This is a genomic window from Candidatus Nitrospira nitrificans, assembly GCF_001458775.1.
GTDB lineage: Bacteria > Nitrospirota > Nitrospiria > Nitrospirales > Nitrospiraceae > Nitrospira_D > Nitrospira_D nitrificans.
On the sequence record NZ_CZPZ01000010.1, the window covers coordinates 1 to 56,972 of the forward strand.

The following is a 56,972-nucleotide window of genomic DNA, read 5'->3' on the forward strand; positions in this document are numbered from 1 at the left end:
CCAGGCCCGCGCGGTGCTGGAGCAGGAAGTCCGGGCGCAGCGCGAGCACATCGCTCAACTGAACGAAGGCCTCGCGGACCGCGAGCAACTCCGCGCCCGTTTGGAGAAGCTCGAGACGGTGCACGACCGCATCCGTCAGCTGGAGGTCGAACTGAGTGATCGGGAAGCCACCCACCGCAGCGTGATCCAGCAGCTGGAACAGGCCCTCACAGAACGCGATCAACGAATCGAAGAACTTGTGCCGGCCACCCACCGCCTTCATGAAAAACAATCGGAGATCAAAGAATGGGAGAGAGCTCATGCGCGCACCGTAGAAGAACTTGAAGATGAAAGGTCCAAGCTCCTAGAGCACCGCGCCGCACAGGAACAACTCCGCGCGCAACACCTGCTCATCGAGCAACGTCTGCATGAACGAGATGAGCAGCTGGCGAGTCTCCACCGTGAGCTGCATGCGCTCCAAGCAGAGCGTCACGCTCTCGTCAACGAGGTGCGGAGTATTCCGGAGAAAGATGAGCACATCGATCGCTTGCAGCAACGCCTCAGAGACCTGCGCGTGGCCCTTCGCACGAAATCAGTTCCGGCAACCGTGGGGTCTCCTCAAGCTCGTCCGCAGAAAGCCAAGCTGAGTTTCCAAGAAGGATCATCCAGGGTGGGTAAGGACGCTCAGAAGGACGACCTGAAAAAGATCAATGGGATCGGGCCGGTATTTGCGCAGACCCTCAATAAGATGGGCACCTACACATTCATCCAAATTGCTCGTTGGAAACCGGAAGATATCGAGAAGATCGCCAAGAAACTCGAGACCGATCCTGAGCGCATTAAACGGGACAAATGGATCGCCGACGCCAAGGAGCAACACTACCGAAAGTACGGGGAACGGCTCTAGTAATTCGTTCACTCCGTCAAGCGCCTCCCTCGCCATCCCTTACGCCGTTTGACTTCCCTTCCCCATCTCCATAGAATCCTCCGCCATGGCTTCATCGTTCGTGCACCTTCATCTCCACACTCAGTTCAGTCTCCTCGACGGCGCAAATCAGATCGAGCCGCTGGTTCGGCGGATCAAATCCTTCGATCAGCCGGCGGTAGCCATGACCGACCATGGCAATATGTTCGGCGCGGTCGAGTTTTATCGCAAAGCCAAAGAGGTGGGCGTCAAGCCAATCATTGGTTGTGAAGCCTATATGGCCTTAGGAAGCCGACATGCCAAGAAGGACAGTGGGCTCGCGCATAACGATTACTACCACTTGATCCTCCTCGCGAGAAACCTTGCCGGCTATCAGAATCTCATCAAGCTCGTGAGTAAAGGATACCTCGAAGGGTTTTACTATAAACCACGGATTGATAAGGAATTACTAAAGTTACATCACGAGGGTATCATCGCCCTTTCCGGCTGTTTGAGCGGCGAAATTCCCTACTTGATCGGCCAAAACGACATGGCCGGCGCCATGACGGTGGCCGGTGAATTTCAGGAAATTTTCGGGAAGGATCAGTTCTATCTCGAGGTGCAGGCGAACGGACTCGATCATCAGCGCATCGCCAACGCCGGCCTCATGGAGATCCATAAGAAACTCGGGATCCCGTTGGCCGGCACCAACGATTGCCACTATCTGAAAAAGGAGGACTCGCGGCCGCATGAATTGATGTTGTGCCTGCAGACCGGCAAGACGGTGAGCGACCCGAACAGGATGAAATTCGACACGGATGAGCTGTATGTCAAATCGACGGAAGAAATCGCTCCGGCGTTCGCGGAATTTCCAGGCGCTGTGACGAACACCTGCCGCATTGCGGACCATTGCGAGCTCGATCTCCCGTTGAACAAGACCTATCTTCCACAATACCGAATTCCGGAAGGGTTCAAGGACCGGGAGTCCTATCTGGAACATCTCGCGCTCGCCGGGCTGAAGGAACGATTAAAAGAACGGCCCAGCCGGGTCGCGTCCGCCGTCTACGATCAGCGTCTCCGAGAAGAATTGATGGTGATCTGTTCGATGGGATTTGCCGGCTACTTTCTCATTGTCTGGGACATTATCCGTTTCGCTCGATCGAAGGGAATTCCGGTAGGGCCGGGGCGTGGTTCCGCCGCCGGCAGTCTCGTGGCCTATGCCCTGCGCATTACCGACCTTGACCCGCTCGTCTACACCCTGTTGTTCGAGCGGTTCTTGAATCCTGAACGCGTCTCGCTTCCCGATATCGATATGGATTTCTGCATGGACCGGCGCGGGGAAGTGATCAACTATGTGGTGGAGAAGTACGGCACCGATCATGTCGCGCAGATCATCACATTCGGGACACTCGGCGCCAAGGCGGCGATCCGCGATGTGGGCCGCGTGCTGGAGATGTCGTACGCGGATGCCGACAAGGTGGCCAAGCTCATTCCCAATCAATTGAATATCACGTTGCAACAGGCCGTGGAAACCGAGCCTCGCTTGCGTGAGCTGATGGACACGGACCCCAAGGTCAAGGAGCTGATGGCGAACGCGCAATCGCTCGAAGGCCTGGCCCGACATGCTTCGACCCATGCGGCCGGCGTCGTGATCTCCGAAGGACCGCTCACCGACCACGTGCCGCTCTATAAAGGCGCCAACGATGAAATCGTGACCCAGTACTCGATGGGAGACGTCGAGAAAATCGGGCTGGTCAAGTTCGATTTCCTCGGCCTGAAGACGCTCACGATGATTCGACGCGCCGAGACCTTGATCAATGAAACGCATCCCGATGCGCCGCCGCTCGTGATCGATCAGGTGCCGTTCGACGACCCAGCCACCTTTGCCCTTCTGAGCTCCGGAAAAACCACCGGGCTGTTCCAGCTGGAAAGCTCCGGCATGCGCGATCTGCTCACCGGGCTGAAACCGGACCGGTTCGAAGACATCATCGCCATTATCGCGCTGTATCGCCCCGGACCGATGGACCTCATTCCTGACTTCATCAAGCGAAAGCAGGGCAAAGTGCCCATCACCTATGAGTTGCCGGAACTGGAGCCCATCCTCAAGGATACCTATGGTGTGATCGTCTACCAAGAACAAGTCATGGCGATCGCCAACAAGATGGCCGGTTTCTCGCTGGGCCAAGCCGATATCCTTCGTCGCGCGATGGGCAAAAAGAAACCGGAAGAGATGGAAAAGCTGCGCGTCAAGTTTCTGGACGGCGCGAAACACAAGAATATTCCGGAGAAAAAAGCGGACAAGCTGTATGAACTGATTCAAAAATTCGCCGGATATGGCTTCAATAAGTCGCATGCGGCCGCCTATGCCGTTGTGTGTTATCAGACAGGCTACTTAAAAGCCCACTACCCGACCGAATTCATGGCGGCCCTGATGACGACCGACATGGGCAATCAAGATAAGCTGGTCGGGTATTTCACCGAATGTCGGGATCTTGGCATTAAAGTGCTGGGGCCTGATGTGAATGCGAGTCAAACACACTTCGCCGTCGCCGGCGGCGCCATCCGGTTTGGCTTGGCGGCCATCAAGAACGTCGGAGAGGGCGCGGTGGAATCGGTACTGGACGTGCGAACACGGACCGGTCCCTTCGGGTCGTTCTTTGATTTCTGTCGGCGGGTGGATCTTCACAAGGCGAACAAGCGGATGTTGGAAGGCCTTATTAAGGCCGGCGCCTTCGATTCCACCGGCGCCAAGCGCTCGCAACTCATGGCGGTGCTCGATCAAGCCGTGGAGGAGGGCGCCGCGGCGCAGCGTGAACGCGATCTCGGACAGATCAGCATTTTCGGCGAGGAGTTGAACGGCCACGCCACCGCAACGGCCTTGCCGAATTCCCCGCTGCCTTCGATCGCGGAATGGGATCAAGCGCAACGGTTGAAGTACGAACGAGAGCTGACGGGGTTCTACATTTCCGCCCATCCCCTCACCCGCTACGAAGCGACGCTGAGCGCCTTGTCGACCACGACGACCGTGGGATTGAAAGACTGCGGGGACGGCGGCGAGGTGAAGATCTGCGGCATCATCGCCGCGGTCAAGTCGATGCTGACAAAAAAGGGCGATCGGATGGCCTACCTCACAGTGGAAGACTTGCATGGGACCACGGAGGTGATTGTGTTCCCCGATTTGTTCAGGACGGCCGGCGAACTGATCGCGCCGGAACGGATCGTTCGTATCACGGGCACGATCGATCGCGGCGACAAAGGCACCAAAATCCGTGGCAGCAAGATCGAACCGCTGGCCGAGGTGCAGGCGCAGGCGATCAAGCGCATCCGCATCAGCCTCATGGATCGCCCGGAGGTCTCCCAGCAATTGCCTCGATTGCGTGACGTCTTCCTGCGACATCCCGGCAACACCACGATCTCCATGTTGTTTCGGACCGACGCAAACTGGGAAGCTGAAACCAATCCCCTCCCCAACCTGACCGTTTCTCCCAGTGATCACTTTATGTCGGAGGTTGAGGAAGTGCTAGGCAAAGGGGCTCTCTCTTTGCTATCCTAGGGATCTTCATCGGGGCCGCCTGGCTGACTGTTCTAGGGAATTGGGACTATGCGCGACTATCTTGAATTTGAAAAGCCGATTCGTGAGATCGAAGAGAAGATCGAAAAGCTATCCGCTGCGGCCACCGGCGGCAAGTCGTCCTCACAGAACGACATTCGGAAGCTGCGCACCAAACTGGCGCAAGTGGAGCATGAGCTTTACAAAAACCTGACCCCCTGGCAGCGAACGCAGCTGGCCCGCCACCCTCAACGCCCCAGCACGCTGGACTATATCAATGAGTTGACACGAGATTTTCTCGAGCTGCACGGCGACCGCCTGTTTGGAGACGATCGGGCCATCGTGGGAGGATTTGCCCGATTCAACGATCGACCGGTGATGATTATCGGTCATCAAAAAGGCAAAACCCTCAAAGAGCGCATGCAACGGAACTTCGGCATGCCCAACCCCGAAGGGTATCGAAAGGCCCTTCGTCTCATGAAGATGGCGGAAAAGTTCAACCGCCCGATCCTGACCTTTATCGATACGCCCGGCGCCTATCCCGGTATCGGCGCCGAAGAGCGTGGACAAGCTGAAGCCATTGCCAGAAATTTGTTTGTCATGTCCCGCTTGTCCGTGCCCATCATTGCCGTGGTCATCGGCGAGGGGGGGAGCGGGGGGGCCTTGGCTCTCGGCGTCGCCGACCACGTCATGATGCTGGAACATTCGGTCTATTCGGTCATTTCGCCTGAGGGCTGTGCCGCAATTCTCTGGGACAATCCGGAAAAGATTCCCGATGCCGCCTCCGCATTGAAAATGACCGCGAACGACCTGTTCAAGCTCGGCGTGATCGACACGATCGTTCCCGAACCGCTGGGCGGCGCTCATCGCGAGCCGCGAGCCGTCTGCGACCTGGTCGGAAAGGCGCTGACCAACCAACTATTTGACCTGCTTGATTTGCCCGTCGAACAACTGCTTGCGCGGCGAGAGCAGAAATATCGAAAGATGGGAGCAGTCGCCGGCCTGCTTCCCGAGCATGCCTGACCAACGTTATCGCCGCCCATCTTCCCCCTGAAACAGTCCTGTTGCGCGAAATCGCCGTTCGAGCGCGGTCAGAATCCGCTCCGCCAGCGCCTGCCGGTGGGGATCGAGCGCCGCCGCCGCAAGGTAGCGGTCGACGGTTTTCGGCAATTTCCTCCACCACGCGCGCGCGGAGACCCGGGCTTGTTCGGCCGCGGCGGCCTCTCCCTTGAGAAGGCGGAGAATCTCGCGCTCGAAGAAATCCACATGAACCAGTTCGTCTTCGCGGATCGAGGCCAAGTCCGGCCGTAACATGACGAGTAACGTTGCGAATTCAAGTCCCAGTGACTCATACCCATACAGTTGAACGGCCAGCGCCGGCCATTGCCGCGGCACGGACGGCAGCCGTTCTCGTTCACGAGGCTGACGGCCGATCATGGTTTCAAATTGTGCCAGATGTTGCCGCTCATCCTCCTCGTGTTTTCGGAGAAACGCATAGACGTTGGGAGGCACCTCTTGTAAACGCGCTGACCGTACTGTCCACAGCGCCATGGCCTCGGCCTTGAGAAAACGTTCCAAGAGAGCGGTCTCACACTCCGGGGGGAGCCGAATGGACATGGCCGCATCAGACGACATCATGGCCCATAGTACGCATACTCCGACTGGTTATCCAAGCGCCCCCCTACAGAGAGGGTGAGCAGGGTTGACGGATCCCCATCAACTGTGTACATCTTACGCGTAGCTACTCACCGGACCGACTGCAAACCCGTTCGCACGGGTTTTGGTTTGGCTAACCTATGAGGCACCAACTATGACACCTCCTACCGGCACCATGTCCTTGGCCGTTCAACGGGTTGTGTTCTGTGTGCTCGCCATGGTTGTGTTCTTGGAGGTCGGCTGTGTCAGTCGGCGCACCTACGAACGAGTCAAGGCGGAGACGGTGGAACAGAGCCAAGCCTTGGAAGCGGTACGCGGAGACGTCAGGGAGCTGGACCAGGAGATCGCGGCACTACAGGCTTCGAACCGACGTGAAGATGCCGCCATGTCTGAACTGCGGGCCTTGATTCAGCGAGAAGAAGAACAGCTGCCGTTTATGAGACAGCGAGCGGAGGACACGCTCGCGTTGATGAAGACACAGGTGGCGACCTTGATGAATCAGAGTTGGCAACTGGCGCGTAAGATCGTGGATATTCGGCAAGAGAGCGTTTCCCTGCGAACCAAGGTCGCTCAGTACAAACAAGACCTGGAGATGACTCAAGCGCCGGTGATGGTGACGTCGGGTGCGGAGACGCCAAGCGCGTCCCGACCCCTCACCACCGAAGCAGCTGAACTTTCCGAACCCTTAGCTCCGTCTCTTCAGGAGACCACACCACCACACATGACCGAGTCAACGCCTGCGCCGCCAAGTGTTCCGTCTACAGCCCCATCGGTCCCTTCCCCCACTGTCACTGTCGACCCATCTGCAACACGTGACTCGTGGATCAGCATGATCATCGGCTGGTTGGCCACATTTTGGAACTGGCTCTTCAGCTAATGCCGTCTCTACGACTCTTCTTTGAGGATGCTATCTGTGGCTCGTTGTGCGCCATAGGCCCTGCTCCACCGCGCTGCTGCCTGTCCGGCGAAGCGCCCGGTCGCCAGACATGCCGTGAGTAAATAGCCTCCGGTCGGCGCCTCCCAATCCATCATTTCCCCTGCGCAAAACACTCCAGGCAATGATCGCAGCATCAAGTTGCCGTCGAGAGCGTTGAACGAGACACCGCCGGCCGTGCTGATGGCTTCCGCCAGTGGTCGAGGCGCCATGAGTGTGAGCGGGAGGGATTTGATGGCAGCGGCCAAGCGAATGGGATCCGCCAACGCTTCGTTGGATACGGCCTCGCGCAAGAGACCGGCCTTGACTCCCGCGACACCGGCACACCGTTTGAGATGGGTTGCCATCGTCCGTTTTCCACGCGGCTTCGAAAGATCATGCGCGAGTTGCCGCAGCGATCGATCCGGGACGAGATCGAGCCGCAGAGTGGCCGTTCCTTCCATGGCGATCGCATCCCGGACATGACGTGAGACCGTATAGATCACGCCTCCTTCCACACCGGTCTCCGTGACGACACAGTCTCCCCGTTGACGGATCACGATCCCGTCCACGGTCTCCGCGGTGACTTCGATCGTCTTCACCGGATATCCGGCGAACTTTGACCGAAAGTGGTCACTCCACCGTGCGTCAAATCCACAATTGGCCGGCTTCAGCGGAGCGATCGAGATCTTCCGTTCAGCCAAAATATGAATCCATGCGGCGTCGGAACCGAGGTGCGGCCAACTGCCCCCGCCCAACGCCAAGACCACAGCGTCGGCATGAGCGCGAACCAATCCTTGTGGAGTGGTGAACCGCACCCTGCCCTCTTCATCCCATCCGCGCCATCGATGTCTGATATGGAATCGTACACCGGCTTGTCGCAACCGACGCAACCATGCGCGCAAGAGCGGGGCCGCTTTCAGATCAGTGGGAAAGATTCGTCCGGACGTACCGACGAACGTCTCCACACCCAGCTCACGAGCCCAAGCCCGCAGAGCCGCCGGAGAGAATGATCTGATCGCCGGTTCGAGGAGTGCCCGGCGAGTGTCATAGCGCGAAAGAAACGGCTCCATCGGCTCTGAATGCGTGAGATTCAACCCGCCTTTTCCTGCCAGCAGAAGCTTTCGCCCCACGGACGGCATGGCATCGTATAGCTCGACTGTCTCGTCTGCGGATACAGCCGCTTCGGCCGCCATGAGCCCGGCAGGACCACCACCAATGATAACGACCATTGAGATCGAGCCTCTCAGCCGGAGACAACGAATACTCTACGTAAGTAACACGCTGTGTATTCGCGAGAGATTTGGGACGTAGGAGACTTCCTTCGCAGGATTATTCCTCCGTTCTCGTATTACTACAGGAAATACAATCAGAGCGATACCGCGCGTCTCGTTTTGGGGGCTTTGGGCCGATTTTCATGTCATATACGTCGGCCCGACTCTTGCTGACATGGGAACACTGCAACAGCGATGGCCGTCGTAGTGAGGAAGGTTGCTTCATGACCGTCATAGGATGGATGTTTTGTTGTTCATTCTCAATGTAGGAGGAGTACGATGCGTGTTCGAGCGATATATTGCGTTGCGCTCGGCTTAGCGGGCTTGCTGTCCGGTACCCTGGAACAAGCCGTCGCAGCCGACGACCTATCAAAAAGAAACAACCTGCATGTGACCAGGCCTCATGCCCCTCGTCATCCGGACGATTCGTTTAGTCGCATGTTTCCAGGATTGCCACCCTATGCGCCTCAGACCGATGAGGCGCGAGAACAGGCGAAAAGGCTGGGCGTCAAAGAAGGAATCATTGACGCCCAGGATCTGCTCACTGACCCAAAGGAGTCGATTCTCAATCCCGCGGTCCACAGTCCGAACAACGCCGATAATGCCGATATGACGGCAGGCGTGACGTTCTTCGGACAGTTCCTGGACCATGACCTCACGCTCGCGTTGAAAGCCCCGATCCTTGAACAAACCAATCCGAGACGAACGACCAACTTTCGCACCGCTGAATTTGATCTCGACAGCCTGTATGGCAACGGACCCGACCGATCGCCTGAACTGTATGACACCGGCGGCGGCAATATCAAATTCAAGGTCGAAGCCATCCCCGGGTCGGAAGCCGTCTCCCGAAAAGGCGCGGCGCGATTCGATCTGCCGCGTGACGCCAACGACAACGCGATCATTGCAGACAGCCGGAATGATGAAAATGTGCTGCTCAGCCAATTTCATCTGGCCATGCTGAAGTTTCATAATGCCGTGACCGATCGTATCCTCAAAGATCCGACGTTCGCCAACCGTTCCGACAAGGACGTCTTCAACGAAGCTCAACGTCAAGTGCGCTGGCATTATCAGTGGATCATCGTCAACGAATTCCTGCCGATGACCATCGGGCAAGAGCGAGTCAATGATATTCTTCGTAACGGGACCCGTTTCTACAACGTCACCGATCGCAATGAGGACGGGTTATTGAGGAACGCGATTCGTGAACCGTTGATTCCGGTCGAGTTCGCCGTGGCAGCCTATCGGTTCGGGCATTCCCAGGTGAGGCCCAGTTACCGGGTCAACTTCGGGGCGGCTCCGGGCAACGAGTTCTTCGCCTTCGTCTTCGATGACTCCGCCGATCCCAATGATCCGGACCCCAATGACATGCGAGGCGGAAAACGCGCAGCCCGTCGCTTCGTCGACTGGCAAACCTTCTTCGATTTTGGGGATGGGAACGTGCGTCCCAACAAAAAAATCGACACCAAGCTCTCCACTCCGTTGATGCATCTCCTCGGATCGCGTGGACCGGCGCCCGGCATGCCATCGGACGGCATCCAGTCGCTGGCTTCTCGTAATCTCATGCGGCATGTCAATTTCGGTATCCCCTCGGGGCAAGCTATCGCGCGCGTGATGAATGCCCGAGTCCTGAGTCCGGCACAACTCGCGGAATTGGCGCCCTTCGGCATGGAGAAGAGTACCCCGCTCTGGTATTACATCCTGAAGGAGGCGGAAGTCTTCGAGAACGGACGCCGATTGGGACCTGTGGGAAGTCGCATTGTCGGCGAAGTGTTCATCGGCTTATTAAGAGCCGACAGAGACTCCTACCTGTCGGCAAACCGGAACTGGAAACCGACCTTGCCGTCCGCAAAAGCAGGCGATTTCGAGATTACTGATTTACTGAACTTCGCCGGTGTCGTTCCTCCGCTGAACTAATCCCACGATGGGGACATTGAGGGGCGCCCTCGGAATGGGGGGCGCCCCTCGAAGGATGATGTATTGTCACGATACTGCCGGTGTGCCGGATCGCTTCGGATTCAGGCAGGAATCACCTTCCGTACGAGATTGATAGTCGATCACGCCTCCCCGGCGATCCAGTTCGATCAAACAGCAATCATCAAGCATCTGTTTGAGCCGCGCTCGCCCTCGTTGCACCCTGGATTTCATGCCGGACAGGGAAATGCCCATCTGTTTGGCCGCGGCCTGTTGAGTCAGCCCCTTGAGCTCCACGAGGATGATCGCTTCGCGATAGTCCCGCGGCAATCGTTCGATCATGGGGCGAAGACAACCGGCGAGTTCCGCGCGAAGCTCCGCAGCACCGCCGGTCGTTTCAAGGATTCTCGAACCGTCGTTCAATACTTCAAGTTTTGAGCTCAACCCAGCCGGGACCTCTCGCAGTCTTTCTGGTTTCCGATAATGATCGATGATCGCGTTTCGCGTGATTTGATAGATCCATGAGACCAACCGGCACGGATCGTTGACCGAGTCCATCTGCCGATGGGCCCGCGCAAACACCTCTTGCAGAATATCATCGACATGCCCGTGATCGTTCACCCGCTTGGCGATAAAAGCACGGAGACCATCATGCACGAGTTGCCAGAGTTCTTCCGTCGTCTTCGTCATGACAGTTTCTTTCTCCACCGGCATCCATACGGTACTGCTCCAGCTCAGATGCTGCAAGGGCCGGCTCAGAAGCACCTGCCTTCTTGGGCAGACAGCAGCCTGTTTGACCGAGTGGTCCGGTGACCTCTAATTGCTCATGAATGGTAAAGATCTCCCAAGCATTGCCGTCAGGATCAGTAAACCAGAGTTTATCCTGTCGGGCAAAGCAACAGGCTATGTTGTCCTCGACTCGCTCAAGTATGCCTTCATATTGCAACCGGGCCTTCCACTCAGCGATTTCTTCGACTGTCTCGACCTCAACTCCCAAGTGACCCACGGAGCTCACCTCCCCGGTGGACGACACCAGCGAAAAGTTCAGCGCCGGTTTCATTAAGTCAAACTTGGCATAGTCGGCCACCTGCTTTTGCGGCTTCACGCCAAATACCTTTTTATAGAACGTCACCGATTTGGACACATCATGGACATCGAGAGAAATATGGGGACGCATGGGAACCTCCTTCTTATAGAGTGGCGGGTCATTTCGCACTCATCTCTATAGACGGAGAAGCCCTGAAAAGGACGCACCGTTGAAAAGGGAAAGCGTAACTGGCTATCGTGAGACAAAGGCGAGTCGGTAGAAATGGCTTAGGGGAGCGGCCACGTTAATTAGAGTGCCTATTTGATTACTTGGCTTACGCCCGCGTCTTGGCGAAGCAGCCGTTGAGATGGTCGTCTACCATACCAACCGCCTGCATGAAGGCATACGTGATGGTGCTTCCTACGAAACGGAACCCGCGTGTCTTGAGATCTTTTGAGAGCGCATCACTCTCCGGGCTTGTGGCCGGCACATCGGCCATCGTTCGCCGGCGATTCAGCTTTGGCTTTCCACCGACAAATCGCCAGACATATCGATCGAAACATCCGAATTCTCCCTGCACCGCGAGAAAAGCCTGCGCATTCGTCACCGCCGCATCGATCTTCAACCGATTGCGGATAATGCCGGGATCGTTTAATAATTGTTTCTGTTTGTTGGCTGTGAACTTGGCAACTTTAGTAGGATCAAACCCAGCAAAAGCCTTTCGATAGCCCTCGCGGCGCTTTAAAATGGTGTCCCAAGTCAAACCGGCCTGCGCCCCTTCGAGTAGCAGCATTTCAAAAAGCCGACGATCGTCATGCACTGGTCTCCCCCACTCCCGATCGTGATACTGAATCATGTGCGGTTTATCACCGGCCCAGGAGCACCGAGTCAGTGATTTTTTCTGAATAGACATCGCCCAGCCTTCCGTAGACTCTATGGCAGCTGACATAGAGGTGAGAGTAACGGATCTTCGTTTTATTGCTCCTTTGCCACTGCTATATACCACTTCTCGGCTTCATTCTCCCGAAATCAGTCCTTACAGGATGCTTGAGCGATCGGTTTGAATCAAAGATCCGCTCTTTCGATCCGTCCCGCACGAATACCACCCAGTGCCAGCATGATTGACCTTGTTCACGATGCCACTTGATGGCAAGCAACGCCAGATCGGGTAGATTGTTCCATGAATGAAAGGGCCGCTCTGTCGAAGCTGGGCGTAACCGATATTTCCGAAGAAGGCGGCGTACATGAGCTGTCTTGGACCAGAGGCGACGATCCGTCGCAAAGATGCAGAGTCGATTGGCGGCCTGTTGGGCCTGCCGATAGGACACACCGGCTATGGCTGCCACAGCAGCAATGCCGCAACCAGTCCGTTCCAATTGAACAATAGGTTTCATGATTTATCTGTCTTTTTCTTTTCGATCGTGGGGATTGTTTTCTTCCTTCTTGAGGCGGGTTTGCGTGAAGCGATTTGTTTCACTAGATAGCTCTGAAGCGCGACGGCCTGGTTGTGTTGTTCGTCCTTGGCAGAATAAAGGAGCGTCACAGGGTCGGTCTTGGCCCGTGCTTTGATCGTTGAGATGAGTGCCGTCTTCTTTTTCAGTTCGGCGTGGTAACGGTGTTGAAATTCCGACCACCGGCCAGGATCGTGGTTGAACCATTTGCGGAGAGCTGTCGAAGGGCCGATATCGCGAAGCCAAAGATCGATATGCGCGTCCTCTTTCGACAAGCCCCGCGGCCAGAGCCTATCAACCAGGACGCGGAAGCCATCGGCCTTGGCCGCCGGTTCATAGACACGCTTGACGAGGACCTTACCCATAGTCACTACAGGCCGATGGTTTCGATCTGTCGGATTTCCTCCGAGAGCAAGGTGAAACGATCTGCTTGCAGGTCTTCTTTCATGTGCTGAGGATTCGTCGTGCCGGTCAAGGGCAGCATGCCGACCTGTTGGGCAAAGCGGAACACGATTTGGGCCAGGCCGGTCCGATATTTGGCCGCCAGAGCCTGCAAGGCAGGTTCGGCAAAGATCCCGGAATTGGCGGTGAGGAGTGAGAACCCCTGGTATATGATCTGGTTGGCTCGGCAGACCTCCCGCACCTCTGCATCCCACCCGAACGCCGCGTAGCAGCGGTTCTGCACCACCATCGGCTTGTGTTTGGCTTTCATGCAGAGCAAGGTCAGTTGTTCAGCCGAGACATTGCTCACCCCGATGATCTTCGTCTTGCCCGCGTCATAGAGAGACTCAATCGCGGCCCAGACCTCCCAATCATCAGCCCCTAAGCCTCGTCGTGAATAGGGGCCATGCAGTACATACGAGTCGAGATAGTCCGTATGGAGATGCGTGAGAGAGCCGGCGAAAGATTGCCGTACCTGCATGGTGATAGCCGCGCTCGCATCATACGGCAGACGATGGTCCTGGCCGTTGACAGATGTGAACTTCGTTTGCAGAAACAGCTTGTCGCGGGTGATGCCCTGTTTCGCGAGTTGCACAAGCGCTTCTCCCACCCGTGCCTCGTCGTAATGGACGAGTTGATTGGCCGTATCGATCGCGGTGAACCCAGCTTCAACCGCTTGCAGTACCAGTCCGGTCGTGGCCACTTTCTTCCAGGCCGTGCCGTACATGAAGGAGGGAATGGACACATGATTGTACGTGGTCAATGACATTGGAGCATCTCCCATGAATTCTCCTACCATATCTGGTTCACGCCGGCGGTCTCAACGTGAGAATTGATGGAATGTGATGACCCTATGGGCACCGCAGCATGATAGAGTCGGCCCAACTTCTTGATTCCAATGGGAAACGCTAAGACTGAGAATCTCGCTCTATTGTTTTTCGAACACGCAGGGGCATAGCAAGGGGGTGGAAGGCCTACGCCGAACCGACGCAAGGCTTCCCCTTCCCTTTCTTTCGCTCTCTATCCGTCAAAATCTCGATGCCGTCAGCGTCACGTCCGTGCCTGCCCACGCACGGTGGAAGCGCGCTTCCGCAGCGGCCGCCTCATTTTTCTTCCCCTGCGCCCGGAGTGTCTGCGCGAGCCCAAACAGAGACCAGCCGTTCTCAGGGAAGCGACGGAGGTCTTCGCGATACACCTTCTCAGCCTCGGCATTTTGTCCCGCTTTCAACAGCGCGGCGCCGAGTGAGTGCCGAATCGGGTAGTACCACTTGGGCGGTTCAAAATAGAGTCCCCCGTCCTCGATCTTGGCCGCCTCTCGGAAGTGGTTGATACCTGCGTCGAGGTCGCCGCGTCGAATCGCGATCTCCCCGGACAGCGCGTGTACGGCGATCGAGAGCGAGGTCTTGCCTTCAGCACCTTCGGGCGTCGCGGCATCGGCCGCCGTCACCGTGTCGAGCGCGGCTTGCGCTTCCTCCCACTCTCCCTTGGCTGCATGCGCCACGCCCCGGGCATAGTAGGCCATGGCGTATGAGAAGCGGATGTCCTCCGGTGGAAGTGGTGCGGCAAGCACCTCGTCCCATTTCCCGAATGTTGTGAGCGTGAGCGCATGGTATGGCAGCATTTCCTGCAGCATCCCGACCTGGCGCGCGGCGTCGAGGTTCACCTTGGTAGTGAGTGTATCGGCCGCCTCGATCGCCTGGGCACTGCGCCCCGCCATCGTGGAAGCGAAGGCGAGGAAGTGGATGTTGTGCGGGTAGTACGCGAGCGGATAGACGCCCATCGGGCGCTGCCCTTCGATGAATACCTCGTCGGTGTGGATGGCGTGGTGGTTGGCCTGCACAGCATCGTTCCATCGTCCGACGCGGATGAAGATGTGCGCGGGCATGTGGACCATGTGTCCCTCGCCCGGCATAAGCTGAGCAAGCCGTTCGGCACATGGCACTGCAGCCTTCGGGTTCACCGCTTCGACGGCGTGGATGTAGTAATGACACGCGCCGGGGTGATTGGGATTGCGAGAGATGACACTTTCGAGCTGGCGTACGATTTCCTTGGTGCCGGGGTAGGGAGTACCGTTGGGTTGCCAGTAGTTCCAGGGGCGGAGGTCCATCAGCGACTCGGCATACAGGGTCGCGGCGTCGAGATCCTTGGGGTATGTCTTGGCGACCTGCCCCATCGCGCGCGAATACGCCGTGTCCAAGCGGACACGGTCGGCTGGTGGGTCCGCCTCGTAGCGCTGCGCGAGCGCCTCGATGTACGCGCGCTCAGGCGCCGCGGCGTGAGACTTGAGCGCCAGCGCTTTTTGAACCGCCGTGTAGGCGGCGATTCCACTTGCCGAGTCCATGGGGGCGTTGACATGCGGCCCATAGGCGAGCGCGATCCCCCAGTAGCACATGGCACAGGTGGGATCGAGCTCTGCGGCACGAGTGAACGAGCGGATCGCTTCCGCGTGATTGAATCCGTAGACGAGTCGCAGACCCTGATCGAAGTACTGCTGTGTGGCCGGGACTCGCGTGGAGATGCGTTTGTGGTGGGAGCCAAGGTCCGTGTAGAGGGGGACCGTGTCAGAAAGGGTCCTCGGCGGCGTGGGCGTTTCCGGCAACTCTGTGCCCGAGCTGGGAGCGGCACAGGCCAGCAAAACAGCCGTGGTGAATCCGATGATATGGGCGGACATCATGGCGTGCCGCCGTCCAGTCAACGCGAGCGATCCTAATAGTTTCATGACAACCTCCTTGTAAGTTTCGAATCGTGAAATAGGTCCATCATCTGCTGGATATCTGGATATATGAGTGCAAAGTCCAACTGATTAACTCTCCTAGATTCCCTTCAGCGCATGGGTGCCATGTGTAACCGCCCCACCCGCCCGCAACGCCGCCGCGACCAGAACGCACTCCGCAATTTCCTGATCGGAAGCCCCCCATTCACGTGCCTTGTTGGCATGGATGTCGATACAGTACGGACACTGCGTCGTGAAAGCGACACCCAGTGCGATAAGCTCCTTGTATTTTCCCGGTATCGCGCCCTCGGCCAGCGCCGCTTTATCGAAGGCCACGAATGCTTTCATGGCTTCCGGCGCATGAGTGGCCAGCAACTTCAGCCTGCTCACATTGCTCAACTCGTACAAACCCGTTTCCCGTTGATCATTGACTGCATTCGGCTGTGTCATGTCAGACTCCTTTAATAACTGTGTTAGAGGCGGATTCCGATCACTTCCAGATACTCGGCATAGACCGCTGTACTCTCGCCATCAGCCCGATTATGGGCAGACCACAAGGCTTCAAGTTCTTGACGCAGTCGGCTGCGGCCGAGCTCGTCGAGCGAGGCAAATGCCTGATGAGTCGGTCCATAGTAGAGCCGAAAGAATTCCACCACCTCCGACGGTGGAAAAGGGTAGCTGAAAAGGTACTGCCGCTTCGTGAGGCTAAGTTCCGAGAGTCCGTGGCTAAGCCGCTCACGCACCGTCAACTCATCACCCCACAGGACCGGCGACGGCATGCCGGACGGTGCAATGAACTTCGACACAGTCTTGAACTTCTGCCCGACGAATCCCTGCGGCGTCCAATTGGCCATGGCGATGATGCCGCCCGGCACGCAGACACGGAGCAATTCTTGGGCAACCAGCTGAGGCCGCGGGGCGAACATGGCGCCGATCAGACTTACTACTGCGTCGAACGTTCCGATTTCGAACGGCAGCGTTTCGGCGTCGGCTTGTTCGAACCGCGCCTGCAGCTTTTCAGCCTTAGCTCGAACCTGTGCCCGCTCGATCCAATTCTCCGCGATGTCCACACCAACGACATCGAGCCCATCCCGCGCGGCCATGAGCGCCAGTTGGCCGGACCCGCACCCGACGTCCAGCAGTCTCGATCCAGGCGCCAGTACGAGTCGGTCATAGAACTCACGAGCCCCGGCTTCCATGGAGCGCGAGAACCGATCGTAGTTGCCGGCCGACCACATCGCCTTGAGACGAGTCTTCATGCCACTTTCTTCCGCTGTCATTGTACTGATTGTCATAATCTCCCTCCTCGATAATCGATAGTTGCGTCAGTTCGCCTCCTGTCTGCACCCACCTTAGCCGATGCCCCCAAGCGCGTCTTTGCCGTCCGTCTGGCTCTCTTATCATCGGCATGCTAAGCTGCGCCTTCGTTTATCCGAGCGTCCGCCCGGATTAGCTCACGCGTTCTTTTTCCGCCTCTGGGAATCGATATGGATGTGCTCTCTGAAGTCCTGAAAGCCGTTAAACTGGACGGCGCCGTGTTCTTCAACGGCGAATTCTCATCACCGTGGTGCGCACGCGAGCCTGACGCGAGCACGTTGGCATCGTTTCTCCCCACCCGTCCGAAGCACGTCATTATCTTTCACCTGGTCACCGAAGGACGAGGCTACGTTCGCCTCGAAGAGGATGGCCGGGCAGTACCCCTTGAAGCCGGTGATATCGTCATCCTTGCGCATGGCGATGCGCACTTTATGGGCAACGGCCCTTTCGTCACGCCGATCGACAGCGCGGAGCAACTGCGGCAGGTGCTGACCGAAGGACATATCATTTCCCATTCCGGAGGTGGGGGAGAACTCACCAAGCTGATCTGCGGCTACCTGACCTGCGACCCGCAACTCAGCCAGGTCTTCCTCGCCGGACTCCCCCCGATCGTCAAGGTCCATATCCGTGACAGCTCGTCAGGACAATGGTTGGAAGACACCCTTCGCTATTCCATCGATCACGCTGAGGCCTCCGGCCCAGGCGGCGCCGCCGTCATCGCCAAGTTGTCCGAAGTGTTGTTCGTGGAAACGTTGCGACAGTACATCGCCCAACTGCCGCCCTCTCAGACCGGATGGCTCGCCGGTGTACGTGATCCGGACGTCGGGAAGGCGCTTGCGCTCTTGCACAAGCAGCCATCACAGCCCTGGACGATCGCTTCGCTGGCTAACGAAGTCGGTCTCTCACGTTCAGTATTGGCCGAGCGATTTCGGCATTATCTTTCCGATACACCGATGGGGTACCTGACTCGCTGGAGACTGCAGCTCGCCGCTCAAGTCTTGACGTCCAGCTCCAAAAGTGTGGCCGAAGTGGCCGGCGAGGTGGGATATGAGTCGGAACCGTCCTTCAATCGTGCCTTCAAGAGAGAGTTGGGAATCCCACCCGCTCGGTTCCGCAACCAGACGAGACTCGCTCAGCGTAAGAATGGATAGAGAAAGGGATGAAACCCGAGCGAGGCACCCTGAACCCAAGCTCCGACTCAACTACCGCTGAAGTAAGAACGCTGCATGAGATTGTGGGCATCAACCGAGTCTGTCTGCGGCCTATCAGAGACTAAAAGAAACAGCGCAGCGACGTAGGGCTTCATACCGCAGGTCGGCGATACCCCCGTTCTACGTCTCCATCATTTCCAGTCTGGCATCGAATTCATGTCCGCAGGCCGTGCAATGGATGCAATCCGATTCGACGGTGAACTCGTCGGTTCTCATTCCCATGCCTCCGCAATCCGAACAGCGGACAAGCTGGACCCGCTCATCGTGCACGGTTTCGTATTGAGTTCCATGCAGACAATAGACCGGCTTTCCATCGAGAAGCCATGGTCGCCCTTGTTTATCGACGACCGGCAGAGCAAGATAATGATGGTTGACGTAGTCTTCCAGATCCTGCCGGTTCGTGAAGCCATCTTTGATCAACTTGCCTCCCAATGCCTCATAAAGGGCATGACCTTTCACGATCGCCTTTGTCGGTCCCATGGCTCCCTCCCTCGTGTAGGTTCAGATCGTCCAACGATTGCGTCTGGGCACACCGATCCTTTCGAATCACACAGTCTTCACCGTGAAGTTCTACCCAAGCTCATGCCCACAAGGTCGAACCACCCCCATCCGGTCATGCGGCTCGCCTGTCGACGGTTGACGATCGGTTCATGTCACTCGATTCGCCGGCACTGTGCTCTGACTTCTGCTGATCCTCATTGCCGTTGGAAGCGAGCATGCGTATGCATGCAATCAGCATGACCACCAAGGTCGCAAGGCCGATGACGATTCCCCAATAGGTCCACGACATACATCACCTTCTCGCGCCATGTGACGCGAGTCCTTCGTGAGATTGCGGACACTGGTCGCCGCCGTGGAATTGCATCAGACGGCTCTGCGCCATCCGGCTTCCCTGCTGCAGGGAATCGGCGTCAGACCGTCTTTGCGCAAACGTGGCTCGGTATGGGGAGGGGGCCCGTCTGGTGAGACCGTTACACCCAGCAGATCCAGACCGTTGGAACTGTGCTCCACGGAGGACCATAATCACCACCTCCAAGACGAGGCGGTCGAGAAGTTATGGTGCTAGCCTACGCCCAGAGAATAAACAGGTCAAGGGGGCGAATTCCGCCGCCTTCGCGATGGACGCGTTTCCGTCAACGCAGTAGAATGAGATCGCTTTTTTCGCCCTGATCATCTCACTCCATGTTGAGAGGGCGTTCGCACGATGACGATACAATTCAGCCGTATCTTCCTGATGGTGATGATCGGTATCGGATGTCTCGATCTCGGGACACGTTCCGAGGCCGCAACGACGCCCTGTTCGCTTTTAACGGATGCGGAAATCGAGCAAATCGTCGGCAAGCTCGTAGGGACACCGAGGGCCGGCGAGGAGGGAAGGGCTGTCTGGTGCAATTATGAATTCACAAACGGCAAGGATGCCATGGAGGTCTGGATCTTTCCCGCCGACGGCATCGAGCGCGCGCGTAAAGAAGCGAAGAAGCCCGCGCCCCTCAAAGGCCTCGGTGAGGATGCGTTCGTCGAGCGCGGCAGGCATGGACTCGATTATGTCGATCTCTTTATCAGAAAAGGGAAGACGACCATCCAGCTTTCGCTCAAAGAAACGGCGGGGGATGAGGAAAAGCTCAAGACGCTCGGGAGGAAGGCGGTCGACCGGTTGTAAGGATACACCGATATCATTGAGAAGGAAGAACCTCTTTGCGCAAGACGAGGGGCGTGATTGGGCAGATTCGCGAAGGCACCCCCCATATGTTCACGGCGCCATTATGCGCCGCGCCGGCCAAGATTCCGTCGTGGGGAAAGCTCCCCTCGGTGCGCTCGACCTGTTGATGGCCATGCCTTTTCTTGTCGGCTACCGATGGGAATGCTGATTCGATTTTGTGAGCTTGTCGATGAAGGGAGTCGTCCATGATCAGGCTGAGACTGGGTATGTGGTGTGTCCTGACACTGTTCATCGGCGTCCCGACCACCGCAATCGGATCGGAACCTTCCGATCCAGAGTCGGCCATCCGTCTGATGGTTCGCGCCAATGCCGAAAAAGATTTACCGACGCTCTCACGACTGATGGCCCACGATGCCGATATCATCAGTTACGGGGTCGCCGGCCGTAAGTATGTCGGCTGGACGGAGCTTGAGGAGGGCATGAGGGAGGAATTCATCAATTCCCAGAAACTGGAGATTCCGATCAATGAGCTGAAGGTCTGGATCAAAGGAGATCTGGCTTGGTATGCGATGGAGCTCGACTATATACGCTATGTTGTCGATGGATCTGCATTGAAACGGACCGTGCTTCCGATGCGGGAAACGGGGGTGCTCGAACGCCGCAATGGCCATTGGCAATTGTTGTCGTGGCACGAATCGTTTCGGTCTGCTCAGTTCGGCGGGTCTCTTGCTTCACCGCCCGCTGCATCTTCCAGTCCAGCTCGACAATAAAGAAACATTGCACTTAGACAGTGGCGCCCTCATAGCCGAACTTGATAGAGTGCGGCGATGGAATCCGAAGAATCAGCCACAACGACGGAACTGCGGGTGAGCTACCGTTATATCAAGGACCACCCCTGGGTCGTGACGGCCGTGAATGGCTTTCTCTCTGCCTACTTCATGGAGCAGCCCGGTTTTCGCGTGCAACGCCATTTCGATGAATTGGAATCCGGCATGCACGTGTGGATCTGCGACGTCCCCAGCGCAATGAAGGTGACGACGCTCTTACGAAGACTGCAAGCCGATATTCCTCCCTGCCGGTACAGTCAGACCGCAGGAACACCGACTGACCGTCCGCAGTATGTCGTCGATTCTCTTGAGCAACACTGACGACGCTCCCTGTCCGTTGCTCCTTTTCTCAAAGCCAGTGGTCAGAATTCTCCGGTGGAGTATAATGCCTCATGATGCATCGCGTGCTCGTCCTCGGCGCAGGCAAAATCGGGTCTCTGATTGCCTGCCTGCTCAATCAACATGGCCGGTACGAGATCCATCTCGGCGACATGACCCTGGATGCGCCGAAGCATCTGGTCGAACATCTCGGGTTGGAGCGGGTCACTCCCTGTTTGTTGGATGTACGGCATCCGGATGCCGTCGGCACCTATCTCTCAGCGCATCGATTCGACGCGGTTCTTTCGAGCCTCCCCTATTTCTGTAATCCGACCGTTGCCGGTCTGGCCCTGACCCATCATCTGCACTACTTCGACCTGACGGAAGATGTCGAGGTCACGAACCAGATCAAGGTCTTGAGCACCGGCGCCACGCATGCCTTTGTGCCGCAATGTGGGCTTGCGCCCGGCTTCATCAGTATCGTGGCGCACGAACTGATGACCCACTTTGAAACGCTGGATACCGTCAAGATGCGGGTCGGCGCGTTGCCGGTCCATCCCAGCAATGCCCTCAAGTATTCGCTCACCTGGTCGACCGATGGACTCATTAATGAGTACGGCAATGTGTGCTACGGGATCGAGGAAGGCGAGAAAGTCCCGCTGCAACCTCTCGAAGGGTACGAAACCATCGAGTTGGACGGGCTGCTGTATGAAGCCTTCAACACGTCAGGTGGCTTGGGTACCTTGGCCGACAGTTATGCCGGGAAAGTCCGAACCATGAACTACAAGACGCTCCGTTATCCCGGCCACTGCGACAAAATTCACCTCTTGATGAAAGACCTCAAGCTCAACGAAGACCGAGAGACCCTGAAGCGTGTCCTTGAGCATGCCGTTCCCCAGACGCTGCAGGACGTCGTCTTGGTTTATGCCTCGGTGACGGGCAAGAACGAGGATGGATTCTTCGAGGAGAATTACGTGAAAAAAGTGTATCCGCAATGTATCAAGGGCAAACTCTGGTCGGCGATCCAAGTGACGACCGCGTCGAGTATCTGCTGCGTCCTCGATCTTGTGTTGAGCCACCCATCGGCGTACCATGGATTCGTCACTCAGGAATCCATATTACTGAAGGATTTCTTGGCCAATGAATTTGGAGTCTGCTTCCGATGAGCACGAATCATACTGCGCTCCGAGACCTGGGCATTCAAGCCGTGAATTCCGGCGGGAGCACCGGCAATGCCTGGTGGTCCGGTCGTAATACGGGATCCCTCCTCCCCTCGATCAATCCTTCGACCGGGGAGCAAATCGCCGGCGTCTACCCCTGTTCATCCGATGATTATCAACGGATCGTGAAAGAGTCGGTTGAGGCGTTCCGCGCGTGGCGCATGGTCCCGGCGCCGAAGCGGGGCGAGGTCGTCCGGCTCATCGGCCACGCCTTGCGCGAGAAGAAGGATCAATTGGGCACGCTCGTCTCATTGGAAGTCGGCAAGATCAAGGCGGAGGGCGACGGTGAAGTGCAGGAGATGATCGACATGGCGGATTTCGCCGTCGGTCAGTCGCGGATGCTCTACGGCGTCACGATGCAGTCCGAGCGGCCGGCCCACCGGATGAGCGAGCAGTGGCATCCGTTAGGACCGGTCGGCGTGATCACCGCGTTCAATTTTCCTGTCGCCGTGTGGGCCTGGAATGCGTTTGTGGCGGCCATTGCCGGCGATACGGTGATCTGGAAGCCGTCACCGAAGGCGCCGCTCTGCGCCGTGGCCGTTCAACAAATTTGCAATCGCGTGATGCAGCAACTCGGCTATTCCGGAATTTTTTCGCTGTTCATCGCCGATCAACCGACGCTGGCGGAACAGATGGTGCAGGACCATCGGCTCCCGCTGATTTCCTTCACGGGCTCGGTGCCGGTCGGGCGTCGAGTCGCCGCCGCGGTCGGCCAGCGGTTGGGACGCGCGCTGCTCGAACTCAGCGGCAACAATGCCGTGATCGTCGACGAGACTGCCGACTTGGACCTGGCCGCGCGCGCGATTGTGTTCGGTGCCGTCGGGACGGCCGGTCAGCGGTGCACGACGACCAGGCGTCTGATTGTCCATGAATCACGCTATGAAGAATTGGTCGGCAGACTCGTGAAGGCCTATGCCCAAGTGCAGATCGGCAATCCTCTTGAAAAGAATGTGCTCATGGGGCCGCTCATCGACCATGTGGCGGTGGAAGGCTATCGTGCCGCGCTGGACGAGATTAAGAAGGAGGGCGGCGAGATTCTCTGCGGTGGCCGCGTCCTGAGTCGGGCCGGGTTTTTCGTCGAGCCCACGATCGTGCGGGCGCAGAATCACTGGCCCGTCGTCCAACGCGAAACCTTCGCGCCGATTCTGTATGTCATGACCTTCCAGACGATCGATGACGCGATTCAGATGCAGAACGACGTGCCCCAGGGGCTCTCCTCCGCCATGTTCTCCACTCATCTGCGTCATGGCGAACGGTTTCTCTCGGCCGCCGGCAGCGATTGCGGCATCGCCAACGTCAATATCGGAACCTCGGGAGCCGAGATCGGCGGGGCATTCGGTGGAGAAAAGGAAACAGGGGGCGGCCGCGAAGCTGGCTCGGATTCCTGGAAAGCCTATATGCGCCGTCAGACCAACACCGTCAACTGGGGAACGGAGTTGCCGCTGGCGCAAGGCATTAAGTTTGGATCTTGAATGAGGTGTGACCATGGATGAGGCCCAAGCCCTGGAGAGTCTGATGGAGCGGATGGTCGCCGACTATCTGGCGAGAAATCGTGCCGCCACGGTACTGAAAACGATGCTCGACGAAACGGGTGTGGGATTTTCTCCTCTCATCGACCATGTCACGATTCGGACGCTCGATATCGACCGAGGAGCCGAACCATTCGTCGAACTCGGCTATGCCTACGATGAAACCTTGCAGTACGACGATTGGTACGCGAAGGTCTATCGGAAGCCCGGCTACCCGGCGCTTTTTGTCGACCAGGCCTATCCGGATGAACGAGGCACGACCAGCATCATTCCCGGTTGGGTCGATAAATTCGGCGACAAGGTCTTTCATCACGTCGCCGTTCGGGTGGAGGATATCGACAAGGCGGTGGAGCGGCTCAAACACAAAGGCGTCGTGTTTGCCGGCAACATTGTCGGCGAGCGCGGAGGCCATCTCCGGCAGATCTTTTCTTCCCCGGAGATGGTGGAGGGCCGGCCGTTCTCCGTGCTGGAGTTGACGGAGCGGCACCGAGGCTACCTCGGCTTCCTCCCCCCTCAGGCCGACAGTTTGATGAAATCTTCGACCGGCCGCTAAGCTGCTCCATGGTTTCAGTTCATATCCTTCAGACTTCTCCTCCTGTTCCGCGAACCTAACGCAGGAGCTTTTTCCCTTCTTCGATGGCTTTCAGCCAGGGCTCGGGAAGATCCACGATGTACGGCAGGAGGGGCACCATCGGTCCGAGCGCCGAACCGACCAGCTCCGAGAACGATCGCAGGTCGAACGGCACGACGCGCATCTTGTGAATGTGGTCGTACACCTGGTTCAGCGCGTTGAGCCCCGCCAAGTCGCTCCCGCTCATCAACTCGTAGTGGCCGCTCGTGCAAGCCTTAAGCCATTTTTCTTCGAAGGCTTTCGCCCGCTCCATTGAGCGTTCTTGAAACATTTCCAACGCGCGCGACTTGGCATGATAGAGCTGCTTGGTGAACATGAACAGCGGCAGCGTGAACAGCAACGGCGCGCCGATCACGAAGCTCGCCGCGTATCCCCAGACCGAAAGCACGAAAATCGTGGCTCCTTCGAATTTCAGTTTATAGAGAATGGTCGGCGCGACATAGCTGATGCCGTAAGCCAGAATGACCAGGCCGAATTTCGTTTGCGCGTCGCTGAGAAACCCGATGCCGCCGGTTTTGTCCGGATGCGAGGCGACGAGATTCAATCGAAGCCTCGACAGTCGATAGAGGTACCAGCTCCATATCCCGATTTTCCACGACCAGCGCAACCACCAATACGTGGTCAAGGGACCTACAACCGCGAAGAGGTACAAGCCTGGCCAGGTGAGCGATTGCCGGTGATTGATCGGATCCATCGCATGCCAGGTATTGCGATCGTTTTGCATTTCCGGAATCATCCACGCGGCGGTCACACCATACGCAAGAACGATGCACACCAATTCCGGCCCCAGCCGTTTGCGAAGCTGCTCGACCCGACCGTTCAGGTGAAATAGACGAACGGCGTCTCCGACTTCGACGACACCGGTGGTCAGGAAACAGCGCGCCGCGTCCCGTGTTTGTCCGTCGATAACCCGCTCGGCAACAAGAAACATCGGTAGGCCGATGAGCAGTTGACCATAGGCGGCAAAGTCCAGAAAGAAATTTTGGCCCGGCGGCTGAATCCAATGCACCTCCGAGACGATGGCCAGCAGCGCGAGCGGAATCCACGTGACGGCAATCAAGAGGAGGCTCCGTTTCACCAAATCCAGAGCGCGATAGGTGCCCATGTCGAGCGCCGCAAAGACCCGCGACACGAGATCGCCTTCGAAGAGAGAAAATCCGCGATGATCGGAAAATTCAGCGTGGACTGACTGGAGCGCGGTCGTCATTATACCAACCACTACGTGGAGGAGCAGGCCCAGCGGGGCCAACTATACCATCCTCATCGGAATGGTTGCATCCGGCCGCTTGAAAAGCGGCCGGTGTTCGTCGGCGGATGCCGTCACCCCCCACGGTAAGCTTTGAAAAAAGTCGTGCGACTCCGTTACGGCGGGATACAACCTGATGCGCCGGAGTCCACGCAGGCTTTGTACTCGCGACTCTTTGACTCCAACCGGAGCAAGGTTTCTTCGGCGTCGGCTTGCTTTCCGGCCTGTCGCAGATAGGCTAAGCGCTCGGTGGAATTGCGAAACGTTCGGCCGACCGGCTCGATGTTCAGCGTGACCCCGCGCAATTTCAGCCCCACCACCGCGGCGTGTTCTTCGTCGTTCCGAAACCCCACGTAACTGTTTCTCGCCTTCAGATGGTTGGCAAAATAATTGGCTTGATCGTGTCCTTGATCGCCGGCCTTGTCGAACCAGCGGATCGCTTCCTGCCGGTTCTGCGGTACGGCCATGCCGAATTGGTACATCCGGCCGAGACGAAATTGGCCTTGCACGTGCCCCTGCTCGGCGCTTTTCCGATACCACTGCACCGCCTCGCTCCAGTTTTCTCCGACTCCCTTCCCATCCTCGTACATCATGCCCAAATTGCTCTGCGCAACGGCATTTCCTTGCTCCGCCGCTTTGCGATACCATCGCGCTGCCTCGTCATCGTTCTTGCGGACACCCTCGCCGTGTTCGTATTGATATCCCATCTGCAACTGCGCTTTGGCATCGCCTCTATCCGCCAGCTTCTGAAAAACCTTAACGGCTCCGGCAAAGTCACTCGCCTTGTACAGACGCACGCCCTCATCGAACTGTGACTGCGCTGCCGTCATCGGCTCAGGTCCTTTTCCGAGCGCGGCGAGCGCTTGCCGCGCATCGCGTGAACCGGCCACCATGGCTTTCTGATAGTAGGTCCTCGCCTGTCCGATGTCTTTTGACAGACCGATCCCATGCTCATAGGCCCGGCCAAGGTTGAATAGGCCATCGCTATTATTCTGATCCGCTGATTTGCAGTACCACTTGGCTGCTTCAGCAGGATCGGCTTTCACGCCGTCGCCTCGCTCGTACAAATAACCTAGGATCGCCGCAGCCGCGCCATGGTTCTGTTCCGCCGCCTTGCGGAACCATTTCGCCGCCTCGGTCCGATTCTTCTTGTGGTTCAGTGCAAATGCATGCGACAGGCCGAGGCAATATTGCTCGGCTGGCGGTTTCGGATCCGAACCGATCTGGAAAATGATCCTACGACAGACCGCGAAGTCCTCGTTGAGGTCAGCGTGCACCGAAACGGGAAACACGGTAAGCGCAATGAGCAACACGATCAGTGGCATTCGGACCTCCGATCGAAGTCTATTCTCGTGCCGGACCCTACTTGGTGGACTCTCAAACTCGAGCGTACAGAGGCGCGGAGGAGCCAATCACTGGACACCATACTTCCGCTTATCCTCCTGGGTTTCCTGATGGTTCTGGTAACGGTCCATTGCTCCTTTATCCCCCTGATTGCAGGCCCCCGCCACAGGACCCGAATAGCTGCTACAGGGGTTTCCGCCGTCGCCACCGCCGCCACCCTCGAACGCCGCTGATGCACGTCGCTCGATGATGCCGCCGATATATTTTCCCAATTGATCAACGTCCTTGAAATGCGGCGTCTTAGGATCTTCTAGCCAACCCACGATCCAGCCGGCTTGCCCATGCTTGTGGCGGCTCGCTCGATCCAACCACTTGATCGCCGTCCTCCGGTCTCGGGGGAGTCCGCCCCATCCGAATTCGTACGCCAGCCCAATATGGAACTCCGCATCGGGAAAGCCTTGGTCGGCGCTTTGACGATACAACTGGACGGCCTTCACTTGATCTTTCGGCACGCCGTCGCCTTCGAGATACAAATTTCCAAGTGAAAACTGAGCGGCGCGATGGCCCTGTGCCGCCGCCTTGCCGTACCACTCTGCGGCCTGCTTGTTATCCACCGCTTGACCACGACCATTACTATAGATCAGTCCCAAGAGCGCTTGGGCACGGGGGTGTCCCGCTTGCGCCGTCTCCAGCAGGATTGGGAAGGCCGCCGCATAGCTTTTTTTCATGTACAAATGGTAGCCCTGTTTGAAGCGCGCTTCGACCTTCGGATCGGAACTGACAAACCCTTGGGGAGAGTCATATGAAGCGGGGCCTTTTTTTTGTGTACCGGCAAGGGGTATGGAAGGTTTAATGGGCACCGTCCCGCCGGGCGGTCCAGTGGGCCGGCGAGACGACGATGGTGAATCGATATTCGTCGCCTGACGAGGCGCCAGCAAGTCGGTGAGTCCAGTTTCCGGATTGATCCTGGTCGCTTTGACGAAGGACTGCGAGGGATCCGTGCTGGACAGATTGGCGCCGTCCGCCGACAGCGCCATTTTGTTTACGAAACCGCCCTTGCTCCATTTCAAGGTCACGGCGTTCTTGGAGGCATCGGTGCACTCCCAGGTTCCAGAGTTTCCGGACTGTTGTGTGAAGGTCCCATCTGACTTGATCGTGACCTGCCCGCCGGCGAACCAAGCCCATTGTCCGACGATGGCGTCGCAGGAGGCGGCTTCGGCAAACGAGGGAAGGCACAGGGCTGTCGTTCCAACAAGAATTGTAACGGTGACTCTTTCAGCGACAGCCAGCGCCGTTCGGAAAAGAGGCTGTGGCGTTTCTTGGGATTTGATCATGCAATCCTCCCCGAGGCAGGAAGGGGGCTTAGGCTACTGCTGATCATGTTCCCTGTCAATTCAGCACCTACCCCCTCTTTGGAAGGGGTTCAGATACCAAGCCTATTATTTCTTGCATCTATATCTAATCAGAAAGTATATTTTTGCCCCCCGACCTCCCAAAAACCGAGAGGTGATCCATGGCCCACGTGAATCTTTCTCGCATTAATTTCATGATTAAGGCAGCTGAATTTAGGCGAAGTCAAAATACACCCCTGACTTCGTTGTTTTTTGCTGGGGTGTGGCTGCTCTCACTTGGAACCGCGCTCGGACAAACAACCAGGACTGAGTATCTTGATGCAAATCTGGGAGATAAGATCGAAGCATTGGGCGATCTCCATGAAAGAGCCACACAAGGATTCACGACACCCGCCAGACAGGTGGTGGGTGACGAGAGCGGTAAACCTGTTCCTGTGCTGGTGGAAATCGACAGGATCACTCATATGTTTTCCACTCAATCACTTCAACCGACCGGTAATTCGAATACGAGCGGCGGTGGCCTCAATATCAATAACGATGGGTCTTGTATCGTCGGCTACCAGGACAACGGGGACTTCACGCCGTTCCATGCGTTTCGATGGACGCAGACGACCGGCCCAGTTGATTTAGGTACGCTCGATCCTCCGAACAACGCCAGCCGTAGTTCCTTCGCGACCGATACCAATCAAAACTGCTCAGTCGTAGTTGGTTTCTCGGACCTCACGGCGGGGGGCGCCACCCAGCATGCCTTTCGCTGGACACAGGACGGCGGCATGGCGGATCTCGGTGTGCCGACCAATGGCGGGCCTCACTCCCGCGCCCTTGGCGTCAGCGGCGCGGGCACGGTCATCGTGGGCGATGCGGATTTTCCCGCCGGTGGCTTCACTCGCAAAGGTGCGTTTCGCTGGACCAGCGGTTTTTTTACGGATCTCATTCCAGGCAACACCAACTCACTGGCCACGGCGGTTTCGACTGATGGAACAGTTGTCGTCGGACAGGTAGGCACATCTACGGCGTCCAGTGCCTTTCGATGGGTGGTTCCGACTCCACCAGTTCAGCCGGTCATGCAGCCGATCGGCCCCCTTCCAGGACATACGACGGCAGCGGCAACAGGCGTCAGTGACAACGGCAAGATCGTCGTCGGCATTTCGAATCCAAACTTCCTGCAATATCAGGGGACAGTGCTCGGCTGGAATCAGGGCATTGCCTTCCGCTGGACGCAAGCCAAGGGGATCCAGGACCTGCGCCAGATTCTCATCAATGGCGGCGTGGATATGACCGGTATCACCTTGGTGTCCGTCACGGGCATGTCAAGGGACGGCCAATGGATTCAGGGAGCAGCCACGACATCACAGACCGGTCAGGGTGAGACCGTGGCCTATATCGCGCACGTGTGCGACGCCGATATCGGCGGACCTTGCTCGACAACCGGCGCTGCGCCGTTCACTCTCGGGGCATCGCCGAATCAATTGACCGTGGCTGCCGGGAATAACGGGACGAGCACGATCACGGTGACGCCGAACTCAGGCTTTACGCAGCCGGTTACATTCAGTTGTTCAGGCTTGCCGCAAGGCGCGGCTTGTAGCTTCAATCCAGCCACCGTGACGCCGGCTGGTGCGCCGATCACGACGACGTTGACGATCACTACCAACGGCGGGCCGGTGGCGCTCCTTTCGCCCGGCAGTTCACCGACCATGTTCGCCTATGTGCTGACGCCTGTTGGGCTGATGCTGATCGGTGGGTTGTGGTACAGACGGCGGGCCGATTCCCATACTCTCTGGATGGCGGCGCTGCTGACTTCAGTCATCGCGATGGCGAGCTGTGGCAGTGATGATGCGCCACCACCGGTACCTAATTCTGGAAGCCCACCAGCGAATGGAACTCCGGCCGGAGCATCCCATGTTACGGTGACGGCATCCTCCGGATCCGGCAACGCCACCGTGCCAATCACGTTGACCGTTACGAGGTGAGTACCATGCGACCTGCTATGGGATCAAAACCGGCTATTCTCGCAGCCGTTCTCAGCGCGATCGGCGTGTTTCTTACCTGCAGTCACGATGCGCCGGCAGCCACGGACTCGCTTGAGCCTTGCTCGGTGTTGACGGAGGAGGAAGCCGAGACAGTGCTCAGATCGTCGGTCAAACGCGACATCCCGAGCCCCATTAGGCACAAAGGTATCTCGACCGGCGGGACGTGCCTGTATCGTTCTCAGAAAGACTCAAACAAGACGATCACCGTTCGGACGGATGCCACGCCGACCGGCGCGCAAAAGCAGCGATTCGAGGCAGGTCTTCGGAAGGCCAAGGGCGGCGAGTTGTCCGACATCGGGGGTCGCGCCTATTTCGCGAGCCAAGTCCAGAAAGGTTCGGAAGCGCTGACGTTTCTACGCGGCGATACGCTGACCACCATTACTACCGTGGGACTCGAAATGGAAGAAACCAAACAGGTCGCCGCGTTGGTTGCCCCACGACTTCCAACGACCGTCATTGAACCGCCTCCACCGCCGCCCGCGGAGAAAGGCAGCGGCAAACTGGACCCGGCTCTGATTGGTTCCTGGCTTCTCAGGCAACCGAGCGGACGATCCATCGCGAGCCTCGACATTCATCGCAACGGCAGGTTTTCCATGACGGTATCTCGCGGCGCAAAAATGATACACGGCAATGTCGATGGAGAGAGCGGGGTCCTGCATCTCTATCCGGAGGGCGGAGGCCGGCCCCAGGCAATCACATACAAGGTCGTGGACAAAAATCAAATGGAATGGACCGACCAGAAAGGCAATGTCACGATCGCCCGCCGCCAATTCCGCTGAGACAGCGGAAAAGATCGATAGAAAAGAGGTTCCGAAGCATACCCGGACTAGCCCATGTCACGCAACACATGATCGGGATTGCGATCGCGGGCGATGGTCTTCATGAGCTGATCGCCGAAGAGGACGACGATCCGATCGCGATGATCTTTCACGATCATCGAGGCGGACGGAGATTTGAACGTCGAAGGATCCCCCTCCAGCCACGCGCTGCAGGTAAAGGGCAGCGCATCCACGATCGTGTCGACACGATATTCGTGGCGCAGTCGATATTGCAGCACATCGAACTGCAGCCGACCGACGGCGGCGATCAGTGTCTCCTGATCATGGAGACTGCGCATGATCTGCACCGTGCCCTCTTGGGCCATCTGGGACAGGCCCTTGTCGAACGCCTTGCGTTTCCCGACATCCGTGGGTCTGAGACGCGCAAAGATTTCCGGCTGGAATTGCGGAAGGGGTTTGAAATTGAAGCCCCCTGTCAACGACACCGTATCGCCGATGGCGAAGACCCCTGGATTGATGATGCCGATGATATCACCAGGATAGGCTTCTTCGACCGTACTTCGTTCCTGCGCCACCAAACTGTGCGGTCTCGCCAGGCGAATGTCCCGACCCAATCGGTGATGCTTGACCACCAGATCCCGCTCAAACCGCCCCGAGCAGACCCGAAGAAACGCCGTACTGTCGCGATGCTTGGGGTTCATGTTGGCTTGCAACTTGAACACATAGGCGCTGAACGGCATCTCGATCGGGTTGACTGAGACCTCGGATCCGTCCTCGCGGTCGGCGAGCCGCGCGCCGGGGCTTGGGGCTAGATTCACGAAGGCGTCGAGAAAGCTTTCAATCCCAAAGTTCGTGAGCGCCGAGGCGAAAAAGACCGGAGTGACTTCACCTTGGAGAAACTGCTCGCGTGTGAACGGGTTCCCGGCGATCTCTAAGAGCTCCAGGTCATGCCGCACGTGCGCCATGGTTTCTTCCGAGACCCTCCCGCTCGCATTGAGCTCGCTCAGCGGCAAGACGGCTGTTTCCACTTTTGCCGCTCCGCCGTGCATGGTCTTGCTGAAGAGCTGCACCAGGCTGTCGGCACGGGTCACAATGCCCACGAAGTCGCTGCCTGACCCGATCGGCCAATTGACGGCGCTCGCATGAATGTTCAATGCCTGTTCGACTTCCGTCATCAAATCGAGCGGCGGGCGACCAGGCAGGTCCATCTTGTTGATCAAGGTCAGCACGGGAATCCGCCGCATGCGGCAGACGGCGAAAAGCTTGCGGGTTTGCGTTTCAACACCCTTGGCCGCATCGATCACCATGATGGCGCTATCGGCTGCCGTCAAGGTGCGATAGGTGTCCTCGGAAAAATCTTGGTGGCCCGGCGTATCCAGCAAGTTGATCACGGCCCCTTTGTAGGGAAACTGCATCGCGGACGCGGTGATGGAAATGCCGCGTTCCTGTTCCATTCCCATCCAATCCGACGCAGTCGCTTTTCCGCCCTTACGCCCGCGTACCATGCCGGCGGTCCGAATCAGCCCGGAATAGAGCAGCAGCTTTTCAGTCAGGGTTGTCTTGCCGGCATCAGGATGGCTGATGATGGCAAAGGTTCGCCGTCGCCCCGTGGCGGCGGCCAGTTCTGTTGAGAGAGTCGTCTCAGTCGTCATGATCGGAGGCGCAGCATACCATATTCCAGGTGGAAGCAGATGATCCTCAGGAGTGCCGTGAATCGGAAGGATAGGCATATCCGGCCCGTTCCAAGGCCCGGCGGACGGCACCGAGCACAGCCGGAGTGTCCGAATGTGGCAGCACAGCCACGGCTGGGGCGGCACGGAGTTTGGTCATCAGCTGTTCCGTCTCCGAGCTTACCAATTTATCGCAGGTGGCGTACAAGCCATCGGGCCCCTCCTCGACCTCGTTATGTTTATTCAAGATCGAACGCAGCATGGCGATGAGTTCGGGCGTGGGAGAGGGCATAAGGAGGGCAGCGATCGCGCCGTGATCGAGTCGAATCGTTGCCGCCATCGACAGCGCCGTCCCGCCGTTCGATAGCTGAGCCGCGGGCAACAGAATCTTCTCCTCCATCCCAATATGGCGAAGCAGTCCGGCCCGAAACTCATCGTAGCGTTCCTGCTCGATCCGGTCTCTGGAAACCATGGCTGAGCCGAGGAGTTCCTCCAGCCGTCGATGGTCGTCTTCGAGAAACCGCGTCACAGGTCCCGACGGTGGATGTGTATCTGATTGCATTGACCGCTGCCCGTCAGCCGACATATTTCACGAATCACCTTATCCGTCGCCGTTCCGGAAGTGATGGAGAGAGCCACCTTCCGAATACGGAGTCTCAAAGAATACAGCCGAACGAGGTGCACATTCCAGATGTCTTCATTCGGTTTGAGGACCCACACGGTCCGCATTCGGACGAGACGGTTGCAACTCTGCCTCGAAGGGTTAGGCGAATAAGGTCCGGAAAGCGAGAAGAGCGTCTCAGTACCACAGGCCTGGTGCGCAGGCCATGAAGACGGAGACCACAAGAATCAGGAAGGCCCCGAGGAAGGACGCAGTGAGCGAGAAGGGCCCATACGATTGGAACGGCGGTCGCCGCATGTGGGGAAACCGCATGAGACAAAAGGTCATGAAAGACGATCCTGCTCCGAGGAGTATCAGCAGAATGTGTTCGGAGTCCATCATGTCAGCCACTTTCTGGTTCACATCAGGAGATAGGCAAGCCCTGCTCCACCGATGAGAAGGAACAGTAGCCAACGAAGCAATCCCTCTCGCGCATCAGCTTGAGCGACGTCGATTCGATTCTTGAGGGCTGGCTGTGACTGGAGGTAAGTATCGATGACATCCGTGGCCTCATGTAATCCCATCTTCCGTTCCAGACGAACCAGTTTGATGGCTTCCATCCTGTGGCCTTGCCACAGCGCGGCCGTCGCTGTCGGCGGAAGCGTGAGGTCCCGTGGAAGAGCGGTCTGGACTTCGGAGATGGAAGGCTGAAGCGATGACAGAGACATAGGCTGCAACACAGCCTAGCACCATCGCGTGAGCGGCCGAAGAAAATCCGAAGAATTGACGATCAGAAATACAACGATCGCTCAACAGAGATTCAAAGACAGGATCGGCAAGAACTATGGACGAGGGGTACCCACTACAATGATTGAAACCGTGCCGCAAGCTCACCCGGTTTGAAGACTCCTCGCTCGGTGATGATGCCCGTGATGAGTTCAGCCGGGGTGACATCGAAGGCTGGATTGTAGACCATCACGTCTTTCGGCGCGACCGGATGGCTGCCATGAATAGTGGTCACTTCCGATGGATTTCGCTGTTCGATTGGAATCTCATCTCCGGATTTCGTCTTGAGATCGATGGTGGAATAGGGAGCCGCGACATAGAACGGAATGTGATGAGCCTTCGCCAAGACCGCCACGGAATAGGTGCCGATCTTGTTGGCCACATCCCCGTTCGCGGCAATGCGATCTGCTCCGACGATACAAAGATGTATCTTCCCTTGTCTCATGAGCGAACCGGCCATGTTGTCTGTGATCAACGTAACTGGAATCTGATCTTGCATCAGCTCCCAAGCCGTGAGCCGTGAACCTTGAAGCACCGGACGAGTTTCATCAGCAATCACCTTGATTTTCTTACCTTGCTCATGCGCAGCGCGAATGACACCGAGCGCGGTTCCATAGCCTGCCGTTGCGAGGGAACCAGCATTACAGTGGGTCAGGACTGTCTGTCCGTCACGGATCAGCTCAGCCCCATGGCGCCCCATGGTCTTACAGAGCGCGATGTCTTCTTCAAGTATCGCTTGAGACTCCAAGGTGAGGGCATGCTTGATCGTCGAAACCGGCTGAGCTCGCACTGACTCCAGCTTCCGCCTCATTCGCTCAAGGGCCCAGAAGAGATTGACCGCGGTCGGCCTGGTCGCGGCCAGGTTGTCACAGATTGCGAGGACTGCCTGCGCAAAGGTCGGGTAGTCAGTTGCCTGGATGGCCTGTGCGCCCAAGGCGACCCCCATCGCTGCCGTCACGCCGATGGCCGGCGCTCCGCGAACTTTCAATGTGCGGATCGCGTCCGCGACGACCTCGTAGTCCCGGCAGTCGAGGAATACCACTGCTCCGGGAAGTCGGCTCTGATCGAGTAGACGGACAGCTCCGTCTTTCCATTCAATGGTCTGTACCATGGACGAATCTTCTAACGGGAATGGGACAGAAGTGCAAGTCCCTCTCGACGCTGACCGCTGATTTCCAACCAGTGACCATCGCGGCTATCAAGCCGGCCTGAAAAGAACCACCCATCCGCATAGGGCGATGATGGCAATGCTCCTGTCCCACGCAGTCGACAAGGGAACGGTATGTCGTTATGAGAATTGGAGGAAAAGGCGGCGCCAATTCAGAGACTCGCAACGCCAACGGCAACGTGGAAAGTCGACAGGTTGCACGAGAAGGTCTCGCATACGAGTCATCGTGAGCTCGGATGTTGAGAGCCGACCTGTGACCCAAATCGCTCCGTCATGATCCGTGCGAAAGACCGTACTGTGCTGATCCCGATACGCTTGCAGGACCGATTCGACCGGGTGTCCGTACGGATTCGCCGCACCCACTGAGATCACCGCATATCGTGGGCGAAGTTGCTGAATCCAGTCTACATCGAGTGAGCTACGCGCCCCGTGATGGGGTACTTTCAGGACGGTCACCGGTTGGGCTTCCTCGCTCAATCGCTTCAAACCGGCCGTTTCAATATCAGCCGCAAAAAGGATGGAGTAGGTTCCACACCGCAGTCGCGAGACAATGGACAGATTGTTCAAGAGTGTCCCGGTAAGGAACTGGGGCGACTCACGGGCCACTGATGTTTCCAGTGGATTGAGAATGCTGAGGCGGCATCCCCCGGATTGCAAGAGGTCTCGTCCTCGCACAGCGGTACGTTGATCGATATGCCGATCACGAATGACTGCTTGAAGCTCTTCCACGAATTTCTCAGAGCGTTCTATCCCCCCACTCCAGTACTGTCCGACCGACATATGTCGGAGTACCCAAATCAACCCACCGACGTGATCCAGTTGTTGATGTGTGCCGATGACATGGTCGAGATGACGAATTCCACGGCTCCACAGAAACGGCGCGACTACATTCTTCCCCATGTCAAATCGTTCATATCGCCCCCCGCCGTCGATAAGCACGGTCCGACCATCCGGCAACTCAACAACAGCACTGTCTCCTTGTCCGACATCAAGGAATGTGACACGCCAACGATCGCCGTCCGCGTCCGATACAGATGGACTCAGCCACCAACCGATCAACATGATCGTCAGCCCGGCGCTTGCAACTCGAACGCGCCGTGGGAGTATCCGGAGGCTTGTCAGGAATAATACGACGTAAAATAACGCGATCGTTGGTATTGACGGTGCGGTCACATGCCACTCCCCTCCCGGGAAGCGAGCGCACCACTGCAATCCAAGAACCATCAATCCGAACAACTGCTCCATCACTGGGCCAAGGATCAAAGACTCGGCTCCCGTCATAATCGTCCATAGAGCTACAAACAGGCCCAACGGCACCAAGATGAGCCCGGTGAACGGGACAGCTATCAGATTGGTCATGATGCCCATCCAGGGAACCTGATGAAAATAGAGTGCAACCAGGGGCAAGGTCGCTACGGTCACAACCCCGCTCATCAACAGTGCTTTGAGCGCATGGCTCATGAGGCGATCGCGCAGCCGACTGTCGCTCCCTGCCACATCGGCGTTTGCTGACGATGCGGTGATGATGATCATTCGGACCATGGCGAGTACGGACAGAAAGGACAGTTGAAAGGAGATATCAAAGATGGCACGAGGATCATGGAAGAGAATCGCCAGGATGGCCACCGCCATCGCATGCCCCAGATGGCGTTCATGCCCCAGCCACATTGCGATCATCGCCAGCGAGATCATGACGAGTGACCGCATGGTCGCTAACTCGGCTCCCGCCAGCAGTGCATAGAGTGCGACAGTGGGCCAGGCGAATAGAATGGCAATCCTCGATGGCGTGACTGTTCGAGTGAGGGTCAATAAGAGAGCAGAGGGAAGCCCAAGCACAAGCTTTCTCGCCAACCAAAAGGCCACGATGGCAACCAGCCCAAGATGTGAACCGGAGATCGAAAGCAAGTGCACTGTTCCGGTCACCATGAACCAATCTTGGAGTTCTTGGTCAAGATAGCCTCGTTCACCGATGATCATGCCAAGAAACAGCCCTCGCGTGGGTTGGCTCAAGGTGTTGAGCGCTGCCGCACGTATCGAGGTCCTCCAATGATCGATCCGGTTCCATATGCTCCACCACGCCACGGCGGTCTCTGCATCCAATAACGTCACCGCCTGAGCACCGGTCACCGTGGTCATACGGTCGACACCTTGGCGTTCCACATAGGCAGCATAATCGAATCCACCAGGATTCAAGGACCCTCTTGGACGATGCAGCTTTCCCCGAAACGCAATATGGTCGCCATGATGAAGCGTGATACCCGGGTCACGCCATACAAGGCGCACGCGTTTCGCTTCAGAACCAAGCTCATCTGTTTGGACCAAGATCGTCTGGCGCCCCACACTGTGTTGGACTGGAGCGATAACCCGTCCGTTGATCAAGGCGTGAACCGTCTCCTGAAGCGGCGGCGACGTCGGGCGAGGTTCCGACGTTGGAGTGGCAAGACTCCAGTAGACTACTCCTAAGAGGAAACTAGAATACAGGAGCAGTGCGGAGCGTGAATCGATATGACCGGCTCGCTCGAGAAGGCTGAATCCCACAGCGATGCCGGCCGACAGCACGATGACGGAAAGCGGGAAAAAGGAGAGCTGTGACCCGGATAGGAGACCGAGGACAAACGCTGCAGCGAGGAACGGGAGCATGAGATTCCCTCATGTACCGGGGAGGAGGGAAGACTCAGCCGATGTGCTTTCGTACGACCCTGGCAAGGTCCTCAGCCACTTCCTTGACCATGGTGGACTGTTCCCCTTCCACCATGATCCGCAACAGCGGCTCTGTCCCGGAATATCTGATGAGAACCCGCCCGCACCCGTTCAGGCGACGTTCGCTGTCTTGGATGGCGCAATCAATGTCGGGAATCGATTCCAATTCCGGTTTCTTCGTGACTCGCACATTCACCAACACTTGCGGTACGGCCGTCATCGCCTTCGCCAGCTCGGATAACGGCTTTTTGGTTCGCTTCACCAATGACAAGATCTGCAGGGCCGAGATGAGGCCGTCTCCGGTTGTATTATGGTCGAGAAAGATGAAATGTCCCGATTGTTCTCCTCCGAAGTTATAGCCCTCCGCCAACATTCGTTCGAGCAGATATCGATCACCGACCGGTGTCCGAATCAGCGTGATGCCCGCTTTCGACATCGACAATTCCAGCCCAAAGTTGCTCATCACGGTTCCCACCAAGGTTTGCTTGAAGAGAAGCCCGTTTCGATGAAGGTCCAGGCCTAAAGCCGCCATCACATGGTCGCCGTCGATGATCTTGCCCTGCTCGCAGACAAAGACGGCTCGATCCGCATCGCCGTCCAACGCGATTCCAAGATCGGCGTTATGGCGGAGCACTTCCTCCTGAAGCGACTCAGGATGAACTGCGCCACAACCGGCATTGATATTCATCCCGTCCGGCTTATTTCCGATGACTTCCACCGTGGCTCCCAATTCCCTGAGCACCGTCGGCGCCACTTTGTATGCCGCGCCGTTCGCGCAATCGACGACGAGCTTGATCCCCTGAAAGTCCAAGTCTTTGGGCAACGATCGCTTGGCAAATTCAATATAGCGTCCCTCTGCATCATCGATACGATAGGCTTTGCCGATAAGGTCGGCCGTCGGACGAAGATGGTTGATTTCATCCGAGACGATCAGCTCTTCAATACGCGCTTCCACTTCGTCCGGGAGCTTGAATCCGTCGTTTGAAAAGAATTTAATTCCATTGTCTTGATAAGGATTGTGCGACGCCGAAATGACCACCCCTGCGTCGGCCCGTAGACTCCTGGTCAAGAACGCGATCGCCGGCGTGGGCATCGGCCCGACCAGCAGCACATCCACTCCCATCGAACAGATTCCTGCCATCAACGCGGACTCGAGCATATATCCGGAAATACGAGTGTCTTTACCGATGACAATCTGATGGCGGCCCGCTCGTCGCATGAAAATATGCGCGGCGGCCCGTCCAAGTTGCATCGCCATTTCACTGGTCATGGGATCGAGATTGGCGACCCCTCGGACACCATCCGTTCCGAATAATTTACGCATCATGATCCTCCCGGCAAAACCAGCGCGGATTCAACGCGGCAGCCATCTTGACGACATCAATCATCATGGCGACATCATGGACACGCAGAATGTGAGCGCCGCGATCAACTGCCAACGCTACCGTCGCCGCGGTCCCCCATTCTCGATGTTCAACAGGCCGTCCAACCACCTTCCCGATAAACGCCTTCCGTGACAGACCAACCAATACGGGGCGGTCCAATGCCGCGACAGCAGATAATCCATCAAGAAGATGAAGGTTATGGTTCACCAGCTTACCAAAACCAAAGCCAGGATCAAGCACGATGTTCGTTCCGGCAATCCCTGCACGGAGCGCCGCTTGCACACGCTCATCGAGAAAACTCACGACTTCGCCGACCACATCGGAATACCGTGGTGATTGTTGCATCGTTTGCGGAGTCCCTTGCATGTGCATCAGAACAACGCCCGCATCGAATCGGGCAATGATCGACGCCATGGCAGGATCGTGCCGCAGCGCGCTCACGTCGTTGATGATCGACGCTCCACAATCCAGAGCGACTTCAGCGACTCGCGACTTGGTGGTATCGATCGAAATTGGAACCGACACACGATGGGCCAGACCTTTTACGACCGGAATGACGTGGGCCAGTTCATCCTTTTCACGAACGGAACCGGCGCCTGGCCGAGTTGATTCTCCCCCGACATCGATGATATCCGCCCCCTGCTCAACAAGTTCCAGTGCATGCGCAATGGCTCGCTCAGGCTCGATATATCGCCCACCATCATAGAAGGAATCAGTCGTGACATTCACGACCCCCATAACAAGTGGACGCCGTTTGTAAGGAATGTCTCGCCCTTTAGCAGAAAAGCACGGTTGCCCCGTGGGGGCCTGAGGTGAGCCTCGATCCAAACTATTCCACCAATAAAATGAGCATGCAAACCGTCATTCCGGCTCCTTGGGAGGAATCAGACAGAGTGCGGACCATATACACAGCACTACTGGGGCAACGGTGCCAACGCAAGCGAGCCGTTGGCACGAGACTCAGGCTGGAACTGTTTGAGAGGAGGATTGCAATAGAATCTGATCAATTTCCGGCGCGTCGAGCACTTCTTTTTCAAGTAATGCCTCCGCCAACGCCTTCAGACTCGTCATTTGCTCGGTCAGCACACGCTTGGCGCGTTCATAATTTTCCGTGACGAATCGCTTGATTTCCAAGTCGATTTCAAGCGCAACTTGATCACTGACATCTCGTTTCGTGGCAAAATCTCGTCCGAGAAATACCGAATCTTCCTTTTGCCCAAAGGTCAATGGCCCCAACTTCTCACTCATACCCCATTCACATACCATCTTGCGGGCAAGGTCCGTCGCACGTTCAAGATCATTACCGGCTCCGGTCGTGACATGTTTGAATACAAGCTCTTCAGCAACGCGTCCACCCATAAGGATCGCCAAGGTATTGTAGAGAAATTCCTTGGAATAGTTGTGTCGATCATCTGTCGGCAGCTGCATCGTCACGCCCAAAGCCCGACCTCTTGGAATGATCGTCACCTTATGAACGGGGTCCGTCCCCGGTAGAAGCTTCGCCATCAATGCGTGGCCGGCTTCATGGTAGGCGGTAATTCTCTTTTCTTCATCGGTGAGAATCATGCTCTTCCGTTCGGCCCCCATCATGACCTTATCCTTCGCCATCTCGAAGTCTATATTTTCGACTTCCTTCTTGTTCTGGCGAGCCGCCCACAGCGCCGCTTCATTCACGAGGTTTTCCAGATCGGCGCCTGAAAACCCAGGAGTTCCTCTGGCGATCTTTTCCAATTCGACATTCGTGGCGACAGGAACTTTTTTCGTATGGACCTTCAAGATTTCAGACCGCCCCTTGAGGTCCGGGCGATTGACCACCACCTGCCGATCAAAACGTCCTGGTCTCAGCAAGGCCGGATCAAGTACGTCGGGGCGATTGGTCGCCGCGACTAAAATGACCCCCTCCGTCGTGTCGAAACCGTCCATTTCCACGAGCAACTGATTGAGCGTTTGCTCCCGTTCATCATGCCCACCGCCAAGGCCCGCGCCCCGTAAACGACCGACCGCATCAATCTCATCGATGAAAATAATGCAGGGGGCATGTTTCTTTCCCTGTTCAAACAAATCCCTGACCCGTGAGGCTCCGACGCCTACAAACATCTCCACGAAATCAGAACCACTGATGCTGAAGAACGGTACTCCGGCTTCTCCGGCTATCGCCTTTGCCAACAAGGTCTTTCCTGTCCCCGGAGGACCGACGACCAGCACACCCTTCGGTATGCGCCCACCAAGTTTTTGAAACTTACGGGGATCTTTTAGAAACTCAATGATTTCAAGAACTTCCTCTTTTGCCTCATCAACACCGGCTACATCTGAAAATGTGATTTTCTTTCGTTCCTCCGTCAACATGCGGGCGCGGCTCTTCCCGAACGACAGAGCCTTGTTCCCACCGACTTGCATCTGACGCATCAAGAAAAACCAGAGGCCAAGGAACAGAATAAATGGTCCCCATGTAACCAGGAACGTGATGTACCACGGACTCTCGTCCGGTGGCTTCACCTCAATCTGAACGTCCTTTTCACGAAGGACCTTCACAAAATCAGGGTAATCAGCCGAATAGGTACGGATGCGAGTCTTGTCCTTCAGGACCCCACTGATATGATTGCCCTTGATGATGACCTTTTCAAAATCACCCTTATCGAGCTTGGCCATAAAATCGCTGAATATCACTTCTTCTTCAGGCGCGTGAGTCGGCACGCTGAACAGATTAAACAGGAGAATCATGAACAAGCCGACCACCACCCAGAAAAGCAAGTTCTTGACCCGGGAATTCATCCAGTTCTCCTTCGCGATAGCATTGAACGCCACGTATGTAGAAATCGTGATGATGTTAGCATAGCCTTACGCAAATTGCCAACAGCTCATAAGAAAACTCTACTCCTCGTGCTGATTCGGCTGGTCGAGAACGGCGAGGTACGGAAGGTTCCTGTACTGTTGCTGGTAATCGAGTCCGTACCCTACCACGTACTGGTTCGGAATCCTGAACCCGACATACTGCAGCGGGACATCGACGACGCGGCGTTCTGGTTTACTCAACAAGGTACAGACCTTGATGCTTCTCGGTTTCTGCTTGGCCAACGTCTTGGTGAGATATTGAACCGTTAATCCGGAATCGACGATATCTTCAACCAGGAGCACATCCCTATCCTTGATCTTTTCAGTCAACTCGGTCACAAGCTTGACCTTCCCAGAGGTCTTCGTCTGCGTTCCATAGCTCGTCACAATGATAAAATCGACCCGCACGGGAATTCGAATCGCTCGTGCCAAATCGGCAAAAAACGCATAGGCCCCTTTGAGCACGCCGACGAGCACAAGATCCTTCCCGGCATAGTCGGCGCTGATCTGTCGCCCCAGCTCGCGGATCCGGCCCCGCATCTGCTCCTGGGTCACGATCGGGCGTCCAAACATACGTTCCATCTCGCTCAGTTCCTTCCGTTCACGCTAGATTTTCAGAAGTAAAGAATAGACAGCGTTTCGTAGCGGCAGTGGGCGCCCAGCGTTCATCCTGTCGATAGCCGACGACCCAGAGAATTCCCTCGGGAGCCACCACCAGGGGGACGAGCGATCGGGCGGCAATCGGCACCTTCAGATCGGTGAAAAAATCCTGAATTTTTTTCGAATGTCCTCCCATCCCGGAGGGATGGAATCGATCTCCCGGCAACCAGTTCCGTACCACCAGCGGCTGAGACACGCGATCTGCATCCACCAGAATCCGATCCTTTCCGAGAGGAGCACACATCCGGGTACGTGCCTGCTGTTGTACCTGAAGACGTTGACCCGTTCCAGACCATATGAGCTCTCCCGGCACAGATAAGAATTCCTGACATCGGTCATGCGGTTGTCCGGCATGGGAAATTTCTCGTGCTTGAAGCGGAACAAACCGTAGATGGCAATCACCGACAAGAACATGTCCCCCCTTCACATCGAGACTTGAACCGGATCCCTTCCCTGAGGCCAGGCGAATGATGCGATCAACCGTTCGGAGACTGGGTGAGCGAAATTGGGCATCATTCCGTCGAAAGAGGTTTCGGATGCATCGCCGTTGAAGGGCGCGCGGAAGCTCCAGAAAACAACCGCGATCGATCGTCCATCCTCCGTCGGATTCTTGTTTCAGGGCCGGAGAAGAGAGGGCGGTACTCTGCTGATCCAGGTAGCGATCGTCTTCCCTGCAGATCTCTGCGAACCTACAGAGTGCGTCGACACTCGATTGGACCAACTGAGTCAGAACCGGAATGACCTCCGTCCTCACCCGGTTCCGCAAGTAATGCGGCTTGAAATTGCTGGAATCCTCCCGAAACGACAACCCAGTTGTGCGAAGATACGTCAGGATTTCCTGCCGCTTGGTGTCGTACAAAGGCCGAATAATATTGTGATCCCGGAATGCCGGCATGCCGGACAGACCGGTCGGTCCCGCGCCACGAAGCATCCAGAGCAACACTGTCTCAGCCTGGTCATTCGCCGTATGGCCCACGGCAATGCGATCGGCTCCACATTGCTCAGCAATCTCCTGCATCACTCGATAGCGGAAGTCACGCGCCACCGCCTGCAAGGAGGTCCTGCGCCCATCGAGCTGCAAGTCAACCCGTCGAACATGGAGAGAAACTCCGAGCTCTTGGCAAAATGCCTTCACAAATTGTTGGTCCCCCTCGGACTCAGCCCCTCGTAATCCATAATTGCAATGAACGGCTGATAGGGTCAGCGCCCAACTTGATCGAAGGTGGTGCAGGATCGATAGCAAGGCGACGGAGTCGGGGCCACCCGAGATGGCGACCACGATGTGCTGTCCGCGCTGAAAGAGGCTTCTGGACCGAACCGTTCGAACGACCTGATGCAGCAGCGGGGGCCAGGCCGTTGCATGGATGGATCCGTTTACGAGCGGTTGCAAGAACTCATCGCCTTCCGATTGTCTCATGATATCGACGGAGAATATCTCTCGCAGAATCCACGTCGGCCGCGATTTGTCGGCTCAACGCTTCTCCGCTATCGAACTGCGCGTCGCCTCGGATACGACCGATGAATTCAACCGTGAGCGTGCGTCCATACAACTCGTAGGCCCCATCCAGGAGGGATACTTCCAATCCACGCTCACCACCATCAAAGGTCGGTCTTGTACCGATATAGGCAACCGAATCATATCGCTCCTGGCCTAGGATTGCGACAGAGGCATAAATCCCGTCGGCAGGAACCACGCGGTCCGGAGGTAACCGGAGGTTGGCGGTCGGACATCCCAACGTGCGCCCTCTCCCCTCGCCGGGAGAGACGACGCCGCTCAACGCATAGTGCCGGCCGAGCAAGACAGCCGCGTGATCGACCTGACCGGAAATGATGAGCCGCCGGATTCTCGTCGAGCTGACCACTCCTCCATCGATCATCACGGGAGGAGTCGGGTGGACGGTGAAACCGAATCGCTTGCCGAGCGCGATCAAATCGCCGATGGTCCCTTCCCGCTTGTGCCCGAAGACAAAATGTTGTCCGACAAAGATTTCTTTGAGTCCGAGCCCTTTGGAAAGCACCTGTTCAGCGAACATCGCCGGGGAGAATGCGGCAAACGCGTGAGTAAAATCCAGGGAGACCACTTCATCGATCCCCGCCCGTTCAAAATGAGCACGTTTCTCTTCCTCGCTCGTCAAGAACCGCAGGTCAACGTGAGGGGCAAGGATTTTCACGGGGTGAGGATCGAACGTCAGAACGACAGCCGTTCCATGGGCACTGCGCGCCGTCTCCACCACCCGTTTCAAGAGCGCATGATGACCGAGATGATGCCCGTCGAAATTCCCGATGGTTCCAACCGGATACGGCCGCACGACCTCGCCCGAATATCCGTGGGTCACGTTCATCGTCGGTCAGCGAAGCAGTTTGACGGCGTCTTTGGCAAAGTAGGACAGGATCAGATCGGCTCCGGCCCGTTTGATTGCCAACAGCGATTCCATCATAGCCCGGGACTCATCGAGCCACCCCGCCCTCGCTGCCGCCTTGATCATACTGTACTCGCCGCTCACCTGATACGCCGCGAGCGGGAGGAGCGTCCGAGCGCGAGCCAGCGCGATGATGTCCAGATACGGCAACGCCGGTTTGACCATGACGATATCGGCGCCTTCTTCGATATCGAGATCGATCTCGCGAAGCGCTTCGCGCGCATTCGCCGGGTCCATCTGATAGGACTGTCGGTCGCCGAATTGAGGACTGGAAAACGCCGCATCGCGAAACGGGGCATAGAAACAAGAGGAAAACTTGGCGGCATAGGCCAGAATCGGCAGCTCAGAGAACCCGGAACGATCTAACTCGCGTCTGATCGCGGCGACACGACCATCCATCATATCCGACGGCGCGACCATATCGGCTCCAGCCTCGGCATGGGTGCGGGCCATCACCGTGAGGCATTCGAGCGTCTCATCATTGAGAACTTTTCCATCCTTGACGATTCCGCAATGTCCATGGTCGGTATACTCGTCGATACAGACATCCGTGATCACAAGCAATCCCGGCACCTGTTGTTTGACCGCTTTGATCGCCCGCTGCACAATGCCGTTGGGGTCCCATCCCGAGCTGCCACGTTCGTCTTTGCGCGCGGGAATGCCGAAAAGAATGATGGCCGGAATCCCCAAGGCTAAAATCTCTCCCGCTTCTTTGACCAACAAATCGATGGAAAGCCGAAATTGGCCCGGCATCGACGCAATCTCTTCGCGGCGCCCCTGCCCCTCGACCACGAACAGCGGATAGATAAAATCCGACGGAGACAGCGTCGTTTCACGCACCAGTCGACGCAACGATTCATGTTGCCGCAGGCGTCGGAGGCGCTGGATCGGAAACCCCATGACTACCCCTTACTTTCGTGGAAGGTTCGTCAAGAACACGACGAGGTCGCGAACGGAGATGACCCCGACCAACTTCCCGTCACGCGTCACTCCCAAATGTCGGAGGTGTGACTGCGCCATGAGATCGTTTGCATCCAACAATGTCTTGCTTTCCTCGATCGTCATGATGGGCGCCGACATAATTTGCTCGACGGTGGTCTTCGTGGCATCGGTCCCGGCCGCCACCACCCGGCGCATCATGTCCGTGTCCGTGATGATGCCGATGATCTCACGGTCGTTGGTCACGAACAAACTGCCGATCCCGCGATCGCGCATAATGCGCGCGGCCGTCTGTGTATCGGTATCACGAGGCACCGTCACGAACTTTTCTCGTGGAATCATGAACGACTTTACAGGAACCATCTCGCTCTCCCTCCTTGTATAAGGCCATCACACATCGTGCGGGCGTTCACTACTGCGGAGCTCCCGTGACAACCTGCTCACGGCTTTCATAATGGTGGGCGATCGCATCCACCAGCGCGGGAATCGTATTCTCATCCGGCATGATCGAGACCGCCAAACCATATTCCTCTGCGGTCTTGGCGGTGATGGGTCCGATGCAGGCGATCGCGACGGATTGCACGAGCGGCTTCATCGCTTCCGCGCCACCAAGCATCGTCACAAAATTGCGGACCGTGGAAGAGCTTGTAAACGTGACCACATGAATCCGATGATCCATGAGCTCCTGCCGCCACCCCCCGACATCCTCGTCCGGCGTGAGCGTGCGGTACACAGGGATCACGTCGACATGCGCTCCGGCGGCGCGAAGTTCGTCCGGCAAGAGCTCTCTGGCCGTTTCCGCCCGAGGAATCAGGATGCGGGTTCCTTGTAACTCCTGCCGATTCAGCGCGACCAATACGCCTTCTGCCTGATATTCTTCCGGAACCAGGTCTGCTCTGACTCCGAACTTTTCCAACTCCTGAGCGGTGCGAGGCCCGATGCAACATAGCTGCCGCCCGGCCAAGCAGCGCGCGTCGAATCCACGAGCGAACAACCTGGTCATGAAACGGCTCACGCCATTGACGCTGGTAAAAATAATCCACTCATACGTCCTGATCTCAGAAAGCGCGCGGTCCACAGGCGCCCAGTCGGGAGGAGGAACGATCTTGATCGTCGGAGCCTCGACGGGATCCGCGCCATAGCCGGCCAGCCGGGCGGCCAACTCACCGGCCTGTTCTTTCGCGCGCGTCATGAGCACCCGTTTTCCAAAGAGCGGGCGCTGTTCGAACCAGTTGAGCTTCGACCGAAGTCGAACGACCTCCCCCACGACAATGACGGCCGGCGGCTCCATGTGCGCGGACTCCGCTTTCTCAACAATGTCCGCCAACGTGCCGATAATGGTCCGCTGCGAGACTCTCGTTCCCCATCGAATGATTGCCACTGGAGTCGACCCGGCTCGCCCTTCAGCCATTAACGTTGCGGCGATCGTCGAAAGATTTTTCATACCCATGAGAAAGACGACCGTCCCTTGGCTTGACGCCAGCCGTGACCAATCCAGGGTCGTGGAAGGCTTTTCCGGATCTTCATGTCCGGTGACAATCGTCAAGGTCGATGCCATTGTCCGATGGGTCACCGGAATACCGGCATAGGCAGGAGCGGCCACAGCGGCGGTCACTCCAGGAATGATTTCGAATTTGATCCCGGCCGACGCGAGCGCTTCCGCTTCCTCTCCTCCCCGCCCAAAGACAAACGGATCGCCTCCCTTCAACCGCACGACCACGTTGCCTGCGCTCGCTTGTTCAATCAATAGACGATTGATCGCTTCCTGTTCAGGGTAGGTGCCTTTGCCCCTCCGTCCGACATACACCCGCGCTGCATGATCTCGAGCGTGGGCAAGGAGGGTAGGATTGGCGAGATAATCGTAGAGAACCACGTCAGCCTGCTCAAGACACTCTTTTCCTCGAAGGGTCAACAGACCAGGATCTCCCGGACCAGCTCCGACCAAATAGACCTTCCCCTTGTTTCGTCGTACCATGTTCACACTGATCCGTAAATCTCTCGGAGAATTTTGTCCCCTCCCCGAGTCAGCAGTCGTTCAGCCAATTGAACGCCAAGAACGTATGCCTGCTGACCTGACCCCTCAATCTGGTCGCGAAGGACGGTCTTCCCGTCGACCGTGGCGATAAGGCCATCCAAGATTACCTGCTCACCGGACAGGGTGGCGTGGGCTGCGATCGGCACCTGACAGCCCCCTTCGAGACGGTACAAGAAGGCCCGCTCTGCGGTCACAGTCGTTTGGGTAGCCTGATGATTGAGTCGGAATAAGACGGAACGCACGAATGCATCACTCGCCCGACCTTCGATCCCAAGGGCGCCCTGTCCGATCGCAGGCAGGCTGAGGATGGGGGAAAGATATTCCGTGATGGTCTGAGACCACCCCAACCGATGCAGGCCGGCAGCGGCCAAAACGATGGCATCGAATTGGCCTTCTTTGAGCTTTTTTAACCGCGTATCCAGGTTTCCACGCAGCATCGCGATCTTCAAGTCCGGCCGGGCCTGTAATAGTTGCGCTTGGCGTCGAAGGCTGGCGGTCCCGATGCTGGCGCCGAATGGAAGGTCCTGGAATGAGTGCCCGGCACGACTGACGAGGGCATCGCGAGCATCCTCACGCGGAGGGATACAGAGAATGTCGAGCCCGTCGGGCAATTGCGCTGGAACATCCTTCATGCTGTGCACCGCGAAATCGATCTCGCCGGCGAGCAACGCGTCCTCGATTTCCTTGACGAACAGACCTTTTCCCCCGATTTTTGCCAACGGCACATCGATGATCTTGTCGCCGGATGTCTGAATCTTCTTCAGCACGACCCGGACCTCCGGGACCACTTCCTGCACCTTGGACTGAAACCATTCACTTTGACAAAGCGCCAATTTGCTCCCTCTCGTCCCCAGCACCAAGGTTGAGCGTTGGCCGTTCTGTACCGACACGTTGAAGCTCTTTTCGTTAGCCGCCCATCAGCGGGTTCGTTTATGGACTGCTGCTTCCGAAACCGGATCCTCGGCATCCGATTCCGCCGGATTCTCCGTATGACACCGCGGCGACTCGCGATAGGTTTCGATCTGTTGAATAGGCGCCGCGTGCCGGTCGAGAGAGAAAAATCGACGTGCCGCTTCGACAAACGCCGGGCCGTTCGAAGAATTGACTTCAGCCTTGAGGGTGACCATGGTGCGATGAATCATTTTATTGACGATCGAAGACGCCAGGCCTTCAACCACTTCGCGGTCCTGAGGAGACAGATGCGGCAATCGCGCGAGCACCTTGTCGACTTCCGCCCGCTTCAGGTCGTCGACGTGGTTTCTGAGCGCGACGATCGTCGGCGTGACCTCCAAGGATTTCATCCAATCCAGCATAGTGGTCACTTCTTCCAAAACCATCCGCTCGGCCTTCTCCGCTTCCTGCACGCGCTCGGCTCGGTTCTGTTCGACGCGATGTTTCAGGTCGTCAATATCGAAGAGAAACGCATTGTCGACATGGCGAACAGCCGGATCAATGTTCCGCGGAACCGAAATGTCGATCAAGAACATCGGACGGTTCATGCGCTCTTCGACCGCGCGATGCACATCCTCGGCGCCGACAAGATAATGGGCCGCGCCCGTCGACACCAGCACAATATCCGCGGAGGCCATGTCGTCCTTGAACTGATCGAATGGAACAGCCGTGCCGCCGAACTTCTCGGCTAGATCGACCGCATGTTGCGGAGTCCTCGTCGTGATGCGCACATGTCCCACACCATGGGCGATCAAATGGCGCGCGGCCAGCTTCGCCATTTCACCGGCGCCGACCAACAGCACCGTCTTCTCGTGAAGATCCGAAAAGATCTTCTTGGCCAGTTCGACGGCGGCATAGCTGACCGAGACCGCCATTTCGGAAATTTTCGTTTCGGTCCGCACCCGTTTGGCCACCGAGATGGCCTTCTTGACGACCTTGTTCATGATCACCCCGGTCGTCTTATGGGTCAGCGCCACTTCGAACGCATTCTTGAGTTGTCCCAAGATTTGAGATTCCCCGATGATCATCGAATCAAGACTGGCTGCGACTCTGAACAAGTGACCGATCGCTCGATCGCCGGTATGCCAATAGAGGTGCGGGGTCAACTGTTCGGAAGACAACGACAGATGGGTGTCGGCAAGAAACTCCTGAATGCGCCCATAGCCGGCTTCCACATCATCGACAACCGAATAGACCTCGACGCGATTGCAGGTCGAGAGCAGGACGCCTTCTTTGACTCCGGAATACGAACAGAGGCGAGTGAGCGCCTCGCCAAGACGGCTTTCGGGAACCGCCAAACGCTCTCGGATTTCGACCGGAGCCGTCTTGTGACTCAACCCGACGACGATCAGATGCATGTGACTATCAACCGCATAGAGTGACCAGGCCCTAGGTTTCTTTCAGCACCACGCCGACCAATGTGAGAATGACGCAGGCGAACCCGATGACCGTCAGGTAGGCCGCGCGCTTCGCCCTCCACCCGACGGTCAACCGTCCAAGCAACACGACGAAATAAAAGACCCAGGTGACCAGCGCCCCGATTTGCTCGGAGTTCCAACTGACATAGGATCCGCGCGCAAACTCAGCCGAAATGGCTCCCGTGACAATTCCCAGGGTCAGCAAGGGAAATCCCAAGACGATGGATTGCTGATTGAGATGGTCGAGAAAGTCGAGCGCCGGCAGCTTGCTGTAGAGAACGTTGAACTGTTTCGACTTGAGGAGTCGATCCTGAATCAGGTACATCACTCCTGCCACGAAGGCAACGGTAAATCCCACCGTTCCCAACATGCTGAGCGTGACATGAAACCATAAGGTCTTGAACACAGGCTGAAGCGTGGGGGCCGTTTCCGGAAGGGCAGCAGACGAGACCAAGGAGACTAAGGCCAAGGGCACCATGAAGGACCCCAGCACATAGATCCGATGGCGAAACTCAACGACCACGAACACAAGAATGATCATCCAAGAGAAAAACGAAAGGGCGTCCGAAAAGCTGGGCGGCGCCGAAGTTGAGACCTCGACTATTCTAATGACGAGACCGATGGTATGCGAGAGGAAGCCGGCCGCCGTAATCGTTAATGACACATTCGACAAGGCTTCGGAACGTCGCAGTAAATAGGCAAGAAACGACACCGTCGCCGCAAAGTAGAGAACCATGGTGACCATGAAACAAACGGCTGCCATCGGGAATGCCCCTGCGGTGACTCGAAACCTCGCGCCGACAAGAGAAGCGTGAAATTATATCGATGCGGACCAAACAGAGTCAACAAAACGTCGGTGCTGCAATGACTTCGATCAATCGGCTCCATCAGAGCGGAACACTCTACGTGGTCGCCGTGCCCATCGGACATCCCGACGATGTAACCGTGCGCGCCATTGAGATCCTCGGCAAGGTAGACCTGATCGCCTCCGAAGATCCAAAAGTGACGCAACGACTTCTGACGCATCACGGCATTCAGGCCACCGTGACGAGCTACGGACCCAGAAACCTTCAAGAAAAAGCGGCGGTGCTTCTGCAACGGTTACAGCAAGGCGGTCATATCGCATTAGTATCGGATTGTGGTTCTCCCCTCGTCGCCGACCCCGGCCAGCTTCTCGTCGCGGCTGCCCATGCGCATGGCATTCCCGTGGTTCCGGTCCCCGGTCCTTCTGCGATTATCGCGGCTCTGACTGCCGCAGGACTCTCCTGCGACTCCTTCTATTTTCTTGGACATTTGCCGAATCGAGCTTCACACATCGACCGATGCCTTTTGACTTCTCTGAAGCGGGAAGTGCCGACTGTTGCATTCTGCACAAAGACATCGGTCGCGCGCGCGCTGAAGACCCTTGGCGAGCTCGCTCCCGTCCGCCCTGTGGTTGTGGCCTACGACTTGACGAAACCGAATGAGTCCGTCATTCGCGGAACGGCTTGTGAGGTTCTTGAGAGACTATACCCTACTCGTGGAGGGGACGTGACACTCGTTCTTGCAGGAACAGATGGGACAGAATCGGATGACCACGGCGTGCGTCACGCTCAGTCGTTCTCCTCTCGACGGATCAAGACCCGATAGGCCTGGTCGATTCGCTCTCGAGACAGTACGGTATGGCCTTCGTTCTCGACGCTACGAGGAACGTTGCGGATGGGATCTCCGTCATCGAGAAGCACGGACAGCACCTGCCCTTGCTTCAAGGTCTCCAGCTTGAGCTTGGTCTTCACGAAGTTATAGGGGCAAATCACGCCGCGAAGATCAAGTTCGACATCGGATGAAGGAGGGGTCAGCTGTTCGTCCATAGACAATAACTCGGTACGACAAAGTTCGCTTTCTTAACTCTACGCTATCAAGGGAAAGTGAGTTCAGCAAGGCGTACGGCCATACAAAGGAGGGGCAGCATCATTACGCCGCCCCTCCACAAAAACCAAACACTCAGACTGTCTTAGTTAAATCCCTTTATCAAATTTGGCTTTGACGGATCGGTTCCGTAGTCGGATATGTTGGGAACCTTTGTTTCCGGAGTGACTGTTTTGTACCCCCAGCCTGGTTGAGGTTCACAATTCCAGCATGGAGCCGAACCGGTGTACTCACCGACAGTGGTATCCACGGTCCCAGTAATCTTGCCGGGCAACACGGATCCCGCCACCCCTCCGGTCATACTGCCACTGCTTGTTTCAATGGCGCGCTCGGTCGAGGGATTCGGGCGCTGGCCCAAACCACCAAATCCGGCGAGTCGCTCATTGCCGCGCAAGAGATAGACTTCCCGAACGATCTTACGGCCGACCCCATACTGCTGATTGGGTGTGACCGCTTCAATCACTTGGAGGGAGATATCATCGCCGCTATTTAAGACTTTGATCTGATCCAGGCTGGTTCTTTCGTCAAAATAGACCGTCATCGAACTCATGGCTCCAGCTCCCGCCCGGCCTTCATCATGGGAGCTTCCACCGGTTTCCAAATGCATTTTCGCGGCTGGAAAATCAATGGCCAGGACACGGCCATAGATGGTTTCCGGTAGAGACAGTCTATCGATAAACGAATTTCGATCGAAAGCCTGAACGCGGTTTGCATTTCCAGACACATCGCCTACCCCGGTTCCGACTCCCATTGCTGAGCCACCAGACTGCTGAAGTCGCTCTTGAGCCACTGCAACATTCATAGAGCCGACACAAAGTATTGCGGCCCCAAGCGCCAACACTTTACGCATGTGCTGCCTCCTTAAATAAATGGACGAGTCGTCCTAAATAAGAAAGAACTCTATCGATGATCCCGAAACACTTCATTACTCGTTGGTCAGGTTGAGATCGAAGCCTACTCATACACCATTGAGAAACATGCAGAAACTAGGCTAATGGCACGTCCCTGTCAAGAGGATACTTGATGGCGAACCTGACATTCGATATCCCAGGGGTTCCTTTACAATCTCTGTGCTCCATGCGGCTCAATCAATCATGTTGTTGGTGCCCAGAGGGAGGGTCGAACTCCCACTCTCTTGCGAGAACCGGATTTTGAGTCCGGCGCGTCTGCCAGTTCCGCCATCCGGGCACAAGTCTACCCTTCGCAGCTGGTGTGTTTTTAGCATGACGACACCGGAGGGTCAATCGGCATCCGTTGCGTGACTCAGCGAGCTGAAACGTACCGACTGCGATCGTGCAGTACCTCGCCCTCACTCGGCGTCGAGAACTACACATAATATAACGATCGCCTATTTCTCTTTTTTATCCGAAACGATCTAGATAGGCGCAAGGCGTGTCTCTGTCTGATTGGCTTCTGAGCCAGTCTTGGAAATGGGTCGTGCCGACGCAGTAGTGGCCGGCAGGCACCAACGATCGGTCGTTGAGCTTCCCGCCAAAATAGAGCGCCTGATGATCGGCCAGGACCTCGCGAGAGTCCTGGCCGCCATTCAAAAGACGGCGCGCGACTTCGTCCAGGCGGATCCGATCAGGTCCTGCTAAATCGATCGTACGGTTGCATGGCGGGCGTTCGGCCACTTCGATCAGGAAGGCAACGACGTCATCCGCTGCAATGGGCTGCATCAGCACTGGAGGGAGTCGAACCGTAGCGCCTTGAGTGCCCAGGTCGGTGATCGTCTTGATGAATTCAAAAAATTGCGTGGCTCGAACAATCGTATACGGCATCGGACCGAGCTGGACCAGCTGCTCTTGAGCCACTTTCGCCCGCATATAGCCGACGTCCGCCATACGGTCTGCCCCGACGACCGACAGCACGATGTGGTGCTGCACCGTTGTCCCTGCTTCAGCGGATAGGAGATTTCGTGTTGATGTGCCAAAAAAATGCATGACCGCGGCAGACTCGAAGGACGCTGGATTCGTGGCGTCGATAACGACCTGGGCATCCTTCAACGCTGCTGTCAGTCCAGAGCCCGTGAGCGTGTCGACACCCGATGCGGGTGATGCTGGTATGCCCTGATGCCCACGTTGATCGAGCTGTCTGACTAGCCGAGCGCCGATCAGCCCGCTGCCGCCAATGACGACGATCTTCATATCGGTTTTTTGTCCTTACGCCCGTGACCGAGGGACGAAGCCTTCAAACTGCCCTCCTCGTGCGACAAAGAGACTTCTCCTGTAACCAGAGCTACTTGACAGGTACCAGCACCGGCGCCTGCTTGTCCTTGAGGAAGAACACCACGAACTTTGCCGGCTTGGTATCGCTCGCGTTTCGTCCCACCGTATGCACATCGTTCGGCCCTTCGTAGAAGGTTTGTCCCGGCGTCAAGGTCACAGGTTTCCCTCCCTCGACCTGCATGACAATAGAGCCTTCGAGCACATAGATGAACACATGCGCATTGTGCCGGTGTACTGAGTCGGTTGAACCAGGAGGAAAATTGACAGTGACCATCAGTCCTTCTTTGCCGGGCATGTCGACAAGATCTTTTGAGAACAGCGGCGTGACTTCAGCTTGCTGTGCCAAAAGAGGACTAGACATGAAGCTCACAAACCAGCAGGTCAACAGCAGTTTTTTCATCGTTGTATCCTTTCTGATATGTACATCGAGATTATGTACGCCCCTTCAGAAACGGCTCTGAAAAGGCCGGACAAAGGGAGCGTCAGATTCCGGCACACTACCTCAGACAACAGCGTGATCAGCTAAACATCACCTCTTCCGATGGAGATGCTCACCAGGGCGGGCCTGGGGCCGCTCGAACCAGGCATTGACCTCGTTCAGAAACTCCTTCGGCGCCTTCCGCTCGACTTGCTGAGCCAAGTCTGCAAGCGTATACGCATCGAGTGTTTGTCGCATGCGGCGCTCCGCCTCTTGCATCACTGCGTGAATACTACAGACGCCCTTCTTTGCCCACGCCGGAGGTGAGGCGTCGAACAAGGCGCAGTTCAGGCGAACTTCCGTACATTTGAAGAGCGCCTTGCTGCCCTCCAGGGCCGCGACCGCATCCCAAACCGTGATCTCTTCCGGTGGACGTGCCAGCATGTACCCGCCGCCTGCCCCTTCGCTGGCCGTAACCAGGCCACCCCTTTTCATTTTAGTGAACAGTTTGGCGACAAAAGTTGGTGAGATGCCTTGCAACTTCGCCAGGTCCGCGACGTTCGCTTTCACCGAGCCTGACCGGCCGACGAGAAAAAGGAGGCAGTGCAGCCCATATTCAACCCTGGAAGCGTAAAGCGCCATATAACTAAGACCAACTATGTCTTAGTTATACAGATGCAGATGGACCAGATCAAGCAGGAAAAGGCTGCATAATAAGTATCAATCTTTTCCATGTTGATTGAGAAAAAGAAGCGCGTGCGAGCCTGATCTTTTCTTCACTGGAACTTCTCTGATAAGATGCTGCTCAAATATGTAATATGAAAATTTGAAAGTTGAATCGCTTTCAGCATTTGATCGTTTAACTTGACGCAACAGCAAAAGGAGCTGATGGACATGGCAGAGGTTTTTTGTGTGACATGCGGTCAGTCCGGTGAAGCTATCACAGCCCCTCTGTTTCTTGGTAAGCTTGAGTCTGAAGTAAAAAGCAAAGTCTGCACAAGCTGCTGGAAGAAGTGGGAAGGCATGCGGGTGATGGTCATCAATGAATATCAAGTCAATCTCGGCGATGAGAGCGGCCGTGAACTGGTTCGTAAACAGATGAAAGCTTTCCTGAAACTGGGAGAACAGGTCGATTCGTCAAAGGTTGCCGAGAACTATCGCCCGCCGACCAGCTGATTTCAGTAGCCCTTACGGAAGAAGTTTTAGCAGTGCGCGTCAAGTTTTCCCTTGCATTGTCGCTGGGTTCGTTGACATCGAGAATCCGAAAATGCTAGGGTGTCGCGTTTTGCCGTGCACGCATAAATAATGCGAGGGAGAGGGTATCGTCCATAGATGATCACGCAGATGCAGGTCAAGGGGCTCATGTTTGACCCCTACAACAATGCGTATATCGTCATTCTCCGAGACGAGGATCAATCGGAAATGCTTCCGATCTGGGTCGGAAAATCGGAAGCCAGTTCGATCAGTCTGGCGATTGAGAACGTCGCCCCTCCCCGCCCTATGACTCATGATTTTATGAAAGCCTACTTGGATGCGTTCAATGCCAAGGTCATTAGTGTGGTGATTACAG

General features: G+C 56.8%; 54 protein-coding genes, 1 tRNA gene and 1 pseudogene (1 of these 56 running past the window's edge). 17 read left to right on the forward strand and 39 right to left on the reverse strand.

The window, feature by feature from the left end; all coding sequences use genetic code 11:
- The 3 genes and pseudogenes from COMA2_RS20105 to COMA2_RS07115 form a co-directional block, all read left to right on the forward strand.
- Nucleotides 1–886: pseudogene (locus COMA2_RS20105) on the forward strand (hypothetical protein); the annotation flags it as partial.
- Nucleotides 887–971: 85 nt separating this feature from the next.
- The gene (gene dnaE, locus COMA2_RS07110; RefSeq protein WP_090895925.1) at nt 972–4,436 is read left to right on the forward strand and encodes a DNA polymerase III subunit alpha; all 3,465 of its coding nucleotides are present in this window, start codon (nt 972–974) and stop codon (nt 4,434–4,436) included.
- 48 nt (nt 4,437–4,484) lie between these two features.
- Nucleotides 4,485–5,456 (forward strand): acetyl-CoA carboxylase carboxyltransferase subunit alpha, encoded by a 972-nt coding sequence (locus COMA2_RS07115; RefSeq protein ID WP_090895927.1) that lies wholly within the window; start codon nt 4,485–4,487, stop codon nt 5,454–5,456.
- 6 nt (nt 5,457–5,462) lie between these two features.
- On the opposite strand, the gene COMA2_RS07120 is transcribed toward COMA2_RS07115, so the two are convergent.
- Complete coding sequence (locus tag COMA2_RS07120; protein ID WP_139077162.1) at nt 5,463–6,050, reverse strand: hypothetical protein; 588 nt, start codon at nt 6,048–6,050, stop codon at nt 5,463–5,465.
- A 193-nt stretch (nt 6,051–6,243) separates the two neighbouring features.
- Here COMA2_RS07120 and COMA2_RS07125 point away from each other — a divergent pair, with 193 nt between their 5' ends.
- Nucleotides 6,244–6,966 (forward strand): hypothetical protein, encoded by a 723-nt coding sequence (locus COMA2_RS07125; protein WP_090895930.1) that lies wholly within the window; start codon nt 6,244–6,246, stop codon nt 6,964–6,966.
- A gap of 8 nt (nt 6,967–6,974) precedes the next feature.
- Here COMA2_RS07125 and COMA2_RS07130 read toward each other — a convergent pair whose 3' ends face one another.
- Nucleotides 6,975–8,234: a TIGR03862 family flavoprotein gene (locus tag COMA2_RS07130; protein WP_090895932.1), complete on the reverse strand. Its 1,260-nt coding sequence runs from the start codon at nt 8,232–8,234 to the stop codon at nt 6,975–6,977.
- A 321-nt stretch (nt 8,235–8,555) separates the two neighbouring features.
- On the opposite strand from COMA2_RS07130, the gene COMA2_RS07135 reads away from it, so the two are divergent.
- The gene (locus tag COMA2_RS07135) at nt 8,556–10,190 is read left to right on the forward strand and encodes a peroxidase family protein (protein WP_090895934.1); all 1,635 of its coding nucleotides are present in this window, start codon (nt 8,556–8,558) and stop codon (nt 10,188–10,190) included.
- Between the two features lie 66 nt (nt 10,191–10,256).
- Here COMA2_RS07135 and sigZ read toward each other — a convergent pair whose 3' ends face one another.
- From sigZ to COMA2_RS07180, 9 genes are all read right to left on the reverse strand, one after another.
- Entirely contained in the window at nt 10,257–10,877 is a 621-nt protein-coding gene (gene sigZ, locus COMA2_RS07140; protein WP_175304448.1) for an RNA polymerase sigma factor SigZ, read from the reverse strand.
- Nucleotides 10,837–11,364: an ArsI/CadI family heavy metal resistance metalloenzyme gene (locus tag COMA2_RS07145; RefSeq protein ID WP_090895938.1), complete on the reverse strand. Its 528-nt coding sequence runs from the start codon at nt 11,362–11,364 to the stop codon at nt 10,837–10,839. The genes sigZ and COMA2_RS07145 overlap by 41 nt, the downstream gene beginning before the upstream one ends.
- A 184-nt stretch (nt 11,365–11,548) precedes the next feature.
- Nucleotides 11,549–12,127 carry a DNA-3-methyladenine glycosylase I gene (locus COMA2_RS07150; RefSeq protein WP_090896090.1) on the reverse strand — a complete coding sequence of 193 codons (579 nt, stop codon included), beginning with the start codon at nt 12,125–12,127 and terminating at the stop codon, nt 11,549–11,551.
- Between the two features lie 82 nt (nt 12,128–12,209).
- Nucleotides 12,210–12,608 (reverse strand): hypothetical protein, encoded by a 399-nt coding sequence (locus COMA2_RS07155; protein WP_139077164.1) that lies wholly within the window; start codon nt 12,606–12,608, stop codon nt 12,210–12,212.
- Nucleotides 12,605–13,030, reverse strand: a complete 426-nt coding sequence (locus tag COMA2_RS07160) for a DUF488 domain-containing protein (RefSeq protein ID WP_090895939.1) — start codon at nt 13,028–13,030, stop codon at nt 12,605–12,607. The genes COMA2_RS07155 and COMA2_RS07160 overlap by 4 nt, the downstream gene beginning before the upstream one ends.
- 5 nt (nt 13,031–13,035) lie before the next feature.
- Entirely contained in the window at nt 13,036–13,890 is an 855-nt protein-coding gene (locus COMA2_RS07165; protein ID WP_245630920.1) for an aldo/keto reductase family protein, read from the reverse strand.
- A gap of 243 nt (nt 13,891–14,133) precedes the next feature.
- Nucleotides 14,134–15,825, reverse strand: a complete 1,692-nt coding sequence (locus tag COMA2_RS07170; protein ID WP_217490660.1) for a tetratricopeptide repeat protein — start codon at nt 15,823–15,825, stop codon at nt 14,134–14,136.
- 93 nt (nt 15,826–15,918) lie between these two features.
- Nucleotides 15,919–16,269, reverse strand: coding sequence for a carboxymuconolactone decarboxylase family protein (locus tag COMA2_RS07175; protein ID WP_090895941.1), 351 nt, complete (start codon nt 16,267–16,269; stop codon nt 15,919–15,921).
- Between the two features lie 23 nt (nt 16,270–16,292).
- Nucleotides 16,293–17,114 carry a class I SAM-dependent methyltransferase gene (locus tag COMA2_RS07180; protein ID WP_090895942.1) on the reverse strand — a complete coding sequence of 274 codons (822 nt, stop codon included), beginning with the start codon at nt 17,112–17,114 and terminating at the stop codon, nt 16,293–16,295.
- Between the two features lie 192 nt (nt 17,115–17,306).
- Between COMA2_RS07180 and COMA2_RS07185 the strand changes: the two genes are divergently transcribed.
- Nucleotides 17,307–18,287 carry an AraC family transcriptional regulator gene (locus COMA2_RS07185; protein WP_090895944.1) on the forward strand — a complete coding sequence of 327 codons (981 nt, stop codon included), beginning with the start codon at nt 17,307–17,309 and terminating at the stop codon, nt 18,285–18,287.
- Nucleotides 18,288–18,467: 180 nt separating this feature from the next.
- Here the strand turns inward: COMA2_RS07185 and COMA2_RS07190 are convergent, their stop codons facing one another.
- Both COMA2_RS07190 and COMA2_RS20110 read right to left on the reverse strand, forming a co-directional pair.
- Nucleotides 18,468–18,827, reverse strand: coding sequence for a CBS domain-containing protein (locus COMA2_RS07190; protein ID WP_090895945.1), 360 nt, complete (start codon nt 18,825–18,827; stop codon nt 18,468–18,470).
- A gap of 133 nt (nt 18,828–18,960) precedes the next feature.
- Entirely contained in the window at nt 18,961–19,137 is a 177-nt protein-coding gene (locus COMA2_RS20110; protein WP_175304449.1) for a hypothetical protein, read from the reverse strand.
- 414 nt (nt 19,138–19,551) lie between these two features.
- On the opposite strand from COMA2_RS20110, the gene COMA2_RS07195 reads away from it, so the two are divergent.
- The 6 genes from COMA2_RS07195 (at nt 19,552) to COMA2_RS07225 (ending at nt 24,454) form a co-directional block, all read left to right on the forward strand.
- Complete coding sequence (locus tag COMA2_RS07195; RefSeq protein ID WP_090895947.1) at nt 19,552–20,007, forward strand: hypothetical protein; 456 nt, start codon at nt 19,552–19,554, stop codon at nt 20,005–20,007.
- Between the two features lie 245 nt (nt 20,008–20,252).
- Nucleotides 20,253–20,777 (forward strand): nuclear transport factor 2 family protein, encoded by a 525-nt coding sequence (locus COMA2_RS07205; protein ID WP_090895950.1) that lies wholly within the window; start codon nt 20,253–20,255, stop codon nt 20,775–20,777.
- Between the two features lie 57 nt (nt 20,778–20,834).
- A complete protein-coding gene (locus COMA2_RS07210) occupies nt 20,835–21,155 on the forward strand; it encodes a hypothetical protein (RefSeq protein WP_090895952.1) in 321 nt (106 codons plus the stop codon).
- Nucleotides 21,156–21,229: 74 nt separating this feature from the next.
- Nucleotides 21,230–22,318 (forward strand): saccharopine dehydrogenase family protein, encoded by a 1,089-nt coding sequence (locus COMA2_RS07215; RefSeq protein ID WP_090896097.1) that lies wholly within the window; start codon nt 21,230–21,232, stop codon nt 22,316–22,318.
- Entirely contained in the window at nt 22,315–23,844 is a 1,530-nt protein-coding gene (amaB, locus tag COMA2_RS07220) for an L-piperidine-6-carboxylate dehydrogenase (RefSeq protein ID WP_090895953.1), read from the forward strand. Before COMA2_RS07215 ends, amaB begins: the two co-directional genes overlap by 4 nt.
- Before the next feature lie 13 nt (nt 23,845–23,857).
- A complete protein-coding gene (locus COMA2_RS07225) occupies nt 23,858–24,454 on the forward strand; it encodes a VOC family protein (protein WP_245630924.1) in 597 nt (198 codons plus the stop codon).
- 55 nt (nt 24,455–24,509) lie between these two features.
- Here the strand turns inward: COMA2_RS07225 and COMA2_RS07230 are convergent, their stop codons facing one another.
- From COMA2_RS07230 to COMA2_RS07240, 3 genes are all read right to left on the reverse strand, one after another.
- Entirely contained in the window at nt 24,510–25,739 is a 1,230-nt protein-coding gene (locus COMA2_RS07230; protein WP_090895955.1) for a hypothetical protein, read from the reverse strand.
- A gap of 155 nt (nt 25,740–25,894) precedes the next feature.
- On the reverse strand, nt 25,895–27,103 hold the full coding sequence (locus COMA2_RS07235; protein ID WP_090895956.1) for an SEL1-like repeat protein: 1,209 nt from the start codon (nt 27,101–27,103) through the stop codon (nt 25,895–25,897).
- An 87-nt stretch (nt 27,104–27,190) separates the two neighbouring features.
- Nucleotides 27,191–28,456 carry a tetratricopeptide repeat protein gene (locus COMA2_RS07240; protein ID WP_090895958.1) on the reverse strand — a complete coding sequence of 422 codons (1,266 nt, stop codon included), beginning with the start codon at nt 28,454–28,456 and terminating at the stop codon, nt 27,191–27,193.
- A 179-nt stretch (nt 28,457–28,635) separates the two neighbouring features.
- On the opposite strand from COMA2_RS07240, the gene COMA2_RS07245 reads away from it, so the two are divergent.
- Together COMA2_RS07245 and COMA2_RS07250 are read left to right on the forward strand one after the other, a co-directional pair.
- The gene (locus COMA2_RS07245) at nt 28,636–30,444 is read left to right on the forward strand and encodes a hypothetical protein (RefSeq protein ID WP_090895960.1); all 1,809 of its coding nucleotides are present in this window, start codon (nt 28,636–28,638) and stop codon (nt 30,442–30,444) included.
- A gap of 5 nt (nt 30,445–30,449) precedes the next feature.
- Complete coding sequence (locus COMA2_RS07250) at nt 30,450–31,283, forward strand: hypothetical protein (RefSeq protein ID WP_139077166.1); 834 nt, start codon at nt 30,450–30,452, stop codon at nt 31,281–31,283.
- 47 nt (nt 31,284–31,330) lie between these two features.
- Here COMA2_RS07250 and COMA2_RS07255 read toward each other — a convergent pair whose 3' ends face one another.
- The 17 genes from COMA2_RS07255 to COMA2_RS07340 form a co-directional block, all read right to left on the reverse strand.
- A complete protein-coding gene (locus COMA2_RS07255) occupies nt 31,331–32,935 on the reverse strand; it encodes a peptide chain release factor 3 (protein ID WP_090896103.1) in 1,605 nt (534 codons plus the stop codon).
- Nucleotides 32,936–32,981: 46 nt separating this feature from the next.
- Nucleotides 32,982–33,515, reverse strand: coding sequence for a hemerythrin domain-containing protein (locus COMA2_RS07260; protein ID WP_090896104.1), 534 nt, complete (start codon nt 33,513–33,515; stop codon nt 32,982–32,984).
- A 458-nt stretch (nt 33,516–33,973) separates the two neighbouring features.
- Nucleotides 33,974–34,294, reverse strand: a complete 321-nt coding sequence (locus COMA2_RS07270; RefSeq protein ID WP_139077168.1) for a hypothetical protein — start codon at nt 34,292–34,294, stop codon at nt 33,974–33,976.
- 122 nt (nt 34,295–34,416) lie between these two features.
- Nucleotides 34,417–35,451 (reverse strand): S-methyl-5-thioribose-1-phosphate isomerase, encoded by a 1,035-nt coding sequence (mtnA, locus tag COMA2_RS07275; protein WP_090895966.1) that lies wholly within the window; start codon nt 35,449–35,451, stop codon nt 34,417–34,419.
- A gap of 177 nt (nt 35,452–35,628) precedes the next feature.
- A complete protein-coding gene (locus COMA2_RS07280; protein ID WP_090895968.1) occupies nt 35,629–38,148 on the reverse strand; it encodes a DNA internalization-related competence protein ComEC/Rec2 in 2,520 nt (839 codons plus the stop codon).
- Nucleotides 38,149–38,182: 34 nt separating this feature from the next.
- Entirely contained in the window at nt 38,183–39,532 is a 1,350-nt protein-coding gene (gene glmM / locus COMA2_RS07285; protein ID WP_090895970.1) for a phosphoglucosamine mutase, read from the reverse strand.
- A complete protein-coding gene (gene folP / locus COMA2_RS07290) occupies nt 39,525–40,331 on the reverse strand; it encodes a dihydropteroate synthase (protein ID WP_090895971.1) in 807 nt (268 codons plus the stop codon). The genes glmM and folP overlap by 8 nt, the downstream gene beginning before the upstream one ends.
- A gap of 222 nt (nt 40,332–40,553) precedes the next feature.
- Complete coding sequence (gene ftsH, locus COMA2_RS07295) at nt 40,554–42,365, reverse strand: ATP-dependent zinc metalloprotease FtsH (protein ID WP_090895973.1); 1,812 nt, start codon at nt 42,363–42,365, stop codon at nt 40,554–40,556.
- A 99-nt stretch (nt 42,366–42,464) separates the two neighbouring features.
- The gene (hpt, locus tag COMA2_RS07300) at nt 42,465–43,007 is read right to left on the reverse strand and encodes a hypoxanthine phosphoribosyltransferase (protein ID WP_090895974.1); all 543 of its coding nucleotides are present in this window, start codon (nt 43,005–43,007) and stop codon (nt 42,465–42,467) included.
- Nucleotides 43,008–43,026: 19 nt separating this feature from the next.
- The gene (gene tilS / locus COMA2_RS07305; RefSeq protein WP_090895976.1) at nt 43,027–44,502 is read right to left on the reverse strand and encodes a tRNA lysidine(34) synthetase TilS; all 1,476 of its coding nucleotides are present in this window, start codon (nt 44,500–44,502) and stop codon (nt 43,027–43,029) included.
- On the reverse strand, nt 44,480–45,427 hold the full coding sequence (locus tag COMA2_RS07310; RefSeq protein ID WP_090895978.1) for a bifunctional riboflavin kinase/FAD synthetase: 948 nt from the start codon (nt 45,425–45,427) through the stop codon (nt 44,480–44,482). The genes tilS and COMA2_RS07310 overlap by 23 nt, the downstream gene beginning before the upstream one ends.
- A gap of 6 nt (nt 45,428–45,433) precedes the next feature.
- A complete protein-coding gene (hemB, locus tag COMA2_RS07315) occupies nt 45,434–46,405 on the reverse strand; it encodes a porphobilinogen synthase (RefSeq protein ID WP_090895980.1) in 972 nt (323 codons plus the stop codon).
- A gap of 9 nt (nt 46,406–46,414) precedes the next feature.
- A complete protein-coding gene (locus COMA2_RS07320) occupies nt 46,415–46,807 on the reverse strand; it encodes a CBS domain-containing protein (protein ID WP_090895981.1) in 393 nt (130 codons plus the stop codon).
- A 49-nt stretch (nt 46,808–46,856) separates the two neighbouring features.
- The gene (cobA, locus tag COMA2_RS07325) at nt 46,857–48,419 is read right to left on the reverse strand and encodes a uroporphyrinogen-III C-methyltransferase (RefSeq protein ID WP_090895982.1); all 1,563 of its coding nucleotides are present in this window, start codon (nt 48,417–48,419) and stop codon (nt 46,857–46,859) included.
- A 2-nt stretch (nt 48,420–48,421) separates the two neighbouring features.
- Nucleotides 48,422–49,369: a hydroxymethylbilane synthase gene (gene hemC / locus COMA2_RS07330; RefSeq protein ID WP_090895984.1), complete on the reverse strand. Its 948-nt coding sequence runs from the start codon at nt 49,367–49,369 to the stop codon at nt 48,422–48,424.
- Between the two features lie 27 nt (nt 49,370–49,396).
- On the reverse strand, nt 49,397–50,788 hold the full coding sequence (hemA, locus tag COMA2_RS07335) for a glutamyl-tRNA reductase (RefSeq protein WP_090895985.1): 1,392 nt from the start codon (nt 50,786–50,788) through the stop codon (nt 49,397–49,399).
- A 31-nt stretch (nt 50,789–50,819) separates the two neighbouring features.
- A complete protein-coding gene (locus tag COMA2_RS07340; RefSeq protein ID WP_090895988.1) occupies nt 50,820–51,611 on the reverse strand; it encodes a cytochrome C assembly family protein in 792 nt (263 codons plus the stop codon).
- Nucleotides 51,612–51,712: 101 nt separating this feature from the next.
- Here COMA2_RS07340 and rsmI point away from each other — a divergent pair, with 101 nt between their 5' ends.
- The gene (gene rsmI, locus COMA2_RS07345; protein WP_175304450.1) at nt 51,713–52,477 is read left to right on the forward strand and encodes a 16S rRNA (cytidine(1402)-2'-O)-methyltransferase; all 765 of its coding nucleotides are present in this window, start codon (nt 51,713–51,715) and stop codon (nt 52,475–52,477) included.
- Here rsmI and COMA2_RS07350 read toward each other — a convergent pair.
- The 6 genes from COMA2_RS07350 to COMA2_RS07375 all read right to left on the reverse strand — a co-directional run bounded on the left by COMA2_RS07350 (nt 52,441) and on the right by COMA2_RS07375 (nt 56,044).
- The gene (locus COMA2_RS07350; RefSeq protein WP_090895992.1) at nt 52,441–52,698 is read right to left on the reverse strand and encodes a sulfurtransferase TusA family protein; all 258 of its coding nucleotides are present in this window, start codon (nt 52,696–52,698) and stop codon (nt 52,441–52,443) included. The two genes, rsmI and COMA2_RS07350, sit on opposite strands and share 37 nt — an antisense overlap.
- A gap of 143 nt (nt 52,699–52,841) precedes the next feature.
- Nucleotides 52,842–53,606: a hypothetical protein gene (locus tag COMA2_RS07355; RefSeq protein ID WP_139077170.1), complete on the reverse strand. Its 765-nt coding sequence runs from the start codon at nt 53,604–53,606 to the stop codon at nt 52,842–52,844.
- Nucleotides 53,607–53,857: 251 nt separating this feature from the next.
- Nucleotides 53,858–53,944, reverse strand: a tRNA-Leu gene (locus COMA2_RS07360).
- A 173-nt stretch (nt 53,945–54,117) separates the two neighbouring features.
- Entirely contained in the window at nt 54,118–54,903 is a 786-nt protein-coding gene (locus COMA2_RS07365; RefSeq protein WP_090895996.1) for an SDR family oxidoreductase, read from the reverse strand.
- A gap of 91 nt (nt 54,904–54,994) precedes the next feature.
- Nucleotides 54,995–55,345, reverse strand: a complete 351-nt coding sequence (locus COMA2_RS07370) for a cupin domain-containing protein (RefSeq protein ID WP_090896107.1) — start codon at nt 55,343–55,345, stop codon at nt 54,995–54,997.
- Between the two features lie 168 nt (nt 55,346–55,513).
- Nucleotides 55,514–56,044: an RrF2 family transcriptional regulator gene (locus COMA2_RS07375; protein WP_090895999.1), complete on the reverse strand. Its 531-nt coding sequence runs from the start codon at nt 56,042–56,044 to the stop codon at nt 55,514–55,516.
- Nucleotides 56,045–56,290: 246 nt separating this feature from the next.
- On the opposite strand from COMA2_RS07375, the gene COMA2_RS07380 reads away from it, so the two are divergent.
- Together COMA2_RS07380 and COMA2_RS07385 are read left to right on the forward strand one after the other, a co-directional pair.
- Nucleotides 56,291–56,578, forward strand: coding sequence for a Fe(2+)-trafficking protein (locus COMA2_RS07380; RefSeq protein WP_139077172.1), 288 nt, complete (start codon nt 56,291–56,293; stop codon nt 56,576–56,578).
- A 156-nt stretch (nt 56,579–56,734) separates the two neighbouring features.
- On the forward strand, nt 56,735–56,972 hold the 5' portion of the coding sequence (locus tag COMA2_RS07385) for a bifunctional nuclease family protein (protein ID WP_090896001.1). The gene runs 218 nt beyond the window's last position; 238 of the gene's 456 nt are visible here — the first part of the coding sequence; the start codon lies at nt 56,735–56,737; the stop codon falls past the right edge of the window.

Coding starts and splice junctions, on each gene's coding strand:
- dnaE (WP_090895925.1), top strand. CDS start 972: ATGGCTTCATCGTTCGTGCACCTTCATCTCCACACTCAGTTCAGTCTC.
- COMA2_RS07115 (WP_090895927.1), top strand. CDS start 4,485: ATGCGCGACTATCTTGAATTTGAAAAGCCGATTCGTGAGATCGAAGAG.
- COMA2_RS07120 (WP_139077162.1), bottom strand. CDS start 6,050: ATGTCCATTCGGCTCCCCCCGGAGTGTGAGACCGCTCTCTTGGAACGT.
- COMA2_RS07125 (WP_090895930.1), top strand. CDS start 6,244: ATGACACCTCCTACCGGCACCATGTCCTTGGCCGTTCAACGGGTTGTG.
- COMA2_RS07130 (WP_090895932.1), bottom strand. CDS start 8,234: ATGGTCGTTATCATTGGTGGTGGTCCTGCCGGGCTCATGGCGGCCGAA.
- COMA2_RS07135 (WP_090895934.1), top strand. CDS start 8,556: ATGCGTGTTCGAGCGATATATTGCGTTGCGCTCGGCTTAGCGGGCTTG.
- sigZ (WP_175304448.1), bottom strand. CDS start 10,877: ATGACGAAGACGACGGAAGAACTCTGGCAACTCGTGCATGATGGTCTC.
- COMA2_RS07145 (WP_090895938.1), bottom strand. CDS start 11,364: ATGCGTCCCCATATTTCTCTCGATGTCCATGATGTGTCCAAATCGGTG.
- COMA2_RS07150 (WP_090896090.1), bottom strand. CDS start 12,127: ATGTCTATTCAGAAAAAATCACTGACTCGGTGCTCCTGGGCCGGTGAT.
- COMA2_RS07155 (WP_139077164.1), bottom strand. CDS start 12,608: ATGAAACCTATTGTTCAATTGGAACGGACTGGTTGCGGCATTGCTGCT.
- COMA2_RS07160 (WP_090895939.1), bottom strand. CDS start 13,030: ATGGGTAAGGTCCTCGTCAAGCGTGTCTATGAACCGGCGGCCAAGGCC.
- COMA2_RS07165 (WP_245630920.1), bottom strand. CDS start 13,890: ATGGGAGATGCTCCAATGTCATTGACCACGTACAATCATGTGTCCATT.
- COMA2_RS07170 (WP_217490660.1), bottom strand. CDS start 15,825: ATGAAACTATTAGGATCGCTCGCGTTGACTGGACGGCGGCACGCCATG.
- COMA2_RS07175 (WP_090895941.1), bottom strand. CDS start 16,269: ATGACACAGCCGAATGCAGTCAATGATCAACGGGAAACGGGTTTGTAC.
- COMA2_RS07180 (WP_090895942.1), bottom strand. CDS start 17,114: ATGACAATCAGTACAATGACAGCGGAAGAAAGTGGCATGAAGACTCGT.
- COMA2_RS07185 (WP_090895944.1), top strand. CDS start 17,307: ATGGATGTGCTCTCTGAAGTCCTGAAAGCCGTTAAACTGGACGGCGCC.
- COMA2_RS07190 (WP_090895945.1), bottom strand. CDS start 18,827: ATGGGACCGACAAAGGCGATCGTGAAAGGTCATGCCCTTTATGAGGCA.
- COMA2_RS20110 (WP_175304449.1), bottom strand. CDS start 19,137: ATGTCGTGGACCTATTGGGGAATCGTCATCGGCCTTGCGACCTTGGTG.
- COMA2_RS07195 (WP_090895947.1), top strand. CDS start 19,552: ATGACGATACAATTCAGCCGTATCTTCCTGATGGTGATGATCGGTATC.
- COMA2_RS07205 (WP_090895950.1), top strand. CDS start 20,253: ATGATCAGGCTGAGACTGGGTATGTGGTGTGTCCTGACACTGTTCATC.
- COMA2_RS07210 (WP_090895952.1), top strand. CDS start 20,835: ATGGAATCCGAAGAATCAGCCACAACGACGGAACTGCGGGTGAGCTAC.
- COMA2_RS07215 (WP_090896097.1), top strand. CDS start 21,230: ATGCATCGCGTGCTCGTCCTCGGCGCAGGCAAAATCGGGTCTCTGATT.
- amaB (WP_090895953.1), top strand. CDS start 22,315: ATGAGCACGAATCATACTGCGCTCCGAGACCTGGGCATTCAAGCCGTG.
- COMA2_RS07225 (WP_245630924.1), top strand. CDS start 23,858: ATGGATGAGGCCCAAGCCCTGGAGAGTCTGATGGAGCGGATGGTCGCC.
- COMA2_RS07230 (WP_090895955.1), bottom strand. CDS start 25,739: ATGACGACCGCGCTCCAGTCAGTCCACGCTGAATTTTCCGATCATCGC.
- COMA2_RS07235 (WP_090895956.1), bottom strand. CDS start 27,103: ATGCCACTGATCGTGTTGCTCATTGCGCTTACCGTGTTTCCCGTTTCG.
- COMA2_RS07240 (WP_090895958.1), bottom strand. CDS start 28,456: ATGATCAAATCCCAAGAAACGCCACAGCCTCTTTTCCGAACGGCGCTG.
- COMA2_RS07245 (WP_090895960.1), top strand. CDS start 28,636: ATGGCCCACGTGAATCTTTCTCGCATTAATTTCATGATTAAGGCAGCT.
- COMA2_RS07250 (WP_139077166.1), top strand. CDS start 30,450: ATGCGACCTGCTATGGGATCAAAACCGGCTATTCTCGCAGCCGTTCTC.
- COMA2_RS07255 (WP_090896103.1), bottom strand. CDS start 32,935: ATGACGACTGAGACGACTCTCTCAACAGAACTGGCCGCCGCCACGGGG.
- COMA2_RS07260 (WP_090896104.1), bottom strand. CDS start 33,515: ATGCAATCAGATACACATCCACCGTCGGGACCTGTGACGCGGTTTCTC.
- mtnA (WP_090895966.1), bottom strand. CDS start 35,451: ATGGTACAGACCATTGAATGGAAAGACGGAGCTGTCCGTCTACTCGAT.
- COMA2_RS07280 (WP_090895968.1), bottom strand. CDS start 38,148: ATGCTCCCGTTCCTCGCTGCAGCGTTTGTCCTCGGTCTCCTATCCGGG.
- glmM (WP_090895970.1), bottom strand. CDS start 39,532: ATGCGTAAATTATTCGGAACGGATGGTGTCCGAGGGGTCGCCAATCTC.
- folP (WP_090895971.1), bottom strand. CDS start 40,331: ATGGGGGTCGTGAATGTCACGACTGATTCCTTCTATGATGGTGGGCGA.
- ftsH (WP_090895973.1), bottom strand. CDS start 42,365: ATGAATTCCCGGGTCAAGAACTTGCTTTTCTGGGTGGTGGTCGGCTTG.
- hpt (WP_090895974.1), bottom strand. CDS start 43,007: ATGGAACGTATGTTTGGACGCCCGATCGTGACCCAGGAGCAGATGCGG.
- tilS (WP_090895976.1), bottom strand. CDS start 44,502: ATGAGACAATCGGAAGGCGATGAGTTCTTGCAACCGCTCGTAAACGGA.
- COMA2_RS07310 (WP_090895978.1), bottom strand. CDS start 45,427: ATGAACGTGACCCACGGATATTCGGGCGAGGTCGTGCGGCCGTATCCG.
- hemB (WP_090895980.1), bottom strand. CDS start 46,405: ATGGGGTTTCCGATCCAGCGCCTCCGACGCCTGCGGCAACATGAATCG.
- COMA2_RS07320 (WP_090895981.1), bottom strand. CDS start 46,807: ATGGTTCCTGTAAAGTCGTTCATGATTCCACGAGAAAAGTTCGTGACG.
- cobA (WP_090895982.1), bottom strand. CDS start 48,419: ATGGTACGACGAAACAAGGGGAAGGTCTATTTGGTCGGAGCTGGTCCG.
- hemA (WP_090895985.1), bottom strand. CDS start 50,788: ATGCATCTGATCGTCGTCGGGTTGAGTCACAAGACGGCTCCGGTCGAA.
- COMA2_RS07340 (WP_090895988.1), bottom strand. CDS start 51,611: ATGGCAGCCGTTTGTTTCATGGTCACCATGGTTCTCTACTTTGCGGCG.
- rsmI (WP_175304450.1), top strand. CDS start 51,713: ATGACTTCGATCAATCGGCTCCATCAGAGCGGAACACTCTACGTGGTC.
- COMA2_RS07350 (WP_090895992.1), bottom strand. CDS start 52,698: ATGGACGAACAGCTGACCCCTCCTTCATCCGATGTCGAACTTGATCTT.
- COMA2_RS07355 (WP_139077170.1), bottom strand. CDS start 53,606: ATGCGTAAAGTGTTGGCGCTTGGGGCCGCAATACTTTGTGTCGGCTCT.
- COMA2_RS07365 (WP_090895996.1), bottom strand. CDS start 54,903: ATGAAGATCGTCGTCATTGGCGGCAGCGGGCTGATCGGCGCTCGGCTA.
- COMA2_RS07370 (WP_090896107.1), bottom strand. CDS start 55,345: ATGTCTAGTCCTCTTTTGGCACAGCAAGCTGAAGTCACGCCGCTGTTC.
- COMA2_RS07375 (WP_090895999.1), bottom strand. CDS start 56,044: ATGGCGCTTTACGCTTCCAGGGTTGAATATGGGCTGCACTGCCTCCTT.
- COMA2_RS07380 (WP_139077172.1), top strand. CDS start 56,291: ATGGACATGGCAGAGGTTTTTTGTGTGACATGCGGTCAGTCCGGTGAA.